The 55493-nt window shown below is 65.5% G+C and carries 58 protein-coding genes and 1 riboswitch (1 of these 59 running past the window's edge); of the genes, 24 read left to right on the top strand and 34 right to left on the bottom strand.

Annotation, left to right across the window (positions count from 1 at the left end):
* The 5 genes from Mspo_RS14080 to Mspo_RS14060 form a co-directional block, all read left to right on the top strand.
* Positions 1-392, top strand: the end of a protein-coding gene (locus tag Mspo_RS14080; RefSeq protein ID WP_159730763.1) for a 1-acyl-sn-glycerol-3-phosphate acyltransferase. The gene continues 397 nt to the left of window position 1, outside the view; only the last 392 of its 789 coding nucleotides appear in the window; its start codon lies beyond the left edge, outside the window; the stop codon is at positions 390-392.
* 120 nt (positions 393-512) lie between these two features.
* Positions 513-1898, top strand: a complete 1386-nt coding sequence (gene miaB, locus Mspo_RS14075) for a tRNA (N6-isopentenyl adenosine(37)-C2)-methylthiotransferase MiaB (RefSeq protein WP_256366357.1) — start codon at positions 513-515, stop codon at positions 1896-1898.
* Complete coding sequence (locus Mspo_RS14070; RefSeq protein ID WP_159730761.1) at positions 1895-2944, top strand: PhoH family protein; 1050 nt, start codon at positions 1895-1897, stop codon at positions 2942-2944. Before miaB ends, Mspo_RS14070 begins: the two co-directional genes overlap by 4 nt.
* On the top strand, positions 2941-3459 hold the full coding sequence (gene ybeY / locus Mspo_RS14065; protein ID WP_159730759.1) for an rRNA maturation RNase YbeY: 519 nt from the start codon (positions 2941-2943) through the stop codon (positions 3457-3459). Before Mspo_RS14070 ends, ybeY begins: the two co-directional genes overlap by 4 nt.
* Positions 3452-4411: a hemolysin family protein gene (locus tag Mspo_RS14060; protein WP_159730757.1), complete on the top strand. Its 960-nt coding sequence runs from the start codon at positions 3452-3454 to the stop codon at positions 4409-4411. The genes ybeY and Mspo_RS14060 overlap by 8 nt, the downstream gene beginning before the upstream one ends.
* A gap of 444 nt (positions 4412-4855) precedes the next feature.
* Here the strand turns inward: Mspo_RS14060 and Mspo_RS14055 are convergent, their stop codons facing one another.
* The 3 genes from Mspo_RS14055 to Mspo_RS14045 form a co-directional block, all read right to left on the bottom strand.
* Positions 4856-5404, bottom strand: a complete 549-nt coding sequence (locus Mspo_RS14055) for a hypothetical protein (protein ID WP_159730755.1) — start codon at positions 5402-5404, stop codon at positions 4856-4858.
* A gap of 88 nt (positions 5405-5492) precedes the next feature.
* Positions 5493-6065: a hypothetical protein gene (locus Mspo_RS14050; RefSeq protein ID WP_244613448.1), complete on the bottom strand. Its 573-nt coding sequence runs from the start codon at positions 6063-6065 to the stop codon at positions 5493-5495.
* 24 nt (positions 6066-6089) lie between these two features.
* A complete protein-coding gene (locus tag Mspo_RS14045; protein ID WP_305847252.1) occupies positions 6090-8009 on the bottom strand; it encodes a TonB-dependent siderophore receptor in 1920 nt (639 codons plus the stop codon).
* A gap of 223 nt (positions 8010-8232) precedes the next feature.
* A riboswitch (cobalamin riboswitch) is annotated at positions 8233-8438 on the bottom strand.
* 93 nt (positions 8439-8531) lie between these two features.
* On the opposite strand from Mspo_RS14045, the gene Mspo_RS14040 reads away from it, so the two are divergent.
* Positions 8532-8963, top strand: a complete 432-nt coding sequence (locus Mspo_RS14040) for a cupin domain-containing protein (protein WP_159730751.1) — start codon at positions 8532-8534, stop codon at positions 8961-8963.
* A gap of 5 nt (positions 8964-8968) precedes the next feature.
* Here the strand turns inward: Mspo_RS14040 and Mspo_RS14035 are convergent, their stop codons facing one another.
* Positions 8969-10420 carry an NAD-dependent succinate-semialdehyde dehydrogenase gene (locus Mspo_RS14035; protein ID WP_159730749.1) on the bottom strand — a complete coding sequence of 484 codons (1452 nt, stop codon included), beginning with the start codon at positions 10418-10420 and terminating at the stop codon, positions 8969-8971.
* A 307-nt stretch (positions 10421-10727) separates the two neighbouring features.
* Here Mspo_RS14035 and Mspo_RS14030 point away from each other — a divergent pair, with 307 nt between their 5' ends.
* From Mspo_RS14030 to Mspo_RS14000, 7 genes are all read left to right on the top strand, one after another.
* Positions 10728-12617 (top strand): extracellular solute-binding protein, encoded by a 1890-nt coding sequence (locus tag Mspo_RS14030; protein ID WP_201281706.1) that lies wholly within the window; start codon positions 10728-10730, stop codon positions 12615-12617.
* Between the two features lie 5 nt (positions 12618-12622).
* Complete coding sequence (locus tag Mspo_RS14025; protein ID WP_159730747.1) at positions 12623-13732, top strand: microcin C ABC transporter permease YejB; 1110 nt, start codon at positions 12623-12625, stop codon at positions 13730-13732.
* 3 nt (positions 13733-13735) lie between these two features.
* Entirely contained in the window at positions 13736-14908 is a 1173-nt protein-coding gene (locus Mspo_RS14020) for an ABC transporter permease (protein WP_159730745.1), read from the top strand.
* Positions 14909-14940: 32 nt separating this feature from the next.
* Positions 14941-15171 (top strand): hypothetical protein, encoded by a 231-nt coding sequence (locus tag Mspo_RS14015; protein WP_159730743.1) that lies wholly within the window; start codon positions 14941-14943, stop codon positions 15169-15171.
* 6 nt (positions 15172-15177) lie between these two features.
* A complete protein-coding gene (locus tag Mspo_RS14010; RefSeq protein ID WP_159730741.1) occupies positions 15178-15633 on the top strand; it encodes a type II toxin-antitoxin system VapC family toxin in 456 nt (151 codons plus the stop codon).
* Complete coding sequence (locus Mspo_RS14005) at positions 15630-17261, top strand: ABC transporter ATP-binding protein (protein WP_159730739.1); 1632 nt, start codon at positions 15630-15632, stop codon at positions 17259-17261. The genes Mspo_RS14010 and Mspo_RS14005 overlap by 4 nt, the downstream gene beginning before the upstream one ends.
* 88 nt (positions 17262-17349) lie before the next feature.
* Positions 17350-18132 carry a phosphorylase gene (locus Mspo_RS14000; RefSeq protein WP_159730737.1) on the top strand — a complete coding sequence of 261 codons (783 nt, stop codon included), beginning with the start codon at positions 17350-17352 and terminating at the stop codon, positions 18130-18132.
* A gap of 25 nt (positions 18133-18157) precedes the next feature.
* Here Mspo_RS14000 and Mspo_RS13995 read toward each other — a convergent pair whose 3' ends face one another.
* From Mspo_RS13995 to Mspo_RS13975, 5 genes are read right to left on the bottom strand one after another with little or no spacing between them, the layout of a single operon-like run.
* Positions 18158-18616 carry a MaoC family dehydratase gene (locus tag Mspo_RS13995; RefSeq protein WP_159730735.1) on the bottom strand — a complete coding sequence of 153 codons (459 nt, stop codon included), beginning with the start codon at positions 18614-18616 and terminating at the stop codon, positions 18158-18160.
* Between the two features lie 19 nt (positions 18617-18635).
* Positions 18636-19034 (bottom strand): type II toxin-antitoxin system VapC family toxin, encoded by a 399-nt coding sequence (locus Mspo_RS13990; RefSeq protein ID WP_159730733.1) that lies wholly within the window; start codon positions 19032-19034, stop codon positions 18636-18638.
* Complete coding sequence (locus tag Mspo_RS13985; RefSeq protein ID WP_159730732.1) at positions 19031-19282, bottom strand: AbrB/MazE/SpoVT family DNA-binding domain-containing protein; 252 nt, start codon at positions 19280-19282, stop codon at positions 19031-19033. The genes Mspo_RS13990 and Mspo_RS13985 overlap by 4 nt, the downstream gene beginning before the upstream one ends.
* Positions 19283-19334: 52 nt before the next feature.
* Positions 19335-20183 carry a C40 family peptidase gene (locus Mspo_RS13980; RefSeq protein ID WP_159730731.1) on the bottom strand — a complete coding sequence of 283 codons (849 nt, stop codon included), beginning with the start codon at positions 20181-20183 and terminating at the stop codon, positions 19335-19337.
* Positions 20180-21574 carry a M17 family metallopeptidase gene (locus tag Mspo_RS13975; RefSeq protein ID WP_159730729.1) on the bottom strand — a complete coding sequence of 465 codons (1395 nt, stop codon included), beginning with the start codon at positions 21572-21574 and terminating at the stop codon, positions 20180-20182. The genes Mspo_RS13980 and Mspo_RS13975 overlap by 4 nt, the downstream gene beginning before the upstream one ends.
* Positions 21575-21660: 86 nt before the next feature.
* Here Mspo_RS13975 and Mspo_RS13970 point away from each other — a divergent pair, with 86 nt between their 5' ends.
* Together Mspo_RS13970 and Mspo_RS13965 are read left to right on the top strand one after the other, a co-directional pair.
* Positions 21661-22728, top strand: a complete 1068-nt coding sequence (locus Mspo_RS13970) for an FUSC family protein (protein WP_159730727.1) — start codon at positions 21661-21663, stop codon at positions 22726-22728.
* Between the two features lie 67 nt (positions 22729-22795).
* A complete protein-coding gene (locus Mspo_RS13965) occupies positions 22796-23659 on the top strand; it encodes a tetratricopeptide repeat protein (RefSeq protein ID WP_159730725.1) in 864 nt (287 codons plus the stop codon).
* On the opposite strand, the gene Mspo_RS13960 is transcribed toward Mspo_RS13965, so the two are convergent.
* From Mspo_RS13960 to Mspo_RS13915, 10 genes are all read right to left on the bottom strand, one after another.
* On the bottom strand, positions 23631-24602 hold the full coding sequence (locus tag Mspo_RS13960) for a type II secretion system F family protein (protein WP_159730723.1): 972 nt from the start codon (positions 24600-24602) through the stop codon (positions 23631-23633). The two genes, Mspo_RS13965 and Mspo_RS13960, sit on opposite strands and share 29 nt — an antisense overlap.
* Before the next feature lie 28 nt (positions 24603-24630).
* Positions 24631-25602: a type II secretion system F family protein gene (locus Mspo_RS13955; RefSeq protein WP_159730721.1), complete on the bottom strand. Its 972-nt coding sequence runs from the start codon at positions 25600-25602 to the stop codon at positions 24631-24633.
* 14 nt (positions 25603-25616) lie between these two features.
* Positions 25617-27059 (bottom strand): CpaF family protein, encoded by a 1443-nt coding sequence (locus tag Mspo_RS13950; RefSeq protein WP_159730719.1) that lies wholly within the window; start codon positions 27057-27059, stop codon positions 25617-25619.
* A 138-nt stretch (positions 27060-27197) separates the two neighbouring features.
* Positions 27198-28451: a CtpF protein gene (locus Mspo_RS13945; protein ID WP_159730717.1), complete on the bottom strand. Its 1254-nt coding sequence runs from the start codon at positions 28449-28451 to the stop codon at positions 27198-27200.
* Complete coding sequence (locus tag Mspo_RS13940) at positions 28451-29176, bottom strand: CpaD family pilus assembly protein (protein ID WP_159730715.1); 726 nt, start codon at positions 29174-29176, stop codon at positions 28451-28453. The genes Mspo_RS13945 and Mspo_RS13940 overlap by 1 nt, the downstream gene beginning before the upstream one ends.
* A 22-nt stretch (positions 29177-29198) precedes the next feature.
* On the bottom strand, positions 29199-30665 hold the full coding sequence (locus Mspo_RS13935; RefSeq protein ID WP_244613447.1) for a type II and III secretion system protein family protein: 1467 nt from the start codon (positions 30663-30665) through the stop codon (positions 29199-29201).
* Between the two features lie 61 nt (positions 30666-30726).
* On the bottom strand, positions 30727-31512 hold the full coding sequence (gene cpaB, locus Mspo_RS13930) for a Flp pilus assembly protein CpaB (protein WP_159730711.1): 786 nt from the start codon (positions 31510-31512) through the stop codon (positions 30727-30729).
* Positions 31513-31643: 131 nt separating this feature from the next.
* On the bottom strand, positions 31644-32150 hold the full coding sequence (locus tag Mspo_RS13925) for a prepilin peptidase (RefSeq protein ID WP_159730709.1): 507 nt from the start codon (positions 32148-32150) through the stop codon (positions 31644-31646).
* Between the two features lie 122 nt (positions 32151-32272).
* Positions 32273-32437 (bottom strand): Flp family type IVb pilin, encoded by a 165-nt coding sequence (locus Mspo_RS13920; RefSeq protein ID WP_159730708.1) that lies wholly within the window; start codon positions 32435-32437, stop codon positions 32273-32275.
* 137 nt (positions 32438-32574) lie between these two features.
* Complete coding sequence (locus tag Mspo_RS13915) at positions 32575-32739, bottom strand: Flp family type IVb pilin (protein ID WP_024879776.1); 165 nt, start codon at positions 32737-32739, stop codon at positions 32575-32577.
* Between the two features lie 233 nt (positions 32740-32972).
* Here Mspo_RS13915 and Mspo_RS13910 point away from each other — a divergent pair, with 233 nt between their 5' ends.
* The 3 genes from Mspo_RS13910 to Mspo_RS13900 all read left to right on the top strand — a co-directional run bounded on the left by Mspo_RS13910 (position 32973) and on the right by Mspo_RS13900 (position 34984).
* The gene (locus tag Mspo_RS13910; protein ID WP_159730706.1) at positions 32973-33443 is read left to right on the top strand and encodes a pilus assembly protein N-terminal domain-containing protein; all 471 of its coding nucleotides are present in this window, start codon (positions 32973-32975) and stop codon (positions 33441-33443) included.
* 168 nt (positions 33444-33611) lie between these two features.
* Positions 33612-34238 (top strand): TadE/TadG family type IV pilus assembly protein, encoded by a 627-nt coding sequence (locus Mspo_RS13905; protein WP_159730705.1) that lies wholly within the window; start codon positions 33612-33614, stop codon positions 34236-34238.
* Positions 34235-34984 carry a TadE/TadG family type IV pilus assembly protein gene (locus tag Mspo_RS13900; RefSeq protein WP_159730704.1) on the top strand — a complete coding sequence of 250 codons (750 nt, stop codon included), beginning with the start codon at positions 34235-34237 and terminating at the stop codon, positions 34982-34984. The genes Mspo_RS13905 and Mspo_RS13900 overlap by 4 nt, the downstream gene beginning before the upstream one ends.
* 101 nt (positions 34985-35085) lie before the next feature.
* Here the strand turns inward: Mspo_RS13900 and Mspo_RS13895 are convergent, their stop codons facing one another.
* Positions 35086-36585: a phosphomannomutase/phosphoglucomutase gene (locus Mspo_RS13895; protein ID WP_159730703.1), complete on the bottom strand. Its 1500-nt coding sequence runs from the start codon at positions 36583-36585 to the stop codon at positions 35086-35088.
* 721 nt (positions 36586-37306) lie between these two features.
* Here Mspo_RS13895 and Mspo_RS13890 point away from each other — a divergent pair.
* Positions 37307-37846, top strand: a complete 540-nt coding sequence (locus Mspo_RS13890) for a cytochrome b (protein ID WP_159730702.1) — start codon at positions 37307-37309, stop codon at positions 37844-37846.
* 49 nt (positions 37847-37895) lie between these two features.
* Here the strand turns inward: Mspo_RS13890 and Mspo_RS13885 are convergent, their stop codons facing one another.
* The 7 genes from Mspo_RS13885 to Mspo_RS13855 form a co-directional block, all read right to left on the bottom strand.
* The gene (locus tag Mspo_RS13885) at positions 37896-38669 is read right to left on the bottom strand and encodes a DUF4261 domain-containing protein (RefSeq protein ID WP_159730701.1); all 774 of its coding nucleotides are present in this window, start codon (positions 38667-38669) and stop codon (positions 37896-37898) included.
* A 137-nt stretch (positions 38670-38806) separates the two neighbouring features.
* Positions 38807-39307, bottom strand: a complete 501-nt coding sequence (locus Mspo_RS13880) for a GNAT family N-acetyltransferase (RefSeq protein ID WP_159730700.1) — start codon at positions 39305-39307, stop codon at positions 38807-38809.
* Complete coding sequence (locus Mspo_RS13875) at positions 39308-39589, bottom strand: DUF1778 domain-containing protein (protein WP_159730699.1); 282 nt, start codon at positions 39587-39589, stop codon at positions 39308-39310. It abuts the gene before it with no gap.
* Positions 39590-39700: 111 nt separating this feature from the next.
* Positions 39701-40546: an SAM-dependent methyltransferase gene (locus Mspo_RS13870; protein WP_159730698.1), complete on the bottom strand. Its 846-nt coding sequence runs from the start codon at positions 40544-40546 to the stop codon at positions 39701-39703.
* Positions 40543-41589, bottom strand: coding sequence for a glycosyltransferase family 4 protein (locus Mspo_RS13865; protein WP_159730697.1), 1047 nt, complete (start codon positions 41587-41589; stop codon positions 40543-40545). Before Mspo_RS13865 ends, Mspo_RS13870 begins: the two co-directional genes overlap by 4 nt.
* A complete protein-coding gene (locus tag Mspo_RS13860) occupies positions 41586-41984 on the bottom strand; it encodes a 6-carboxytetrahydropterin synthase (protein ID WP_159730695.1) in 399 nt (132 codons plus the stop codon). Before Mspo_RS13860 ends, Mspo_RS13865 begins: the two co-directional genes overlap by 4 nt.
* Position 41985: 1 nt before the next feature.
* Positions 41986-42921, bottom strand: a complete 936-nt coding sequence (locus tag Mspo_RS13855) for a zinc-binding alcohol dehydrogenase (RefSeq protein ID WP_244613445.1) — start codon at positions 42919-42921, stop codon at positions 41986-41988.
* 176 nt (positions 42922-43097) lie between these two features.
* Here Mspo_RS13855 and mdoH point away from each other — a divergent pair, with 176 nt between their 5' ends.
* Both mdoH and Mspo_RS13845 read left to right on the top strand, forming a co-directional pair.
* Positions 43098-44906: a glucans biosynthesis glucosyltransferase MdoH gene (gene mdoH, locus Mspo_RS13850; RefSeq protein WP_159730691.1), complete on the top strand. Its 1809-nt coding sequence runs from the start codon at positions 43098-43100 to the stop codon at positions 44904-44906.
* Positions 44907-44985: 79 nt separating this feature from the next.
* A complete protein-coding gene (locus Mspo_RS13845; RefSeq protein WP_159730689.1) occupies positions 44986-45237 on the top strand; it encodes a hypothetical protein in 252 nt (83 codons plus the stop codon).
* Here the strand turns inward: Mspo_RS13845 and Mspo_RS13840 are convergent.
* Positions 45216-45701 (bottom strand): cupin domain-containing protein, encoded by a 486-nt coding sequence (locus tag Mspo_RS13840; RefSeq protein ID WP_159730687.1) that lies wholly within the window; start codon positions 45699-45701, stop codon positions 45216-45218. The genes Mspo_RS13845 and Mspo_RS13840 overlap by 22 nt on opposite strands.
* Positions 45702-46038: 337 nt before the next feature.
* Here Mspo_RS13840 and Mspo_RS13835 point away from each other — a divergent pair, with 337 nt between their 5' ends.
* Positions 46039-47988: an acyl CoA:acetate/3-ketoacid CoA transferase gene (locus Mspo_RS13835; RefSeq protein ID WP_159730685.1), complete on the top strand. Its 1950-nt coding sequence runs from the start codon at positions 46039-46041 to the stop codon at positions 47986-47988.
* A gap of 135 nt (positions 47989-48123) precedes the next feature.
* On the opposite strand, the gene Mspo_RS13830 is transcribed toward Mspo_RS13835, so the two are convergent.
* Positions 48124-49326 (bottom strand): pyridoxal phosphate-dependent aminotransferase, encoded by a 1203-nt coding sequence (locus Mspo_RS13830; protein WP_159730683.1) that lies wholly within the window; start codon positions 49324-49326, stop codon positions 48124-48126.
* Between the two features lie 181 nt (positions 49327-49507).
* Between Mspo_RS13830 and Mspo_RS13825 the strand changes: the two genes are divergently transcribed.
* Together Mspo_RS13825 and Mspo_RS13820 are read left to right on the top strand one after the other, a co-directional pair.
* The gene (locus Mspo_RS13825; RefSeq protein WP_159730681.1) at positions 49508-50743 is read left to right on the top strand and encodes a glycosyltransferase family 87 protein; all 1236 of its coding nucleotides are present in this window, start codon (positions 49508-49510) and stop codon (positions 50741-50743) included.
* Positions 50744-50915: 172 nt separating this feature from the next.
* Positions 50916-51152 carry a hypothetical protein gene (locus tag Mspo_RS13820; RefSeq protein WP_159730679.1) on the top strand — a complete coding sequence of 79 codons (237 nt, stop codon included), beginning with the start codon at positions 50916-50918 and terminating at the stop codon, positions 51150-51152.
* 59 nt (positions 51153-51211) lie between these two features.
* On the opposite strand, the gene Mspo_RS13815 is transcribed toward Mspo_RS13820, so the two are convergent.
* The 5 genes from Mspo_RS13815 to Mspo_RS19715 form a co-directional block, all read right to left on the bottom strand.
* Positions 51212-51811, bottom strand: coding sequence for a copper chaperone PCu(A)C (locus tag Mspo_RS13815; RefSeq protein WP_159730677.1), 600 nt, complete (start codon positions 51809-51811; stop codon positions 51212-51214).
* 135 nt (positions 51812-51946) lie between these two features.
* Positions 51947-53860, bottom strand: coding sequence for a CopD family protein (locus Mspo_RS13810; RefSeq protein ID WP_159730675.1), 1914 nt, complete (start codon positions 53858-53860; stop codon positions 51947-51949).
* Between the two features lie 88 nt (positions 53861-53948).
* Positions 53949-54314, bottom strand: a complete 366-nt coding sequence (locus tag Mspo_RS13805; RefSeq protein WP_159730674.1) for a copper resistance CopC family protein — start codon at positions 54312-54314, stop codon at positions 53949-53951.
* 96 nt (positions 54315-54410) lie between these two features.
* Entirely contained in the window at positions 54411-55025 is a 615-nt protein-coding gene (locus tag Mspo_RS13800; RefSeq protein ID WP_159730673.1) for a hypothetical protein, read from the bottom strand.
* Positions 55026-55265: 240 nt separating this feature from the next.
* The coding region (locus Mspo_RS19715; protein ID WP_210252811.1) for a hypothetical protein at positions 55266-55493 on the bottom strand (228 nt) is incomplete at its 5' end.

The raw sequence follows: 55493 nt of genomic DNA, 5'->3' as shown, positions 1-55493 counted from the left end.
GGGCGGGCGATGATGTCGTCGTCTTCGCGGAGGGAACCTCGAGCGACGGCGCCGGCGTGCTGAAATTCAACGCCTCGCATTTCGCCCTGCTGAGCGAGCTCGCCGGCTCCAACCAGGACGCCGCCAAGCCGACGCTCGTTCCCACCGCGATCGTCTACACGGAACGCGAAAGCGGGGGCGACCGGCTCGACGTCGGCTGGTATGGCGAGATGACTTTTCTTCCGCATTTATGGAGTCTGATGAAGCGCGGCGGCGCGAAATGCCATATATTGTGGGGCGAGGCGGTGGACCCCGGCTCCGGCGACCGCAAGGCTCTCGCCGCGGCGACCGAGGCCCGCGTGCGCGATCTCTTGTCGGCCGATCTCTTGGCGGCGGGCGGCAAGCGCGGGTAATATCGCTTCGAGACATCGCTTTTCGAGACATGCCGCCGCCCCGCGAGGAGAACCGAGATTTCCGACGCCGCATCGAAGCCGATCGCTTCCCCTTCGCAGCCACCTCGCGGAGACGAGGAATTGCCCGGCAGAGCGAAAGCCTATGTGAAGTCATATGGCTGCCAGATGAACGTCTATGATGCGACGCGCATGGCGGAGCTCTTGGCGAAGCGCGGATATGACGAGGCGGCGGACGAGGACGAGGCCGATCTCGTCGTGCTCAATACCTGCCATATTCGCGAGAAGGCGACGGAAAAGGTCTATTCCGAGCTCGGTCGGCTCGCCAGGCTGAAGGCCGAGCGCGGCGCCGAAGGGCGCGACTACAAAATCGTCGTCGCCGGCTGCGTCGCCCAGGCCGAGGGCGAGGAGGTGCTGCGCCGCCAGCGCGCCGTCGATCTCGTCGTCGGACCGCAGAGCTATCACCGCCTGTCCGATCTGCTGACGCGAGCCGAGGCCGGCGAGCGCGTCACCGACACGGATTTCGCCGTCGAGGACAAGTTTCGGGCGCTGCGCCGCGCCGCTGCCGAGGGCAAGCGGGTGCGCGACGTCGCGGCCTTCGTCACCGCGCAGGAGGGGTGCGACAAATTCTGCTCCTTCTGCGTCGTGCCCTACACGCGAGGCGCCGAGGTGTCGCGCAAAGCCTCGGAGATCGTCGAGGAGGCGGAGGCGCTCGCCGGCGCCGGCGTTCGCGAGCTCACCGTGATCGGCCAGAACGTCAACGCCTATCGCGGCGCGGGCGAGGACGGCGCGCTCTGGTCCCTGCCCCGCCTGCTCGCGCGCCTCGCGCGTATCGAAGGCGTCACGCGGCTGCGCTACACGACGAGCCATCCGATCGACATGACCGAGGAGCTGATCGACGCCCATGCCGCTCTGCCGACGCTGGCGCCTTTCGTGCACCTTCCTGTACAATCAGGGTCGAATCGCATTTTGAAGGCGATGAACCGACGCCATGACGCGAGCTTCTATCTGGATATCGTCGCGCGGCTGCGCGCGGCGCGGCCGGATATTGCGCTCTCCTCGGACTTCATCGTCGGCTTTCCCGGCGAGACGGACGCGGATTTCGAGGCGACGCTCGCGCTCATTCGCCAGGTCGGCTTCGCCTCGACATTTTCGTTCAAATATTCGCCGCGCCCCGGAACGCCGGGCGCCGAGCGAGACGATCAGATCGCGGAAGAGGTCAAGAGCGAGCGGCTCGCCGCGCTTCAGGCGCTGGTCGAGGAGCAGCGGCAGGCCTTCAACGCCGCGACCGTCGGCCGCACCGTCGAAATTCTGTTCGAAAAGCCCGGCCGGCACGCGGGTCAGATCGCCGGCAAGAGCCCCTATATGCAGGCCGTCCATGCGATGGGCGGCGAGGAGCTCATCGGAAAGACGCTGCCGGTGACGATCGTCGCCGCCGGCTCCAATTCGCTCGCCGGCCGCATCGTCGGCCAGACGACCCCAGATGATGCGAGGGAGGCCGCCCTGTGACGCTCGACCGCGAGAAACGGGTCTTCGAACAACCGGATGCGCCGCGCTCTGGCGAGCCGCCGGAGGCGGAGATCACGCTCGCCTTCGAGGACAATCGCTACGCCTCTCTCGTTTTCGGCCTCTATGACCAGCATCTCGCCAAGATCGAGCGGCGTCTCGCCGTCTCATGCTTCGCCAATGGCAATCATGTGACGCTCAAGGGGCGGCCGGACGCCTGCGAGCAGGCTCGCCGCGTGCTGGAGATTTTATACGGCCGCGTGCAGCTCGGCCAGAATGTGGGATTAGGCGACGTCGATGGCGCCATTCAGGAATCGGCGCGCCAGGGCAGCCTCTTTCCGGATGCCGAGGCCGGCCGCGCCGTCTTCGAGCAGGTCGCCACGCGCCGCCGCGGGCCGGTGCGCGCCAGAAATCTCGCCCAGGATCTCTATCTGCGGGCGCTGAAGCGCTATGAGCTGGTCTTCGCCGAGGGCCCTGCCGGCACGGGCAAGACCTGGCTCGCCGTCGGCCATGCGGTGTCGCTGCTCGAGCAGGGCGTCGTCGAGCGCATCATTCTCTCGCGTCCGGCGGTGGAGGCCGGCGAGCGATTGGGCTTCCTGCCCGGCGACATGCGCGAGAAGGTCGATCCATATCTGCGGCCTATCTATGACGGGCTGCATGATTTCATGGACCCGCGCATGGTGGAGCGCGGCATCCAGACCGGCATGATCGAGGTCGCGCCGCTCGCCTTCATGCGCGGGCGCACGCTGACCAAGGCCTGCGTTTTGCTGGACGAGGCGCAGAACGCCACCTCCATGCAGATGAAGATGTTTCTCACCCGCCTCGGCGACGGATCGCGTATGATCGTGAATGGCGACCCGTCGCAGACGGATCTGCCGCCCGGCCAAAAATCGGGATTGAGCGAAGCGATCGCCCTGCTCTCCGGAATAGAGGGCGTCGGAAGAGTGAAATTCGCCGAGGGCGATGTGGTGCGCCACGACCTCGTGCGGCAGATCGTCGGCGCCTATGAGGCGGCAGGGCGGGAGAAGGCGAAGCCTCGAGAGCCATGAGCGTCGCAATCGATATCATTGTCACCGCGCCCTGCTGGGAACGGCAGGCCGGGCTCGACGAGCTGACCGAGAGTACCGTGCGCGAGTGCGTCGCCCAGACGGCGGCGCCGCTCGCGCGGGACTGCGAGTTGAGCGTCAATTTCACCGATGACGCGACGATCCGCGCGTTGAACGCGCAATGGCGCGGGATCGACAAGCCGACCAATGTCCTCTCCTTCGAGACGCCCGGCCCGCTCGACAAGCGCCTCGCGCTCGGCGACATCGTCATCGCGCATGAGACGGTCGCGCGCGAGGCGGCGGAGCAGGACAAGAGCTTCGACGCGCATCTCACGCATTTGCTCATTCATGGATTTCTGCATCTGATCGGCTACGACCACCAAACTCCACGGGAGGCCGACGAGATGGAGGCTCTGGAGCGCCGCATAGCGGCGGCGCTCGGCCTTACCGACCCTTATGAAGGCTCCGACCCCGTGGCGGAACTTTCGGAGACGGGAAAATCTAAAGGCGATGTCTAGGACGGATAATGGCGAGCATACGGCCTCGCGACGCGAGCAGCGCAGCGGCATCGTCGATCGGCTGCGCGCGCTCATCGGACTGGGCTCGCCCTCGGTGCGCGAGGACATAGAGGAGGCGCTGGAAGGCGCCGCCGGCGACGTCACGCCGCACGAACGAACGCTCCTGAAGAATGTGCTGGCGCTGCATGATCTGCGCGTCGCCGACGCGATGATCCCACGCGCCGACATTGTCGCCGTCGCGCAGGACGCGACGCTCGGCGAGACTCTGGCGCTGTTCCGCAACGCCGGCCATTCGCGCCTGCCCGTCTATGACGACACGCTGGACGATCCGCGCGGCATGATTCACATTCGCGATTTCGTCGATTATCTCGCCTCGCTCGCCGAGCGCGCGGAGCCGGCGACCGCCGGCGCGCCACAGGCGCCGCCGAGCGAACATGCGCCCACCGCCTCGCTCGCCGCGATCGATTTTTCGGCGACTCTCGCGACCGTCACCGTGCTGAAGCCCGTGCTCTATGTGCCGCCCTCCATGCCGGCGCTCGATCTTCTCGTGAAGATGCAGGCGACGCGCACGCATCTCGCGCTCGTCATCGACGAATATGGCGGCACGCATGGACTCGTGACGATGGAGGACATCGTCGAGATGATCGTCGGCGACATAGAAGACGAGCACGACGTCGACGAGGAGCCGCGCATCGAAACCGTGTCCGACGGCATTTTCCTCATCGACGCCAAAGCCGATCTCGAAGAAGTCTCGAAGCGGCTCGGCGTCGATTTCACGCCCGAGGAAGACGGCGCCGAAGTGACGACGCTCGGCGGCCTCGTCGCATCGCTCGCCGGCCATGTGCCGATGCGCGGCGAGATCGTGCCGGCGCCCGTCGAAGGCTGGGAGTTCGAGATCGTGGAAGCCGACCCGCGCCGCGTCGCGCGTCTGCTGGTGCATGCGCCGAAATAGGCGCGGGACGACGAGAGTCTTTTGTTTTGACGCGCTTCCGACGCCGAACCGGCGTCCACTTCGGCTGGAAGCGCTCTAAAGTTATTTGGATTCGCATGTTCTTTTCCGAAAACCGCTTCGCACTTTTCGGGAACATGCTCTAGTGGCTTGCGTCAATGAAAGTGAAGACGCTCGAGCCCCCTCCCCAGCCCTCCCCCGCTGCGCGGGAGAGGGAGCAGATTCGGCGCTTCATCGAGAATACGCGAAACGTCGACGCCCCCTCTCCCGCAAAGCGGGCGAGGGTGAGGGAGGGGGCCTTCGGGTCTTCGGTTCGAATGACGCAGACCACAAGTGGGCCGCGTCAGCTCACTGTCATTCCCGACGCTCGCGTAGCGAGCGATCGGGAATGACAGCGCCCTTTCAGTTCAGGTGGCGCCGCCCACTATCTATCGGCGATGATGCGCGTCACGCATGACGCGACGAGAGCGCGGCGGGCCGCGCCGCGCCGATCGCCGAGCAGAGAAGGCTCCACGCCCATAGGCCGAGGAAGGCCAGCGCATTGATCGTGAAAATGCGCGCGACGCTTGCGAGCGCATAATGCGAGACGTCGCCGGAGACGGCGCTCGTGATCGAGAACAGCATTCCCTCATAGACGAGAAAGCTCGCGATGAGCGCCGCGATCGGCGCGCCCGCGCCGCTCGCGAAGCGCGCGACGATGCGCGCAGTCTCGCAGCAGAGCAGCGCGACGACGCCGAGCGCGCCGCCCCAGGCGAGCGTCTCGAAATTCGTCGGATAATGCAGGATCGTGAAGCCGAGGAGCTGATTGGCGAGCCAGATCGCAGCCGTGAGCGCCAATGCGCCGCGTCGTGTGCTCGTCAGCGCCGCGATGGCGGCAAAGCCCGCGAGCGGCGCCGCGCAAGCGAAGGCGAGCGAGAAGAAGGCGCCCGCGAGAATGAGCGACGCGCTCCACGAAAGATTGCGTTCGCCGAAGACGGGAAGTGAAAGCCTTGTCATGCGATGCTCCTTTTCAAAGTGACGAGCGGGCCTGCTCTGCCCTGCTCTGCTGCGCCTCCTCGCGGAAGGCGAATTGGGGGAGGAAAGATCAGCGCGCCGGACGATCGGCCGGATCCGGCTCTGTGAGCCCGAGCCAGCGCGCGCGCAGCGCATCCCAGAGCGCGAGCCGCGACCAGTCGGGCTCGCGCTGGATTTTCTCCGTCTCTGGATGAAGGAAGGGATTGGGCAAGAGCACGGCGAGCTGCTGCTCGTTCGCGCCATTGAACAATTGCAGGCTCCAGGACATCGGAACGCATGTCCCGGAGAAGCGACGATGCAGCTCGGCGCGCGCCGTGCGTCGATGAAGAGCGAGCTCCGGCGGCGTCGGTCGGCTGCGCGGGCCCTTCGTCTCGCCGATGCAGACATGGAAATGCGTCTGTCCGAAAGCGACGGTGAGATAGCCGTCGAGCAGGCCGACGCGCGTCGGCGCATGATCGGCATGAATCTCGAAAGCCGCGCCTTGAATGATCGGCCCGAACACGATCTCGCGCCAATGATTTTCGAAGAGATCGCGCAGCAGCGCCTCGAGGCTCTGCGCGTCGGTCGGCAGTTGGAACACGTCGACCGGCGTTCCGTCCGGCTCGGCTCGTCTCTGCGGCGTCCCGCGCGTCATATCCGGCATGTGAATCTGCTCCCCTGCGATTCGTCACCAGCTGAATTTCACGCCGCCATAGGCGGAGCGTCCTGCCGTTCCGTAATCATAGACTTCTTCGTAGCGCGCATTGGTCACATTCTCGATCCGTGCGAACAACGACACGCGCTCGTCGATCTTGTAGTCGCCGTAGAGATCGAGCTTTGCATAAGGCGCGAGCATGACGCGTTTCGAGAAAATATAATCGTAATCGGGATTCGGCCCGACGAGCGTGAGACGCGCCTCGAGCTCGAGCCCCGGAACGCCGGTATAGATGACGGAAGCTGCGCCCTTGTCGCGCGGCCTGCGGAGCAGGCTGCGATGCGTCACCAGATTTTCCGCGGAAAGATGCGTATAGCTCGCGCGAACCCGCCACTCGCCAGGAACGAGGATCGCCTCGCCGGCGAACTCCACGCCCTTCGTGCGCGCGCGGCCGACATTGTAATAGCAGCCGAAAATCTGCGTCGCGCTGCAGCTCGGCGCTCGGCTGAATTCGATGAGATCACGAAAACTGTTTTCGAACAGCGACAGCGATGCGTAGAGCCGCTCCTCGAACAAGGCCTGATCGACGCCGACGTCATAACCGAGGCTCGTCTCCGGCGCGAGGCTCGGATCGCCATATTGGCTGAAGCGTTGAAAGAGCGAAGCGACGCGCGCGCCGGTTCCCGCCGAGCCGCGCAATTTCGTTCCTGTCGCCTCGAAACGATAGGCGGCGGTCGCGCGCCATGTCGCGAATGTTCGGTTCTGATCCACCGCGTCGATGCGGCCGCCATAGGAGAGATCGAATCGCTCCAGCAGAGTGAGCTTGTGCTGCGCGAAGCCCGAATGCGTCGTCTGCGCCGCATCGATCGGCCTGAATTTCGTCGGCGGAACGGGATCCTGCGAAGTGTGGACGGATTCTGTCTCGTTGCGCGCGCCGAATGTGGCCGAGCCGAAGTCGCCGAGCGCGAGATCGCCCTGATATTCGAAACCGCGCCGCTCGCCGCGAAAGCCGCGCCGGCAATTATAGGAATTGAATCTCGCATCATAGCAGGAGCGCGCCTGCCAGACGTCCCTGTTCGTCACATTGCCGAACAGAGTGAAGCGATTGTGCAAGGCGCGATCGAACATGTCGGCGTCGACGCGCGCATACAATTGCGCGAATGTGGCGTGTTGATGGTTCTGCGGATCGAACACATCGACAGGGGAGAAGGCGTAAGGATTGTCGAAACGGATCGCGCTGTCATAGCCAAAGAATCCGGCCTCGACGGCGACATCCTCGCTCAGGCGATAGCCGAGGCGCGCGCTGGCGCCGCCCTTGTTCGTCGGATCATTGCGCGGCAGCGGCGGAAGCGGCGTCTTGCCGTCGCCGATCGTCAGCGGCCGCGCGATGCGATAGCCATAGCGCGGAAAGCCGTCGATGGAGAGCGCGTCTATGGCGAAGGCGTACCACAAACGATCCGCGCTTCCCGAGAGGCGCGCGCGCAAATGCGCCGTCCCATAAGCGCCGCCTTCCACCAGAAGGGAAACGCGCGGTGGCCCCTCGCCTTTGCGTGTGAGAATGTGAATGACGCCGCCCATCGCGTCGGAGCCATAGAGCGCCGATTGCGGGCCGCGCAGCACTTCGATCCGCTCTATGTCGGTCGCGACGAGGCTGCCGAGATCGAGGGAGCCGTCGGTCGACGAGGGATCGCCGACGCGCACGCCGTCGACGAGCAGAAGCGTCTGTCCAGGCGTCGCGCCGCGCAGAAAAACGGAGGTCTGCGCGCCGGGGCCGCCGGTCTGATAGAGATCGAGGCCCGGCGTTCCGCGCAAGACTTCCGCGAGGCCGCTCCTCGAGCGCTTCTCGATCTGCGCCGAAGGGATCACCGTGACGGCGGAAGAGGATTTGTCGACGCGCTCCTCGACGCGATCGGCGGAGACGATCGTCGCGGCGCCGATGTCGACGGTGGGCAAGGCCTCCTGACTTGCGGCGCATATGGGAAGAAGGGCGAGGAGAGAGGCGGAAAAAAGCGCGAGACGAGAAGCGGCGCCCTCGCGGGCGCCTCGAGCGAAAAGAGAAGACATTGCTGGAAGACTCGCAGCGAACGTGGGCCGTCACTGCGATGGGTCTCCACCCTCTCGCGCCATTGGCGAATAGGGTTTCGACCGCCTCGGTGCACCCCGCCCGACGCTATCGCGCGTGACCACGACTGATGGCAGGTCTCCTGGCTCGCGGGTCAGCGCCTTCGGATCGCCTTCCCGGAGCGTCACGCTCCAGTGGCTTGTCTGATCCTCGGCTCGCCGCTCACAGTTGCGGGGGCAGCCACGGCTTTGCGCCGTCTCCGGCGCTCACCGCATTCCCTTTTGATCCCACCTAGGGGAACCATCGTGGACATAGAAAGCCGGTCGAGACACGCATGTCAAGCATGCGCTCGAGGAACGAAGGCCGGCGCGGCGCGTTTGGCTCGAGGGAGTCGCCTCCCGTGGAGAAGAGACATGAGCGCAATCCATATTGTCGCGACCGGCGATCTTCCCCGGTCGCAGCTCGGCGGCGTGGACGATTCCAGCGTGCGCTGGGCCGGCGCCTTCGCCTCCTGCGGCGAGCATGGGGCGACGCAATCCTCGACGATCGTCTATGAGATCGAGCCCGGCGGTCGGCTCGGCTGGCACACGGATGCGACGGAGGAGACGCAATATATTCTCGCCGGCGCGGGCGAATTGCGCGCCGAAGGCGGCTGGTCGCATCGGGTGAAGCCCGGCGACGTCTTCGTCATTCCGACGCCCTTGCGGCACGATCTCGTCAATACGGGCGAGGAGACGCTTCGCGCCGTCGCCTTTTTCGCGGCGGCGATGTTCACGCAGCGATTCGACAATGCGATGATCGCGCCAAACGTGCATGTGCTCGGCACGCCGAACCGCGACGGTTGAACGGCTCACATATTGCCGAGGCAGACATATTTGATCTCGAGATAGCTCTCTATGCCGTATTTCGAGCCCTCGCGTCCCATGCCCGATTGCTTGACGCCGCCGAAGGGCGCGGCCTCGCTCGACATCAGCGATTCGTTGACGCCGACCATGCCGAATTCGAGCTGCTCCGCGACGCGGAACACGCGCGCTATGTCACGGCTGTAGAAATAGGCGGCGAGACCGTAATGCGTCGAATTGGCGAGACGGATCGCTTGCGCCTCGTCCTCGAAGGGAATGATCGCCGCGACGGGACCGAATATCTCCTCTTCGAAAATCTGCATGTCCGGACGCACATCGAAGAGCACGGTCGGCGAGAAGAATGTGCCGCCGAGCGCGTGGCGCGCGCCGCCGGTCAGCACTTTCGCGCCGCGGGCGCGCGCGTCGGCGACGAGGCGCTCCACCTTCTGCGCCGCCGCCTCCTCGATCAGCGGGCCGATGACGACGCCGGGATCGACGCCGCGCCCGACCTTGAGCTTTCCGGCCGCCTCCGCGAGCTTTCCCGCGAAGGCTTCGGCGACGCTTCTCTGCACGAGGAAGCGATTGGCGCAGACGCAGGTCTGGCCGCTGTTGCGATATTTGGTCGCGAGCGCGCCCTTCACCGCGAGATCGAGATCGGCGTCCTCGAAGACGAGGAAAGGCGCATTGCCGCCGAGCTCCATCGAGCATTTCTGCACATTCTCCGCCGCCTGCCGCAGAAGAATCTTCCCCACTTCGGTCGAGCCGGTAAAGGTGATCTTGCGCACCGACGGATTGCCGGTGAGCTCGGCGCCGACCGCCGCGGGATCGTTCGTCGTCACCACATTGAGCACGCCGTCCGGCACGCCGGCGCGCTGCGCGATCTCGGCGAGGGCGATAGCCGATAGCGGCGTGAGCTCGGCGGGCTTCACCACCATTGTGCAGCCGGCGGCGAGCGCCGCGCCCGCCTTGCGGGCGATCATGGCGGAAGGAAAATTCCAGGGCGTGATCGCGGCGGTGACGCCGATCGCCTGCTTGAACACGAGAATGCGCTTCTCGCGCGCCTGCTGCGGGATCACGTCGCCATAGACGCGGCGGCCCTCCTCGGCGAACCAGTCGAAATAAGCCGCGCCATAGGCGATCTCGCCGCGCGCCTCGGCGAGCGGCTTGCCCTGCTCGGCGGTGATGATCTGGGCGAGACGCTCCTGCTCGGCGAGCATGAGATCATGCAGCCGCCGCAGAATTTGCGCGCGCTCCTTGGCGAGCTTGCCGCGCCAGGCCGGAAGCGCGCGCTCGGCCGCCTCGATCGCCCGGCGCGTCTCGGCCGCGCCCATGTCCGGGACCTCGGCCAATACCGCGCCCGTGGCCGGATCGCGCACCGCGAAGGTCGCGCCATTGTCGGCGCCGACGAAAGCGCCGTCGATGAAGGCCTGGTGGCGGAACGGGCGGGGCTCTCTGGTCATCTCGGCTGCGCTCCCGACGATACGAAACGGGTCATCGAATACGGCGCCTCGGCCGGGCGAACAACATCCGCCGCCCGCAAATCGAGGCGAGCGGCGCCCGCTTGCGGTCCCGCTGCCCGAAAAGCGGCGCTTTCCGGGCCTATCCGGCGCGCTTCCGCGAAAGGCGGAACCGCGGCCCCGGCTCGCGCGTCATAGGGGAAGCGAGCGCAATCTCATATGGCTTCGTCCCGAAAATCCGACATAATTGCGGGATTCGCGCAGCCGCCGCGCTCGCGCCAGACCCGCCGCCCCGAACAGCGAGATCACCTTGGCCGCAACACGCAATTTCCTTCCCGTGACGCGCCGCCGCGCGCTCGCCGCCCTCTCGAGCCTCGCCGGTTTCGCGCTGCCGAGATGGGCGATCCGCTCCGCTTTCGCGGAAGGCGCGCCGGGCGAGATCGAGAGCCATGGCCTCTCGATCTTCGGCGAGCTCGCGGAAAAGGCGGATTTTCCGCATTTTGCCTATGTGAATCCCAAGGCGCCCAAGGGCGGCACGCTGGTGATGGAGCCGCCGCCGCCCGAAAAGAACAGCTATGATTCGCTCAACCCCTATATTTTGCGCGGCAATCCGGCGGCGGGCGTCGGCCTCGTCTACGATTCGCTGATGGCCGCGAGCCTCGACGAGCGCGACGCGCTCTATGGGCTCATCGCGAAGAAAGTGCGCATCTCCGCCGACAAGCTCACCTATACTTTCTTCCTGCGCAAAGAGGCGCGTTTTCACGACGGCTCGCCGCTCACCGCCCATGACGTCGCTTTCTCGCTCGGCATTCTGAAGGCCGAAGGCCATCCGATGATCTCACAATCGCTGCGCGATCTCGTCAGCGCCACGGCCGAGGCGGATGACGTGCTGGTGGTGAAATTCGCGCCCGGCCGCACGCGCGATCTGCCCATCATCGTCGCGAGCCAGCCGATCTTCTCCAAAGCCTATTACACCAAGCATAAATTCAACGAGACGACGCTGGAGCCGCCGCTCGGCTCCTCCGCCTATAAGATCGGGCCGATCGATCCGGGCCGTTACATCTCCTTCCAGCGCGTGCCGGACTATTGGGCGAAGGATTTGCCCGTCAATGTCGGCCAAGCCAATTTCGAAGTGATCCGCTTCGATTATTACGGCGACCGCAATGTCGCCTTCGAAGCCTTCAAGGCGGGCTCCTTCACCGTGCATGAGGAGTTCACCTCCGCCATTTGGGCGACGGGCTATGATTTCCCCGCCTTTCGCGACGGGCGCGTGAAGCGTGAGGAAATTCCCGATTACAACATATCGGGAACGCAGGGCTGGTTCCTGAACATCCGCCGGCCGAAGTTCGCCGATCCGCGGGTTCGCAAGGCGCTCGGCTACGCCTTCGACTTCGAATGGACCAACCATAATCTGATGTACGACTCGTATAAGCGCACGAGCTCCTATTTCGAGAATTCCGATCTCGAGGCCGTGGGCCTGCCCACGCCTGCCGAACTCGCTCTGCTCGAGCCATTCCGCGACCGCCTGCCTCGGGAAGTCTTCGCAGAGCCCTTCCAACCGCCTGTGTCCGACGGCTCTGGACAGGATCGCAATCTCTTGCGCAAGGCCGTCGATCTCTTGACCGAGGCCGGCTGCACGCGCAAGGACGGCGTGCTGCGCCTTCCCGACGGCAAGCCGCTCGAATTCGAATTTCTCTATAATACGAGCATGTTCGAGCGGCATACGCAGCCCTTCATCAAAAATCTGAAGCTGATCGGCGTCAACGCCCGCATGCGTATCGTCGATGCGGCTCAATACAAGGCGCGTATCGACGATCACGACTATGACGTGGTCATGGAGCGCGTGCGCATCGCCTATTCGCCCGGCGAGGAGCTGCGCATCATGTTCGGCTCCGAAGCGGCGCGCACCAAGGGCTCGCAGAATGTCATCGGCGTCGCCGATCCAGTGGTCGACGCGCTGATCGAAAAGGCGCTGGTCGCGACCTCGCGCGAGGAGCTCGCCGCCATCTGCCGCGCCCTCGACCGCGTGCTGATCGCCGGCCAATATTGGATTCCGCATTATTACAAGCCGACGCATTGGATCGCGCATTGGGATGTGTTCGGCCGTCCCGACCGATATCCGCGCTTCGACACCGGCATCGCCGCCACATGGTGGTGGGACGACGCCAAGGCGCGCAAGATCAATTACGCGGGGCGCTGAACCAGATGGCCGCCTATATTCTGCGACGCCTGCTGCTGATGATCCCGACGATCCTCGGCATCATGCTCATCTCCTTCGCCATAGTACAATTCGCGCCGGGCGGCCCTGTCGAGCGCGTCATCGCGCAGCTGCAGGGCTTCGACATGGGCGCGACCTCGCGCTTTTCCGGCGGCGGCGGCGACGTCGGCCGCGGCGGCGCGATGACGCCCGGCGCCGCCGCCGACACCGCCTCCAAATATCGCGGCGCGCAGGGGCTCGACCCCAAATTCATCGCCGAGCTCGAGAAGCAGTTCGGCTTCGACAAGCCGGCATGGGAGCGCTTCCTGCTGATGGTGAAGAATTACGCGGTCTTCGACTTCGGCCGCAGCTATTTCCGCGACGAGAGCGTGCTGAAGCTCATCGGCGAGAAGCTTCCCGTCTCCATGTCGCTCGGCCTTTGGATGACGCTCATCTCCTATTCCGTCTCCATTCCGCTCGGCATCGCCAAAGCCGTGCGCGACGGCGAGCGTTTCGACGCCTGGACCTCCAATCTCATCATCATCGGCTATGCGATTCCGAGCTTCCTCTTCGCCATGCTGCTCATCGTGCTCTTTTCCGGCGGCTCCTTCTGGCAGATTTTCCCGCTACGCGGCCTCGTGTCCGAGAATTTCTCCGAGCTCTCGCTTCCGGCCAAGATCGGCGACTATCTCTGGCACATCTTTCTGCCCGTGCTGGCCATGACGCTCGGCGCCTTCGCGACGCAGACATTTTTGACCAAGAACTCCTTCCTCGACGAGATCCGCAAGCAATATGTGCAGACGGCGCGCATGAAGGGCCTCACCGAGAATCGCGTGCTCTACGGTCATGTGTTCCGCAACGCCATGCTCATCGTCGTCTCCGGCTTTCCGGGCGCCTTCGTGCACGCATTCCTGACCGGCTCGGTGCTCATCGAGACGATCTTCTCGCTCGACGGGCTCGGCTATCTCTCCTACGAATCCATCGTCAATCGCGACTATCCGGTGGTGTTCGCCAATCTCTATATCTTCGCTCTGCTCGGCCTCGTCGTGAACCTCCTTTCCGACCTCACCTACACCTGGATCGATCCGCGCATCGATTTCGAGACGCGCGAGGTCTGACCGATGGACGAGACCAGCGCCCCCGCCATGACGACGACGCTCGCGCCGGAAATTCCCGGCGGCGGGCTCCTGCGCCTGCGGCCGATCGATCGCCGCCGGCTGCAGAATTTCAAGGCCAACGCCAGAGGCTATTGGTCCTTCTTCGTGTTCATGGCCCTCTTCCTGCTCTCATTGGCGTCGAATTTCATCGCCAATGACAAGCCCGTCCTCGCTTATTACAAGGGCGAGCTGCTGTTTCCGATCTTCAAGTCCTATCCGGAAGAGAAATTCGGCGGCTTTCTGGCGCGCACGGATTATCGCGATCCGACGATCGAGAAAGAGATCGAGGCGAATGGCTGGATGATCTGGCCGCCGATCCGCTACTCCTACGACACGCATAATCTCGATCTGCCGACACCGGCGCCCTCGCCGCCGACATGGATGCTCTCCAAGGCGCAATGCGAGGCAGCGGCGGCCAAGAAGCTCGGGCCCGAGAAGGCGCATCTCGGCTGCTCGGCGATCGAATGGAACTGGCTCGGCACCGACGATCAAGGCCGCGACGTCGTCGCGCGCCTGCTCTACGGCTTCCGCCTCTCCGTGCTGTTCGGCCTCATTCTGGCGAGCGTCTCCTCCATCGTCGGCGTCGCCGCGGGCGCCGTGCAGGGATTTTTCGGCGGGCGCGTCGATCTCGTCTTCCAGCGATTCATCGAAGTGTGGTCGTCGCTGCCGCAGCTCTATCTGCTCATCATCGTCTCCTCCTTTCTCGCGCCGGGCTTCTTCGTGCTGCTCGGCATATTGCTGCTGTTCTCCTGGGTGTCGCTCGTGCATGTGGTGCGCGCGGAGTTCCTGCGGGCGCGCAATTTCGAATATGTGAACGCCGCGCGCGCGCTCGGCCTGTCCAATTTTCGCATCATAACGCGGCATCTTCTGCCCAACGCCACGGTCGCGACCTTGACCTTCCTGCCCTTCGTGCTCAATTCCTCGATCACGACGCTGACCTCGCTCGACTTCCTGGGCTTCGGCCTGCCGCCGGGGTCGCCTTCGCTGGGCGAATTGCTGCTGCAGGGAAAATCCAATCTCCAGGCGCCCTGGCTCGGCCTCACCGGCTTCGTCATCATCGCGCTGATGCTCTCGCTTCTGGTGTTCATCGGCGAAGCGGTGCGCGACGCCTTCGACCCGCGAAAGACGTTCAGATGAGAAGTTCATAAGATTCGGAGCGGAGAGCTGAGATGAACAAGATCGTCAGACGCCATTATCCGGCGGCAAACCTTCCTGAAGATCTACGACGTGAGCTCGACGGCGCGCGCGACGTCACCATCACGATCGAAACCGAGGAAGAGGCGCTGCCCGGCCGGCTCACGCTTCTCGAAGAATTATTCGCGTCCCGACGACCGCCCTTCCGCACCAAAGAGGAAATAGATGAAGACCTTCGGCGAGACCGCGACGACTGGGACAGGTAGCGCTCCGTGATACGCATCTATCTCGACGCGAACGTCTTCATCTATTTCATCGAGGGCAAGCCATTGGTCGCCGATCCCCTGCGGGAGCTGTTCGTGACGCTGGCCCGGCGTCCTCTCGTCGCTTGGTCGAGCGAGCTGACCTTGGCCGAGACTCTCGCGCCCCCGCGCCGGGTCGACGCGCTTCCTCTCGCCGAGAAGCGGCCCAAATATCTCGATCTCCTCATTCACAGCGGGATCGTCCAGCTCACGCCCGTCGATCGCGACATTCTCATTCGGACAGCCGAATTGCGTGAAGCCACGAAGCATAGGCTCGCCGATGCGATCCATGTCGCTTCGGCGGCCAGAGCGGAATGCGCTTTCTTCGTTTCGGGAGACGCCGACGCCAAACGGCTCCCGGACGGAATGAACTGGATAGCTCCCGACCATGACGGCGTGCGAACGCTCACGAAAGCCCTCGCATGACCACCTCCCCCCTCCTCGACGTCCGCCACCTCTCCATCGCCTTTTCGCAAGGCGGCAAGGAGACGCTCGCGGTCGATAAAGTCTCCTTCTCGCTCGAGCGCGGGCGCACGCTGGCGCTCGTCGGCGAGTCGGGCTCGGGCAAGTCGATCACGGCGCTCTCCATCGTGCGCCTGCTGCCGCCCGCCGCCGTGCATCCGTCGGGAACGATCGACTTTTACGGCGACGATATTCTGAAGCTCTCGGACGCCGAGCTTCGCGCCATTCGCGGCGCGAAGATCACCATGGTCTTTCAGGAGCCGATGACCTCGCTCAATCCGTTGCAGACGATCGAGCAGCAGATCGGCGAGATCCTCGAGCTGCATGGCGCGCGCGGCGCGGAAAAAATCCGCGCCCGCGTCGTGGAGCTGCTCGGCGAGGTCGGCATTCCGAACCCGCGGGAGCGCCTCTCGGCGTATCCGCATCAATTGTCCGGCGGCCAGCGCCAGCGCGTGATGATCGCCATGGCGCTCGCCAATCGGCCGGATCTGCTTATCGCCGACGAGCCGACCACGGCGCTCGACGTCACCGTGCAGGCGCAAATTCTCGCTCTGCTGGAGCGCGTGCAGAAGACCTATGGCATGGCCATGCTCTTCATCACCCATGATCTCGGCCTCGTGCGGCGCTTCGCCGACGACGTCTGCGTGATGCAGCGCGGCCGCATCGTCGAGAAGGGCGACGTCGAGAAGGTCTTCTCGACGCCCGAGCATCCCTACACCAAGGCGCTGCTGGCCGCAGAGCCCAAAGGCGCGCCGCCGCCGGACGACGAGAGCGAGCCCGTGCTCGTCGCAGCGAATGATCTTCGCGTTTGGTTTCCCATCAAGCGCGGCTTCCTGCGCCGCACCGTCGGCCATATCAAGGCGGTGGACGGCGTCACCCTCGCGGTGCGCCGCGGCTCGACGGTCGGCGTCGTCGGCGAATCGGGCTCCGGCAAGACGACGCTCGGTCTCGCGCTGCTGCGGCTCATTCGTTCGGAGGGGCCGATCCTCTATCTCGGCGAGCGCATCGACGCGAAAACCGTCAGAGAAATGCGCCCGCTGCGCCGCGACATGCAGATCGTCTTCCAGGACCCCTATGGCTCGCTGTCGCCGCGCATGTCGGTCGCCGAGATCGTCGCGGAAGGATTGGGCGTGCAGATGCGCGGCCTCTCCTTCGAGGAGACGCGCGAGATCGTCGCCCAGGCGCTCGCCGAGACCGGGCTCGACCCCGCCATGATGGACCGCTATCCGCATGAATTCTCCGGCGGCCAGCGCCAGCGCATCGCCATCGCGCGCGCCATTGTGCTGAAGCCGAAATTCATCGTGCTCGACGAGCCGACATCGGCGCTCGACATGTCGGTGCAGGCGCAGATCGTCGATCTCTTGCGCGAATTGCAGGCCAAGCACCGCCTCGCTTATCTCTTCATCAGCCATGATCTCAAAGTGGTGAAGTCGCTCGCCGCCCATCTCATCGTGATGCGCCACGGCAAGGTGGTGGAGGAAGGCCCGGCCGCGGAAGTGTTCGCCGCGCCCAAGAGCGACTATACGCGCGCGCTCTTCGCCGCCGCCTTCCGCATCGAGGCCGAGCCGCATCAAAGCGACAAGACCGGCTGAGCCCTGAGAAAGCGGCGCGCGTCCTTGCGGCGAAGCCGCCGCTTGGCCACACTGGACGACAGCGATTCGAATCGTTTCGGGGCGATCCATGACCACTCGCGCAACGGCCGCGGCCGACGTCATCGGCGCGCGCAACCCTCTGGGGCCGATCGAGACCGCGGTCGTCCTCGGTCGTGAATTTCTCGCCGCCGCCGACATAGGCGAGCAGGCCGTGACCATTCCCTATTCCGACCTTCCCGGCTTTCCGTCGATCGAAGGCGGCGAGGTGGTGATCGGCCTCGTCGATGGCGCGCCTATGCTGTTTCTGAAGGGCCGCTCGGAATTCCACGAGTGCGGCGACCCGAGTCTCATGTCTTCGCCGGTGGAGACATTGACACATTTGAACGTGCGGGGGCTTCTCTCGACCGGCCTCGCGGTCTCGACCAACGCCGATGTCCAGCCCTCCTCTCTTTTCGGCGTGACCGACCACATCAATTTCGGCGGATTGAATCCGCTCATCGGCGCCGCTGGGCAGAATTTCGTGAATATGAACGGCGCCTATGACAAGCGGCTGGCCCGGCGCCTGAAACAGGCGAGCGCCGGCGCCGGCGTGGCGCTGAACGAGGGCGTGCTCATGTGGTTCTCGGGCCCGAGCTACGAGACGCCGGCGGAAGTCAAAGTGGCGCGCATGCTCGGCGCCGACGCGCTCGGCATGTCCATCGCGCCGGAGGCCATTCTCGCCAAGCGTTTCGCCCTTCCCTTCGCGGCCGTGGCGGTGATCACGGATTATGCGGCCGGATTTTCCGGCGGCAGTCCCACCTATGATCCGAGCCGCGCCTCTGGCCTCATCGCCTTGCGGCGGCTGCTGCGCGCATTTCAGAAGCAAAGGTAAGTCGGCGAGGATCGAGAGTCGCAGCTCAGAGTCGAGCCCCCGCGTTCCGCCGGAAGGCCAGCACATTGGCGTCCAACAGTTGCACGGATTCGCCGCTCTGATTGGAGGTGACGACGCGCATATTCACCATTCCGCGATCGTCGCGCGATTTCGAGGCCGAGATGCGTCGGATCGTCGCCTCCACGCTCAGCCGATCGCCGGGCCGCACGGGCCGCAGCCACTCGACCTTGCCGCCGGCGCCGATGAGCCCGCCGGCAAAGGGCAGGCACTCCGTCAACATGCGCATGGTGAGCGAGGCGGTGTGCCAGCCGCTCGCCACCAATTCGCCGAACAGGCTGCTCGTCGCCGCCGCCTCGTCGAGATGGAAAGGCTGCGGGTCGAATTTCGTCGCGAAAGCCTTGATCTCCTCGCTCGTGACGTCGAGCGGCCCGGCGCGAAACCGCTGATCGACGAAAAGATCCTCGAGATGGAGCGGGTCGGACATGGTCGGCTCTCGCGATGGTCTACGACAGGAAGCGAACCTGCTCGCCTCGCTGCCTCATGAGTTTCGTCGCCTTCTTGTCGAAGGACGAGAAGAACTCGGTCCCCAGCCGACGTCCCTCATAGGCGATGACGCCATCCGCGAAATCGCCGCCGACCTCGAGCATGGCGAGCCCGGCTTCGGCGGCCGGCCGGTTAGCCGCCACAGTCGCCGTATTCATCAGCCGCCGGATCGCCTCCGCGATCTCGGCGGCGGGAATTTTGTAGCCCTGCGAAAGCACCCAGACCAATTCGCACAGAGCCGGCAAGGTCAAGGCCACCATCTGCGCGCCTTCCAGCTCTTCCCGCGCACGAGCGCTCTGCCGCGCGTCGTCGCCGGTGAGCGCGCGGACGAGCACATTCGTGTCCGCCGTGATCCTCATCGCTTTCCGGCCCAGCCGCGCGCGGCGATTTCATTCATCTCCTCGATCGACAGCGACGGACCGCTCTCGCGCTTCAGCAGATCGAAGACGTCCGAAATCTTGCCGCCCATTCGTGCGGCGCGAAGCTCGACACGCCCGTCGGGCAGCGTCTCGACCTCGATCTGCTCGCCGGGCCGAACGCCGAGATGCTTCAATACATCTTTGCGCAGCGTGACCTGTCCTTTAGCGGTGACAGTGAGCGCGCCCATGCAACTCCCTCCGAGCCTGACGACCCGAAAGTAAGGCAAAATTGCCTTACAGTCAATTCTCGAGCCGCCGGAGGCTCGTCACCGCCGAGCCCGACGCCAGAATGCGCGCGCGCGCCGGGGCGAAAGGCTCGCTCGCGACCTGCAAATGAAAGGCGTTGGCGTGCAGCAGGCGCTCTGCGTCCTGCATTATGCCGACATGGCCCTTCCAGAAGACGAGATCGCCGCGCTGCAACGGCTCCCCCTCTTCGAGCGCGCGGCCGAGCGATTTCTCCTGCAAATCCGTGTCGCGCGGCGCTTCTATTCCAGCCATGGCCAGCGAGGTCTGCACGAGACCGGAGCAATCGACGCCGAGCCAGCTCTTGCCGCCCCACAGATAGGGCGCGCCGATCAGGCTCTCGGCCGCCGCGACGAAATCCGCGACACGCGCCGCGCGCGGGGTCAGATGCAGCCGATAGAGGAAGCCGCCGCCGGCCTCGACGAGAAATTTGTCTCGCTCGCCGACGACCTCGACTTCCGCGCCGAGCGGCAGAGCGAGCAATGGCGGGTCCTTGATCTCCGGCCGCGGAAAAACGAAGGTGCGGGGGACGCAGACGCGATGCGTCGGCGCCTCGATCTTGCTCCACAGCACATTGGCGGCGATCCAGCCGACATAGAGATCGCGCTCGAGCTGGACCCAGGACCAGCCCTCCTCTTCGTCATAGACGACGACTGTTTCGCCATAGAGCGCCTGCGTGTCGAGCCGCGCGTCGGGCCGCGGCTCGCGCTTCAGATCGACGACGCCCTCCTTCACCTGCATCCGCCGGCCTTCGACGAAGCGCTTCGCCTCGACCTTGCCCTCGAGATGACGCGCGGCGAGATCGGGGCGCGCCGGCGTCAGCCGCTTGTCGAAGCTCTCGCTCATGCCTTCACGCTCCAGCGGGCGGCGCGCTCCTCGATCAGCTCGGCGAGCAGCCGCGCGGTCTGAATCTCGCCGCCCTCGGGCCGGCCGGGCTTGGGCGAAGGATTCCAGGCGAAGAGATCGAAATGCGCCCATTTCTCGGGCTGGGCCACGAAGCGGCGCAGGAACAGCGCCGCGGTGATCGAGCCCGCATGGCCGCTCGCCGACACATTCACGATATCGGACGCCTTGCCGTCGAGCTGCGCATCATAGGGTTGCCACAGCGGCAGGCGCCAGACCGGATCGCCGAGCTTGCGGCCATAAGTCTCGATCTCCAACGCCAGAGCGTCGTCTCCCGTATAGAAGGCCGGCAGCTCCGGGCCGAGCGCGACGCGCGCCGCGCCTGTCAGCGTGGCGAAGTCGAGCAGCAGATCCGGCTCGTCTTCTCCGGCGAGCGCCAGAGCGTCGGCGAGAACGAGGCGCCCTTCCGCATCCGTATTGCCGATCTCGACGGAGAGGCCCTTGCGGCTCGGATAGATATCGCCCGGCCGCATGGCGTCGGCCGAAATCGCGTTCTCGACGATCGCCAGAATGACGCGCAAGCGCAGGGGCGCGGAAGAGCCCATCAGAATATCGGCGAGCGCCAGCGCCGTGGCGGCGCCGCCCATATCCTTCTTCATCAGCAGCATGGCGCTGCTCGGCTTGATGTCGAGCCCGCCGCTGTCGAAGCAGACGCCCTTGCCGACGAGCGTCACTTTCATCGCCTCTTCCGGGCCGAAGGAGATGTCGACGAGCCTCGGCGCCTGCGCCGCCGCCCGGCCGACGGCGTGCACGAGCGGGAAATTCTCGGAAAGCAGCGCGTCGCCGACAATCGCCCGCGCCTTCGCGCCATGCCGCGCGGCGAGCGCCAACGCCGCCTCGGCCAGCGCCTCGGGCCCCAGATCATTGGCGGGCGTGTTGACGAGATCGCGGCCGAAGGCGAGAGCTCCGGCGACCCGCTCTATGCGCGCCCGATCGGCGTCCTGCGGCGCGCAGAGGCGCGGCCGCTCCTGTTTCGGCGCGACATAGCGCGAGAAGGAATAGCTTCCGAGCAGAAAGGCGAGCGCCGCCGAATAGGAGTCCGACACGCCCTCGCGCAGCCGATAGAGGCCGGGCGGCAGGAGGGTCGCGAGCTTTCCGGGCAGGAAAAGATCGCGATGACGCGCGCCCGCCGCCTCGACGCCGAACAGGACGAGCGCCGGCGCGCCGTCGGGCCCCGGCGCGAGAAGATGGACGCCGGCCTTGCCATCGAAGCCGCAGGCGCGCGCGAAAGCGGCGATCGCCGGCGGCAGCGTCTCGGCGTGGACGGGCCAGCTCTCCTTGTCGACGAAATCGATCGGCGTCGCCTCCGCCGTCCAATTCTCCAATCGGCTCATCGTCATCCTCTTGCGCAAACTTCGTGTCTTCGCGGTTTTTTAACACCAAGACACGAAGGACACGAAGACGTTATAGGACACGCTCCATGGAAATCGGTCCCCTCTCCCGCCACCGCGCCCAGCTCGCGCTCGGCGCGCGGATCACGATCGCCGCAGTGGCCACGCTCGCCATCGGCCATCTTCTCGGCACGCCGATGATTCTCTGGGCGGTGCTGACCGCGGTCATTCTCACGCAGATGAGCGTCGGCCGTTCGGTCAAGGCGACGATCGACTATTCTTTCGGCACGCTCGGCGGCGCGATCTACGCCGGGCTCGTCTCCAATTTCGTTCCCGGCGCGCATGAGCTGGCGCTGCTCGGCCTGCTCGGCCTCGCCATAGCGCCGCTCGCTCTGCTCTCGGCGCTCAGCCCGCGCTTCTCCGTCGCGCCGGCGACCGGCGTGATCGTGGTGCTGGCGCCGACGATCACCCACGCCACCGCCTTTCATTCGGCCTATGACCGCGTGCTCGAGGTGGCGCTCGGCGGCGCCGTGTCGCTGATCGTTTCTCATTTCGTCTTTCCGGCGCGCGCCCGCCTTCTGGCGCTGGAGGCGGCCGCCGACATGCTCGAGGTCATGGCCAGCGCGCTTCCGCTGCTCTTTTCCGCTTTTGCGGAGCCGCAGGATCCGGAGGCGATCAGGGATTTGCAGCGCGGCGTCGGCGGCGCCTTCGCCCGCCTCGACAAGATGGAGCAGGAGGCGCGTCATGAGCGGATCGCCTTCCTCGACGCCGAACGCGACCTCGCCCCTCTGCTGCGCGCGCTGCTGCGGATGCGGCACGATCTCGTGATGATCGGCCGCGCCGCCGTCATTCCGCTGCCCGAGACGCTGCGGCCGCGCCTCGAGGCGCCGCTCGCCGCGATCGCCGCGGCCGCCGCCGCGCATCTGCGGGCGTGCGGCGCGTCGCTGACCGCCGCGCGCGCGCCCCGGACGAGCGAGAGCCTCGACGCCGCCTTCGAGGCTTATGCGCGCGAGATCGCCGCGCTGCGCGCCGAGGGCGCGCTGCGCAGCTTGGCCGTCGAACGGGTCGAGCATGTCTTCGCGCTGGGCTTCGCGCTCGAGCAATGGCGCGGCGATCTCGGCGAGCTCGACCGCAGGATCGCCGAGCGCGCCCGTTAAGGAAGCGGCAAGGTTAACGATTTATTGCTCGACCCAAACAGTACAATCGTAAGAGAGGGGTCGCCCGATGTTCTTGCCGCCTATTGCCGCGCCGAGCGCCCTCGCGATCTGCGCCCTGCTCGCGCTCGGCGGATGCTCGCAACAGCTCGCGGACGTCACCGGCTCGATCGGGGCGCCGCGACGCGCCGAGCTGCCGACGGACGACGCCCGGCTACGCCGCTTCGCCGAGGATTGGGGCCGTCGCTACGACGCCGACCCCAAGAACAAATCCGTCGCTCTGACCTATGCGAAGGCGCTGCATGCGCTCGACCGCAACGCCCAGGCCGTCGCCGTGCTGCAGGGCCTCGCCATCCGCTATCCGGACGACCTCTCCGTTCTCTCCGCCTATGGCAAGGCGCTCGCCGACGCCGGGCGTCTTCGTGAGGCCGCCGACGTGCTCTCCCGCGCCCATACGCCCGAGCGCCCGGACTGGACGGTATTGTCGGCGCAAGGCTCGATCGCCGATCAGCTCGGCAATCACCAGGAGGCGCGCGAATATTATCAAGCCGCGTTGAAGATCGAGCCGAATGATCCGAAGGTCCTCTCCAATCTCGGGCTCTCCTACGCGCTCTCCAAGCAGCTGCCGCAGGCCGAGAGCACATTGACGACCGCCGCATCGCAGCCGGCGGCCGATATGCGCGTGCGACAGAATCTCGCGCTCGTGCTCGCGCTCGAGGGCAAGTTCGAAGAGGCCGAGCGCTGGTCGCGCTACGATCTGTCGCCGATCGAGGCGGCCGAGAATGTCGCCTCGATTCGCCAGATGATCGCGCAGTCGAACAGCTGGCGCGAGATTCAGAGCTTCGGCGCGCACAACAAGCCGAAACCCGCCGAGAGGCCGGCGCCGCGCCGACAGCTCGGCGCGCTCACCAGCTCTGCGCCATCACCTGAATGATCGCCGGCGCCATGACGACGACCATCAGCACCGGCAGAAAGAAGATGATCATCGGCACGGTGAGCTTGGGCGGCAGAGCGGCCGCCTTGCGCTCGGCCTCCGCCATGCGCATGTCGCGGCTCTCTTGCGCCGTCACCCGCAGCGCGCGGCCGAGCGGCGTGCCGTATTTCTCCGCCTGAATGAGCACGGTCGAAATCTGCTTCACGCTCTCGAGCCCGGTGCGCGCCGTCAGATTCTGATAGGCCTGACGGCGATCGGGCAGATAGGAGAGCTCGGCCGTGGCGAGCGCGAACTCCTCGGCGAGCGCCGCCGAGCGCACGCCGATCTCCTGCCCCACCTTGCGGAACGCATGGTCGACCGACATGCCCGACTCGACGCAGATCAGCATGAGATCGAGCGCATCCGGAAAGGCGATGCGCATGCTCTGCTGACGCTTGGCGATCGTATTGCTGATGAACAGCTCCGGCGCTTTCACGCCGAGATAGGTCGCGAAGATCACAATGCCCGCCTTGGTGAGCATCGGCCAGTCGGAATCGTCGAGCACGACGAGATAGAACACCGCGAACAAGGCGAAGGCGATGGGCGCGACCAATCGGAAGAACAGAAACGCGACCTCCGCCTGCGGCCCACGATAGCCGGCGCAAGCGAGACGCAGCTTCGCGTCGTCGGTGTTGAGCCAGGTCGACAGAGAGAAGCGGTCGACGACATTCTTCATATATTGCTTCGGCTGCTGTCGAAGACCGCCATTATCCGCTTTGGCGGCGGCGCGCTCGCGCGCCCTTATGCGCTCGCGTTCATTGGCGACGCTCTTCATGCGCTTGGCCAATGTGTCGCCCTGGAGGAAAGTCGCGCCGAGCGACCACACGGTGGCGACGACCGACATGGCGACGAGAAGGCTGAACATGAGCCGGCCGTTGGTCGCGAATTCGACGAAACTCACCATACTCCCGACCTCTCGCTCGCCTTGCCGCTCAAATGTCGAAATCGATCATCTTTTTCATGATGAAGACGCCGATCGTCATCCAGAGCAGACTGGCGCCTATGATGAAATTGCCGACAGTCGTATTGAAAAGCACGCCGATATAGGCGGGATTCGTGAACCAGACGATCAGGCCGACGAGAAACGGCAGGCTGCCGATGATGCCGGCCGACGCCTTGGCCTCGGCCGACATGGACTTCACCTTGGCCTTCATTTTCTTGCGCTCGCGCAGCACGCTCGCGAGATTGCCGAGCGCCTCGGACAGATTGCCGCCCGCTTTCTGCTGAAGGCTGATGACGATCGAGAAGAACGACGCCTCCGCCACTGGAACGCGTTCGGCGAAGCGCTCCGTCGCCTCGGCGATCGAAAGACCGATCGCCTGCGATTCGACGATCTGGCGGAATTCGCTGCGCACCGGCTCCGGCGCCTCGCTCGCGATCATGCGAAAGCAGTCGGCGAGCGGCAGGCCGGCCTTCACGCCGCGAATGATGATGTCGACGGCGCCCGGGAACTCGGCGATGAATTTCGCGATGCGCCGCTTCGCCAAAAAGCCCAGCAGCCAATGCGGCGCGCCGATTCCGGCGACAAGGCCGGCGCCGAGCGCGACGAGAATGTCCGGATCGAACACGAAGACGAGAAAGGCGACGAGCAAGCCGAACCCTGCCGAGGCGAGAAGAAACACCGGGCGCGTCGTCGCGAGCCCGGCCTGTGCGATGCGCTGCTCCAGCGTCACCTTCGCCTTCTTCTTCGTCTCGACGCCTTTCAAGCTCTCCTGAATCATCTTGCGCCGCTTGGCCGGATCGCCGCTCCGCGCGTCGCGACGCCCTCCCGAGGAGGCCATCAGCGCGGCGGTCCGCTTCTGCGCATGGATCTCGCCGGAGAGATAGGGATAGACGAATGCGTACATCACTCCGCCGACGGCGAGCATGACGAGCGCTGCTGAAAGGAGAGAGTGACGATCCATGTCTTGGCCCGCGCCTAGTTCCTGTCGTCGATGAGAGTCGCCGCATCGAGCGCGGCGGCCAGCCGGTTCTCCTCGCCGTAATAGCACGCGCGCTCCCAAAAGCGCGGCCGGCCGACTCCCGTCGAGCGATGACGGCCGATGATGCGGCCATTGGCGTCCTCGCCGACGATCTCATAGACGAAGAGATCCTGCAGCGTGACGACATCCGCCTCCTGGCCCAGCACCTCGGTGATATGGGTGATGCGACGCGAGCCGTCGCGCAGGCGCGCCGCCTGCACGATGATGTCGATCGAAGTCACGATCATGTCGCGGATCGTCTTCGCCGGCAGCGAGAAGCCGCCCATGGTGATCATGGATTCGAGACGGCTGAGCGCCTCGCGCGGGGAGTTGGCGTGCAGCGTTCCCATCGAGCCGTCATGGCCCGTGTTCATCGCCTGCAGCAGATCGAAGGCCTCCGGTCCGCGCACCTCGCCGACGATGATGCGCTCGGGACGCATACGCAGACAGTTCTTGACGAGGTCGCGCATCGTCACCGCGCCTTGCCCCTCGAGATTGGGCGGGCGCGTCTCCAACCGAACCACATGCGGCTGCTGCAACTGCAATTCCGCCGCGTCCTCGCAAGTGATCACCCGCTCGTCCGCGTCGATGTAATTGGTGAGGCAATTGAGCAGCGTCGTCTTGCCGGAGCCGGTGCCGCCGGAGATCAGAACATTGCAGCGCACGCGACCGATGACCTTCAGCACCTCGCCGCCTTCCGGCGAGATCGAATTGTAGCGGACGAGCTGATCGAGAGTGAGCTTGTCCTTGCGGAATTTACGAATGGTGAGCGCAGGACCGTCGATCGCCAGAGGCGGTCCGATGACATTGACGCGGGAACCGTCGAGAAGGCGCGCGTCGCAGATCGGCGAGGATTCGTCGACGCGGCGGCCGACCTGGCTGACGATGCGCTGGCAGATGTTCATCAGCTGCGCATTGTCGCGAAAGCGAATGTTGGTGAGCTGAATCTTGCCGCTCACCTCTATATAGGTCTTGGCCGCGCCATTGACCATGATGTCGGCGATGTCGTCGCGCATGAGCAGCGGCTCGAGCGGACCGTAGCCGAGCACATCGTTACAGATGTCCTCGAGCAGCTCCTCCTGCTCGGCGATCGACATCACGACATTCTTGATCGCGACGATCTCGTTGACGATGTCCCTGATCTCGTCGCGGGCGCCCTCCGGCTCGAGCTTGGAGAGCTGCGCCAGATCGATCGCCTCGATCAACGCGCCGAAGATCATGCTCTTCGTCGCATAATATTGTTCCGAGCGCTTATGCTCGACGAATGGAGCCGCCGTCGCAATGGCGGTCGAGTGCTCCGGCGCGGGGACGGCCGCCGCTGGCTTACTCGCCGGCGCCGTCTGCTGCGCCGGCCGCGCGACCGCGGCCTGCGCTCCGACGTTCGTCCGCTTTCCGAACATGCGATCTCCCCGTAACGTCTAGAGCGCTTCCAGCCGAAGTGGACGCCGGTTCGGCGCTGGAAGCGCGTCAAAACAAAAGCCTAGCGTCTTTTCCGTGTTTCAATGAAACACGGAAAAGACGCTAGCCGCCGCCGCTGGTCAACCGGCGAGCTTTCGAGACAACCGGCCGAGCAGCGGCGCCAAAAGTCCGCTCTTGACCTTGCGGCTCACGGCGCGTCCCGTCAGCTCGCGAGCAAGCGCGTCGAACTGCTCGATGACCTTCGCGCCCGGCTCCACCTCGGCGAGCATCTGCCCATTGTTGGAGGCCGCGCCGAACAGCTTCGGGTCGAAGGGAATGATCGCCGACGGCTCCATCTCGATCGCCTTGGCGAAATCCGCGACGGAAATTTCCGGCCGCTTCGGAACGCCGATGAAATTCAAGACGAGCTTCGGCGGCGCGTCGTTCTGGCGGGCGCCGCGCAGCGAATCGATCAAAGTCTTGGCGTTGCGCAGATTGGCGAGATCGGGCGCGGCGACGATCGCCATCTCGTCGGCGCCGATCAGCACGCGCCGCGTCCAGGCCGACCATTGATGCGGCACGTCGAGCACTGTGCAGGGCGCGGTCGCGCGCAGCGTGTCGACGATCGCGTCGAAAGCGTTCTCCGGCAGATCATAGAGACGATCCACGGTCGCGGGCGCGGCGAGCAGGCTCAGCTGCTCGCTGCATTTCGACAACAGCCGGTCGATCAGATTGGCGTCGACGCGATCGGGCGCGAACACGGCTTCCGCGACCCCCTGTGGCGGATCCTGATTGAAGTCGAGACCGGCGGTGCCGAAAGGAAGATCGAGATCGGCGACGACCGTCTGCAGCTGCAGCGCGCGAGCGATCGACCAGGCGAGATTATGCGCGATGCAGGAGGCGCCGACGCCGCCCTTGGCGCCGGCGACGGCGATGATGCGTCCGAGCGATTCGGAGCTTTTGTTGTAGAGGTCCGAGATGCGCGAGATGAAGCCGAGCACGTCGACGGGCGATACGATATAGTCGCTGACCCCGCGCGCCATGAGCGCGCGATAGAGCGCAATGTCGTTGACATGGCCGAGCACGACGACCTTCGTGCCGGCGTCGCAGGATTCGGCCAATGTCTCGAGCTGCGAGACGAGCGTCTGCCGATCGCCGATCGCCTCGAGCACGATCAAATTCGGAGTCGGCGCCGAGCGAAACGCCTCGATCGCCGCGGCGATGCCGCCCATATGGACTTTGACATGCGCTTTGTCCATGCGGCGATCCACGGCGGCCGCGTTGACCACCGCCACGGCGTCCGGCGTCTCGCAGAACGCTTGCACGGAAATTCGCGGCAAGGGAGCGATCTGCGTCGCCGACTCGCTCTCCGCCGTCGCCGTCTGCTCTTTCATCAACCGCCTCCAACCGCGCTGATATTCGATCCCTTCACATTCCATTGCGTCGCGGGATCGGCACCTTTGCGCACATTGCCGATCGCGCGCATGCGCGACTCGATGTCGGCCGGCGACTCGCCGCGCGGCGCGACGAGATCGCGAGGATCGTCGATCTGCGCTGCGAATGTGGTCTGGCTCGCGCAGCCGAAATTCCAATAGGTCGTATTGTCCCAGCCCTCGAGCGAGCTCGCGGAAGCGAGATCCGCCGGCCATTCGCCGCAGCGCCCCGCCACTTTCGCGCGCACGCCCTGAAACGACAGCCGCACCGGCGCAGCCAGATTGGGATCACTCACCGGATAGGTTCCGACGAAGACGGAGGCGGCGACGCCGCTCTCCTCGAGAAGATGCTTCACCGCATCGACGCCGCCGCGCACGGCGTGCTGGTCTTTCGCGCCGACCGGCGCGAGCAGCGTGATCTGGCCATGGCCAAAACGGCGATAGCGCGTCACGAAATCGCGAATGCGGCCGGTCGTCGCATAGTCGAGATGCTGCGAGGGAAACACGTCGATCGAGTTCGTGGCGTCGGCGAGCACGACCGGATGACGGTCGCGATAGTCCGACGCGACCGCGCGCGGCGGCAGGGTCCTGTTCACGCCGCAGCCGGCGAGCGGCGCAATCACGGCGAGACAAGCGAGCCTCGCGCCCAGGACGTGAAATTTTGCGCTTGTCAGTCGAATGGACATGTTGACCGCTCCTCGCACTCGCTCAGTCCTGAATGAATCCGACGCGGCCCTTCAGGCGCGGAGCCGCTTGCGGATTATGCGGATTGGCGTAGAGCCGGTTGACGCGCCCGAGCAGCCAGCCTTGCGGATCGCTCGCATCGGCGAAACCATCGTCCGGCCGCGCCACGTCGCGCGCCTGAACCGATCGCGCGATGTAGGGCGTGACGACGATGAGCAGCTCGGTCTCGTTGCGCAGATAGTCGCGCGAGCGAAACAATGCGCCGAGCACCGGAAGATTGATGAGGCCCGGCAGCCCATTGATCGCCTGGTCCGACTTCTGCTGCAAGAGCCCGGCCGTCGCGATGGATCCGCCGGACGGAAGCTCGACGCTCGTCTCGTTCTTGCGTGTCTTGAAGCCTGGAACGGTCACGCCATTGTAGGTCTGCGCGCCTTGATAGTCGACCTCCGTCACCTCGGTGGCGAGATGCAGCAGGATGCGGCCTTCCGCGAGCACCACGGGCGTGAAGTTCAGCGACACGCCATATTGCTTGAACACGATGCCGACGGTGCAGAGAATCGAGCCGCTGATGCAATTGCCGTTTCCGGGCACGGCGACTTCGCCGCCGACCGTGAATTTGGCCGCCTCGCCAGAAACCGCCGTGACGGTCGGCTCCGCGAGAATGCGCGAGACGCCATAGCGCTCGTAAGCCCGCAGCGTCGCGGTCGTGCTGTTCGGCCCACTGAGGCTCAAGGCGCTCGCGGTCAGCGCCGAATTGACGGCGAAGGGGTTCTCCTGCACGAGCTTGCCCCAGCCGCCCGTCAATATCGTCTCGCCCCCGCTCTTGGCGGAGACGCCGAGCTGCTTGACCACGCGTCGCTGCACTTCGGCGACGGTGACCTTCAGCATCACCTGATCCTGCGTGTTGATGGTGAGCGCATTGACGACGAGGCCGTCGCCGCCCGCGCCATTGCCCTGGGCGGAGGCCGATCGCGCGGCGAAGCCTTTGGCGATGTCGACCGCGCGCTGCGCCTCGGCGGCGGATTCGACCGTGCCGGTCAGGATGATCGTGTCATTGACCGTTCGCGCGGTGATGTTCGATTTCGGAAGCGCTACGCGCAGCAGCGGGCCGAGCTCGCCGACGTCGCGCCCGATGCTGATTTCGAGATTGGCGATCTGCCGCCCGGAGCGATCCAGCGCGAAAATCGTCGTCTGGCCGGTTTCCGCGCCCATGATGTAGAGCTTGCGCGCCGAACGCGCGACGGCGTTGGCGACCTTCGGATTGCCGATGACGATCTCCGCCGCCTCGGCCGGCAGATCGACGATGATCGACTTGCCGACGCCCATCGCGATGCGACGCGACAGCAGAGAGTCCGAGCTCGACTCAATTCCCCACTTGTCCTGGCCCCATTTCTCCTGACCGACGGCGGGACCCGCCCCAAGCGCCACGCCCGCGAGCGCGAGAACCGCGAGAGCCGCCGCTCGGGACAGACGACGCGCGGAACCGCTCACGTCCGTCGCTTCTCGTTCGCTTTTCGCCATAGGGCGCCGTCCTTCGGTGAGCCGCATCGCCTCAGCGCGCGCGCATGGTTGATGGAACGCCGAATCGAACGACCGTCAGAGAATCGTCCGCGGCGGCCGAATGCCGATCGTTTTCATGCGCGTCGGCCATGGAGCGCAGCATGAGCGCCAATTGCCCGGTGCGCTGCGCGAGAATGACGAGCTCGGCCTGGCGTGGCTCGAGATCGAGCGTCGCCGTCGCGCCGGTGACGACGGATTCGCCGTTCTTCGTCTCGACGATCGGACCGATCGCCAGCACGCGCACATTGGTCAAAATGACCTCGGACGCGATATCGGCCGCGCCTTCTCGGCCGCGATCCGCATCGTTGAAGGTGCGCATCACATCCACATGATCGTTGGGGAGAATGAAGCCGCCCGCCGTCGTGTTGGGCGAAATATCGATGGCCACGGCGCGGTGGCCGGCGGGGAGCAAAGTCGACATCAACCCCGCGATCGGCCCCTTCACCAGGCGCTCGCGCCGCACCGGCTCGCCGTTCGAGATCGGAATTCGAACATAGGAGCCGCGAATATCCTCCTTGGCGTTCGGGGCCTCGCTCTTGCGCAGCACGCCCTGCGGCACGGCTCCGATCGGCCAGTCGATCCAATTCGTGTCCGGCTCTGCGAGCGCCGCGCCATAGGAGAGATCGCGCGCCGCGACGAGGACCTGGTCCGTCTGCGGCTGAGTGGGAATCATCTGAACGATCGCGGGCGCCTCGGGCGGCGATCCGTTCATCATCACGAAGGCGCCGCCCCCCGCCACGACGGCGACGCCGAGAACCACGATCTGCGCCTTGTTCATTTGCTTCCAATCCGATCGCTCCAGCTGGAGCGGAGCGATCCGAATGAAAGTTGAAAAACGTCAAATTATAGTTAATCGCCGGTAAGAGATCGGCTCTTTCTCGCGTCCTCGGAGCGCCCGCTCGTCGCGGATCAGGCCGCCGTGAGCAGAGCCCAGATCTGCGAATTCGGGTAGGCGACGATCCCGGCGATCGCCAACGCAATTCCGTAGGGCACGCCCTCGGTCCCGTCGCACAGATGAGCGAAGCGGGGCGATCGAGAAACAAAGCGCGGCTCGTAATGGCGCAGCGCGAGAATGACGAGCGTCAGCACGCCGCCGACGAGCGAGGCGACGAGCGCATAATCGGCGAGCTGGTCGAAGCCGAGCCAAAGCGCCGTGGCGGAAGCGAGCTTGGCGTCCCCGCCGCCCATCCAACCGCGATTGAACATCAGAAAGGTCGCCACGAGGACGGCGGCCCCGCAGGCGATATGCCACATGACGCTCTCGAGCGGCATGCCGACGCTCGCTGCAAAAACGGCGAACAGGCCGATGAGCGCCAGCGACACGCGATTCGGAATCGTCATGGTGAGGAGATCGGCGAAAGCCGAAAACGCCATCAGCGCCGGAAAGAGGATCAACGCGGCGGCGGCCGTGATCATGCGCTGCTCGTCCCTGTCGCCGCGCCCATCGCGCTCGCGGCGAGGCGCTCTCCGATTCGTATTTCTCGATCGATCGACGCGCGGCGCGGCGAGGAGCCGACGCGCGCGCGGTTCGCGACGGCTCAGCTCAGATTCTGGGCGATCTTGTCGAAGGTCTGAGACAGATTGCTGCCGACGAGCTTCACGGCGGTGATGATGATGACCGAGATCAGCGCGCCGATCAGGCCATATTCGATGGCGGTCGCGCCGGATTCATTGTCGAGAAACTTCGAGAACGACATTTTCATCATGCTCTCCTGATTTTGACGTCGTGAGCGCGGACAAACCGAGCCGGCCGACCCTCTATCACGAGCCGGCCTTCGACGGAGATCGAGCAAGGGCGCACGTCTCGACACGCCAGCGGCGAGACGCGCCTGTCCCGCGCTCAGCTGAGATTCTGAGCGATCTTGTTGAAGGTCTGGGACAGGTTGCTGCCGACGAGCTTCACGGCGGTGATGATGATGACCGAGATCAGCGCGCCGATCAGGCCATATTCGATGGCGGTCGCGCCGGACTCGTCCTTTACGAACCGCGAAATCAAGCTCTTCATACTCGTGCTCCTCGCTCTACTGACTGCGCCCCGGCGGTTGGCTCGCAGAGCTCGTTCGCGGGACCGGGTCGCACCCTACGTAGAACTTCTTGCAAACGCGTTAATCGCGACACCGACCGGCATAAACCGCTCAGTTGGACGACAATTTGCCGAACTTTCAGCATTGATTCACTATTGCGTGGTTTTCTCGGCGCCGAAGCCTCGTAAAGTCGAGGATTGTGCAGAGGTGCGTGATGCGTTCGACGCGTTTTCTTGCCTGTTCGACGGTATTCATCGGCGCGATCGCCATGGCCGATGTCGCGGCGGCGCGCGATAGCGAGAAGCGCAGCGTGTTCGTCGACATCGACCACGCGCGCGTCGTGCGCATGCCGGACGGAGCGCAGACGCTGATCGTCGGCAATCCACTCATCGCCGATGTGACGATGCTGAAGACCAATCGCCTGATGGTCGTCACGGGAAAGAGCTTCGGATCCACCAATCTCATTCTGCTCGACCCCACCGGAAACGAGGTCGGCGAAGAGATCATCACCGTCACCCAGCCCATGGACAAGCTGGTTGTGCTGCGCGGCGCGCGGCGAGAGTCTTATTCCTGCGCTCCTGACTGCGCTCCGGCCGTCGATCTCGCCGACGACAAGGACTATATGGCGCGCGTTCTCGAGGCGGTCAAACAGCATGAGGGTTCGTCGGCGCCGACGAGGCGCTGACCGGGCGCGGAACTCTAGAGTCTTTCCGTGTTTCATTGAAACACGGAAAGACTCTAGGCTTTGATGCGTTTCCGACGCCGAACCGGCATCCACTTCGGCTGGAAACGCTCTGGCAAATCGTGCGGGGGATTTCTCAGGGCGAAAGCGCTCCTGCCGCGGGTTCGAGACATGATCGGATCAGAGAGTTCCTCACGAATGACATGCCGCCCGGCAGCGAGCCTGCTTCGCTTCGGGCGTGATCGCAGTGCGACGCTCGCCGTCGAATTCGCGATGGTGCTCGTGCCGACGCTCGGATTGATCGGAGCGATTTTCGAGACCGGCATCGTCTATTTCAAGAGCCAGCAGCTGCAGGTCGCCACGCTGCATGCGAGCCGCGCCGCGCTGACGCGCAGCCTCGGCAGCATGACTTATCAGAATTTCGTCGACAAATATGTCTGCACTTGGCAGGCGACGGGCGCTGTCGCCCCTGGCACGCTCGGCAAATCCTTCGATTGCTCGAAGCTTCTCGTCGACATAGCCGACGTCGGCGACGGGACGAGCTGGTCGAGCGCGTCGACGTCGAACAGCTTCTATCTCAATCCCCCTTCGTCGAGCGCGACGATCACCGTGCCCGCCGCCGGACATGTCGCGGTGGTGCGCATCGTCTATCCCTTGCCGGCCGTGACGGCCGTCCTCACCGGGGGAATATTGAAAGGGTTGACGCTCGGCAAGACGACGAGCGGACAAGTCACTTACGGCAATGCCTGGACGCATCTGCTCTTGGGCGTCGCGGCCTTTCGCGTCGAGCCGACATGAGCGCTCCCCTCGCCCGGCGCGGCGGCGCGCGCGCGATGCTCGCCGCGAAAGAAGCTTTCGCGGCGGTCGAATTCGCGCTGATGCTGCCGCTCGTTCTCGTTCTCTATCTTGGCCTGGCGGAGCTGGCGCTCGGACAGCGCGCGAGCCAGAAGGTCGAGCTCGTCGCGCACAGCCTCTCCGATCTCGCCGCGCAGCAATTGAAGGGCGGCTCCAATTCCGGCCAGGCGGGCATGGACGAGACGACGATCCAGGCGATCTTCTCCGCCGCGGCGCCGCTGATGTCGCCCCTGCCGACGACGAATCTCAAAATGACGATCTCGGAGGTCACGATCTCCGCCGACTCGACGCAGGCGAGCGGCTACAAGGCGAGCGTGAATTGGACCATCGCCAAGAACTCCGGCGCGCTGCGGCCCTGCACGATCAACGGCGTCGCCAAGCTCAACGCCGCCGACGTCCCGCCGGTCGACCCCAATTCCATGCCGACGAGCTTTACGAGCGCCAAGGCGGTGACGACGGCCAGCTCCAGCGGCGACACGACGACGAGCGTGACGCCGACCATAGGATCGATCATCGTCGCCGATGTGGTCTACGCCTATCAGCCCTCTTTCAGCCGCGTCGTCACCTGGCTGAAGACGGCGGCGCCGACCATGTCGCGCACCAGCTATTCGCCGGTGCGCAACACTTACATCCCTAACCATATTCAATATTACATGACGAGCGGAACCAACTGCTCGGCTTCGCCTTGAGAGCGTTTCCCGCCGAAGTGGACGCCGGTTCGGCGTCGGAAACGCGTTAAAACCGAGAGTCTTTCCGTGTTTCGATGAAACATGGAAAGACTCGAGAGCGTTCAGATCGTCTGATTATAGGCGCCGACCTCGGGATTTTCGCGCAGCACCGCGTCCACGGCGTGGAACATCTCGCGCATCCGCGCCTCCGAGACCGGGCTCTCGACGACGACGACGAGCTCCGGCTTGTTGGAGGAGGCGCGCACCAGCCCCCAAGTGCCGTCCGCGACCGTCACGCGCACGCCGTTCACCGTCACGAGATCGCGGATCTTCTGCCCAGTGAAGGAGGCGCCGTCGGCGGCCATCTTCTGGAAACGGGCGGTGACCTTGTCGACGACGCCATATTTCGTCTCGTCGGCGCAATGCGGGGACATTGTGGGCGAGCCCCAGGTCTTTGGCAGCGCCGCATAGAGATCGGACATGGACTTGTCCGGATTGCGGTCGAGCATCTGCAGCACATGCACCGCCGTCGCCAAGCCGTCGTCATAGCCGCGGCCGGCCGGCGCGTTGAAGAAGAAATGCCCCGACTTCTCGAAGCCCGCGAGCGCCTTGAGCTCGGTCACGCGGCGCTTGATGTAGGAATGGCCGGTCTTCCAATAATCGGCCTTCACGTCGCGCGAGAGAAGCTCGGGATCGGTCGCGAACAATCCCGTCGACTTCACGTCGACGACAAAGGTCGCGCCCGGATGGAGCTTCGAGAGGTCCCGCGCCAGCATCACGCCGATCTTGTCGGCGAAAATCTCCTCGCCCTTATTGTCGACGACGCCGCAGCGGTCGCCGTCGCCGTCGAAGCCGAGCCCGACATCCGCCCCGCTCTCGCGCACCTTGTCGGCCATCGCGTGGAGCATATGCAGATCTTCCGGGTTCGGATTGTAATGCGGGAAATTATAGTCGAGCTCCGTGTCGAGCGGCACGACCTCGCAGCCGATCCGCTCCAGCAGCTTCGGCGCGAAGGCTCCGGCGGTGCCGTTTCCGCAGGCCGCGACGACTTTGAGCTTGCGGGACAGCTTCACGCCGGAGGCGAGATCGTCGAGATAGCGCGCCGCGAAATTCTCGACATAGCGATAGGAGCCGCCCTCGGCGAAACGGAAGGCGCCGGAGAGCACGATCTCCTTGAGCCGCGTCATCTCCGCCGGCCCGAAAGTGACGGGCCGCTGCGCGCCCATCTTCACGCCGGTCCAGCCATTGTCATTGTGCGAGGCCGTGACCATGGCGACGGCGGGCGCATCGAGAGCGAATTGCGCGAAATAGGCCATGGGCGAGAGCGCGAGGCCGATGTCGTGCACGCGCACGCCCGCCGCCATCAGGCCGGATACGAGCGCGAGCTTGATGGAGGCGGAATAGGCGCGATAGTCGTGTCCGGTCACGAGCTCCGGCGCCACGCCCATCTCATGGAGCAGCGCGCCCAGTCCGAGGCCCAGAGCCTGCACCCCCATGAGGTTGAGCTCCTTTTCGAACAGCCAGCGCGCGTCATATTCGCGAAAGCCGGTCGGCTTCACGAGCGGCGTCGTCTCATAGGCGTAGGTGTTCGGAGCGAGATCGGAAACGGGGATCGGAAACATCGCATCTCCTGACGGGCGAACCTCGGTGGGCAAGGACATAAGCGAAAAACGCCGCCGCGCCAAACGCTGGACGGCGCGCGCGGTCAGTGATCGGGCGAGGCCCTGACGAGCGTCATGAGGAAAGCGCCAATATGACAGTTTTACGTCAACGTTGAAAAAACATCGGAGCCGCTTGTTCTCCCCGGCGGCTTTCTCGCCCGATGGGCGCGCGGACCGCCGCGGCGCGCCGCCGCCCCTCGCGATTTGCGGAAGCGGGAGAAAGACAAAGCGCGGCGAACCGTCATGGTTCGCCGCGCCGGAACGCCGGAACGCGTATGGGGGGACGCGTCCGGCGAGCTCGCGATGACGCAAAAATCACAATGTCTTTTCCAAAAGATCGGCGATCTTCTCGAATCCTGTCGAGCCGACTTCCAGGCCCGTCGAATTTCGCGGCGCTCTCGAGCTCGTTCAAAATCACTTCTGCTTCTCGCACACCGGACGCCGCGACACATGGATTTCGACGAGGATCGGATCTCGACGAAAATCGGATATCCCACGGACTCGGCGCCGAACGCCTCAAAGGCGAATGCGCGCCCTTGCGACTGCCTTGGACTCCAGCATTAAGCCGCGCCGGCGCATTAGTCAATAACGTATATAGACTGTACATATAAACAAGGCGATCGATTGCGCCTCGGGAAGGAATGGGCGATCTTCGGGGCAGCGATCGATCGGAGGATTCGCCATGGCCGAGCGACAGCCCTATTCGCCTCTCGCCAAATCGCTGCATTGGACCATCGCCGCTCTGGTGCTGCTTTCTCTGCCAATGGGCATAGTGATGGCCGACCTCCACGAGGGGCCGCTGCAGGACAATCTCTTCGTGCTGCACGAATCCGCCGGCGTTCTCGTGCTGGCGCTGATGTTTTTGCGCCTCGGCGAGCGGCTGCGCCGCCGCCCCGCCGCCAGCGAAGGTCTGACGCCGGCCGAGCGCCTCGTCTCGAAAGCGACGCATAACGCGCTCTATGTGCTGCTTCTCGCGACGCCGATCGTCGGCTGGCTCGCTTTGTCGGCCTTTGGCCTCGGCCCGAGCTTCCTCTGGCTCGGCCATCTCCCGGCGCCCCTCGCCAAGGACGAGCCGCTGTCCAAGGAGCTTTTCGAGGTTCACGAAACCCTGGGCTTGACGCTGCTCGCGCTGATCGCGCTGCATATAGCGGGCTTCATCCGCCACCGCATCGCCGGCGACGAGGCGGCCTGGCGCATGTTTCCGCAGGCATGGCGAAAATAACGAAAGCGCCGCTCGCCCTTCTCTTGGGCGAGCGGCCGATCGGCGACCGTCACGCAGCGCCCTGGTCCGGAAAATAGAGCCGATAGACATTCTGCCCCGGCGCCACGACCGATTCCTCCCGCCGCACGAGAATCTTCGTGTCGGCGTCCGGACCGATCGTGGCGCCGTCGCCGAGCACGTCGCCGGCTTCGACGAGATAGGCGGCGAGATCGAGCAGAAAGCCGTTCAGCTGACGCGGATCGTCGCGGAAGCCGCGCGTCTCGATCTCCATCAGGCCGAAAGCGTCGAGCCCTTTGGTGATCGCGGAGACGCCGCCTTCCGGGTCGCGACCGAGCGCGACCGCGACGCAGAAGGGGATCGGCGGCTCGTCGCCGCCTTTGGCCACCGCCTCGGCGACGAGCGCCGCCGGCCACAAGGCGTCGGAGCCGGCGAAATGCACCGCGCAGGCCGCCGGCATCGCCTCGATGACCGCCGCGACGGCGCGGCCGAGCAAACGCGAGCGGCTCTTCGCGTCGGCGCCGCCGGTCGCCGCCACGACCACATGGCCCGCATGGCCTTCGATCGCCGCCCAGGCGTCCGGCCAGTGCCAGGCGAAGGCGACGCAAGGATCGTCCTTGGCGATGGGAGCCGGCGCGTTCACCCCGCCGATCGCCGCCATCCCCCCCTCGACGAGGAAGACGCTCGCGCCGCCCGCCGCCGCGCTATCCGGCGTCCGCGCATCGGGAAAATGCCGGCGGAACGCGCCGGCGAGCGCCTCCCCCTCGGGAATCCGCCCGTCCTTGGAGAGAACGAGCGCGAGCATTGTTTCACTGGGGGAGGTCATTTCAAGGGCTCCGAGTGGGAATTGCGCGAGGGCCGCCGGGACTTTTCGCCAGATCGCGAGAGATCGTCGTCAGGAGAGACGAGTTGTAGCACAGACGGCGCCATCGCCGCCCGGCGCCGGCGCCGCCGCGCGGAAATCTACGATCGAAGCGCAGCCTGCAAATCCGCCAACGTCGCCATCAGCGTCATCGGCTCGAAAGGCGAGGTTTCAAGGCCGAGCTCGAGATAGAAGTTCTTCGCTTCCAACGAAACAGCATGCACGACCATGGCGCGGACGCCGATCACATCCGCCGCTTGCAACGCCCGCCGAGCCGCGTCGCGCACCAAGGCGCGGCCGAGCCCGCGGCCTTGGCGGCTGCGATCGATCGCCAGCCGCCCCAATACGACGACAGGAACAGGGTCGGGCATGTTGCGGCGAACACGCCCCGTCGAGCGCGCTATGTCGATCGCCCCGGAGGCGAGCGCGTAATAGGCGATCACGCGCTCCCCGTCACAGACGACATAGGTTCGAGACGCATTGCTCGCCTGATTGGCGCGCGCGCGGCGTTTCAACCAATCGTCGAGAACGGATACGCCGCCGCAATCGAATGACGCAACGTCGTGAGCATCGGAAATAGGTCCGGGAGCCGTCAGCCGCATTCATTCCCACGCGGCGGGAGTTTTCATCATGCGGCGAAGTTTCTCATTCGACGCCGGCGGCGCATCGAGCCGCGCGACAAATTCCGCATAAGCCTCGGGGCCGACTTTGAAGAGCGTCCGATCGAGCAGCGTGTCCTCCGCGGCGCGTCGCGCCGCTTCGAGAACGAAATCCGTTCGGCTCTTCCCGCTGAGCGCGGCCGCGCGGTCGATCAGGCTGCGGTCTTCCGGCTTGATGCGAACATTGAGCGTTTCACGCTTGGCCGCCAGTCGCTCAGGCGCCATGCCGACCTCCTCTCGTCTTTTGTTTTTGACGCGTTTCCAACGCCGGCGTCCACCTCGGCTGGAAACGCTCTAAGCGTCGAAACAGACTATCATGACGTAACGCCAATGTCATTACGCCGTCGTCGGCCGCGCGAACAAATCCAAATGCCCGATCTCGCAGCCCGCGGCGGCGCGGCGGGCGCGGCGCCAGCGCTCGATCGTCCGAGCGGAAACCTCCCCCGTCTCGGCGACGGCGGCCGCCGAGCCATCGGCCAAGGCTTCGATCAGCGCCGCCTGCGACGCGCCGAGCCGCCAGGGGCTCGGCGCCGTCTCGACGGCGAAACCGCGCCGCTCCAGCGCCTCTTGCAGCAATGAGGCCGCACGAGGGCCGGCGGCCGCTCCGAAGCCCTTGTCGCGCGCCTGATGGCGATGGAAGGCGGCGAGCATTTCGACGTCCGCGGCGTGTGGCGGTGCCCAAGCCTCCTCGCCCGAATAGCTGAGGAGCGCATAGAGCGGCAGGCGCCGCGCCGCGATCTCCGCCGCAAAGCGCTCGAGCCAATGCGCCGAGACGAGATCGAAAAAGGCGGCCGAGGTCATAAGATCGATCTCGCCGTCGAGCGCCGCCGCCGCGCCTGCGGAGAGATCGGCGCCGAGGAATTCGACCACTATGCGCCGCCCGCCCTTGGCGAGGACGAGCGTTTCCGCGCTCTCCTCCGCGGCGTCGGCCCAGGCGACGAGGCGCGCGCTTGCGGCGGCGAGCAGCGCCGGATCATGATCGACGAGCCGCCAGCGCTGGCGCGCCGGCAGAAATTCCGCGAGACCGCGCAGATTGGAGCCGGAGCCGCAAGCGAGATCGACGATCGCCAAATGCTCGCGACGCGCGAAGGCGCGGGCGACAGCATCGCGCAGGGCGGCGTTGCGCGCGGCGCGATCGGCCGCTTCGCGCAGATCGAGCCATTCGGCCGAAAAGCCGCTCATGCCAGCGCCTCGGCGACGGAGGCGATGATGCGCGCCGTCTCCTCCCAGTCCGGCAGCGCCTGCCCCGCTCGCCAAGCCGCCTCGGCGAGCCGCGCGCGCAACGCGCGATCCGCGATGATCTCGCGCAGAGCGCCGCGCAGCGCGCCCATGTCGCCCGGCGCAACTTTCAGCGCAGCGGAATCGGGGATCGTGTCCGCCGCCGCGCCGCCCGTCGTCGCGACGATCGGCAGTCCGTGCGCCAGCGCCTCGGCGAGCGCCATGCCATAGCCCTCATGGAGCGAGGATGAGACGAAGATGTCGGCCGCTCCATAACGCGCTCCGAGCGCCTCGCCGGAGAGCTCGCCGACGAGCGCGATGCGCCCGCCGAGCCCTTTCTGTTCGATCAGCCGCGCGAGCGCCTCGGCGGTCTGCGGCGAATGATGCGTCCCGCCGACGATGTCGAGACGCCAATCGAGATCGGCGAGGCCGGCCAGCGCCTCGACTAGAAGATCGAAGGCCTTGCGCGGAATGATCGCGCCGACGGCGAGAAGCGCGGGCGCGCCGCCCGAGCCTTTCGCCCGCTCCGCCGGATCGGTCCCCGGCGGGGCGATGGCGAGCTTGCGCCGCGGCAGGCCGAAGTCGCGGATGAGCGTCTCGCCCGTATGCGCGCTGGTGGCGATCACATGCGCCGCGAGCGCCAGCGCGCGGCGCTCGCTCTCGCGCAGCGCCGCCGCCCGCGCGGGCGGGAGCCCCGCCTCGAGACAGAGCGGGTGATGGCAGAGCGCGACGATGGGCGCGCGCATCGCCGCTATGGTCGTCTCGGAGAGCGCGCCGAAGGCGAGGCCATCGACGAGCGCCACGTCGCCCGCCGTCAACGCCCGATCGAAAATCTCGCCGACGGCGACCTCATCCGCGCAACCGGGATGCGGAAAAGCCCCCGGCAGCGCGAGATGGACCACCTCGACGCCTTGCCGCGCCAGTTCCGCCAGAACGCGGCGATCATAGCCATAGCCGCCGGTTCTCGCTTCTATGTCTCCTGGAATGGCGAAGACGATCCGCCTCACACCGGCCCCTCGAACCAGGCGCGGGCGACATGGGATTCGTGCAGCGTCACGCGAATGCGCGAAATCCCCTCCCCGCCCGGCCCGAGCGCTCCCGAGCGGGCCGCCTCCGCCATCGCATCGAAAATATGCCGCGAAAGGAATTCGGTCGTCGTCTGGCGGCCCTCGAATTGCTCGATCTCGTCGAGATTTTGATAATTCAGCGGGGAGAGCGTCGCCTTCAGAGCGTCATGGGCGCGGCCGATGTCGACGACGACCTCGTCTTCCGTCAGCGTCTCGCGGAAAAAGGCGACGTCGACGACGAAGGTCGCGCCGTGCAGGCGCTGCGCCGGGCCGAACAATTCGCCCTTGAAACTATGGGCGATCATGATGTGGTCGCGGACTTCTACGGCGTACATCTCAGCTCTCCGTTCGATAGCGAAACAAAGTGGCGAGGCCTTTCGCCCCGGGCGCGAGGATGCGCGCGATCTCGCGCGGCGCGTCAGTGAAGGGAATTTCCTCGGTGATGAGCGCGTCGAGGCGCGGATCGGCGAGCAGCTCCAGCGCCTTGTCGAGCCGGCGCGCATAATTCCAGCGCGGCCGCCGCGAGGGCGCCACCTGCCCGACCTGGGAGGAGACGAGCCGCAGGCGATTGGCGTGAAAGGCGCCGCCGAGCGGCGCCGCGACCTCGCCCTCGCCATACCAGCTCAATTCGACGATCGTCGCTTCCAACCCGGCGGCGGCGAGCGACAGCGCGAGACCTTCCGAGGAGGCGCTGGCGTGGAAGACGACATCCGCGCCCGCGGCCTCCAGCTCCCGCGCGCCGACGAATCTCGCGCCCAAAATCTCGACGATCTGCGCGCGGGACTCTTCGCGGTCATGGACGAGAACCTCGGCGCCCGGCAGGCGCGCGGCGAGAGCGGCGACCAGCAGGCCGACGACGCCCGCGCCGACGATGGCGATGCGGTCGCCGGGCCCCGCGCCCGAGTCCCAAAGCGCGTTCAGCGCCGTCTCCATATTGGCGGCGAGCGGCGCGCGTCGCGCCGGCGTCGCGTCCGGCACGGGCCGCAACATGCCGAGGGGCGCGACGAAACGGTCCTGATGCGGATGGAGGCAGAAGACGATGCGGCCGAGGAGCGCGGCGGGCCCCGCCTCCACGCGGCCGACGGCGCAATAGCCATATTTCACCGGAAAGGAGAAAGCCCCCTCCTGAAAAGGCGCGCGCATTCGCTCCCATTCCGAGCGCGGCGCGCGGCCCTCGAAGACCAGCCGCTCCGTGCCGCGGCTGACCGCGCTCCACAGCGTCTCGACCAGCGCCTCCTTTGATCCGAGCGGCGCGAGCGGCGAAGCGCGCAAGGACGCTTTCCGCGGCGCCTCGATCCACAGCGCGCGGGCCTCTTTCCCACCATTACGATAGGATTTTTGTGAATCGCCCAATTTACAAACCTCGTGCTTCGCAGCTATTGCTAGAGCACGGCGGCGATGCGCGCCAGCCGATTTTCCTGCGCTCCGCATAGGAAACGCCGACGCGAATGTCCGCCGCCGCCCCCGCCGGCCTCCAGAGCCGCGCCGAACTCTTCCAGCGACGCTCAGCGGTCGCCGCGATCAACGCCGCCGTCTATGTCGCTCTGCTGATCTGGCTCGCCGATATTCTGGGGCAAGACGGGTTGAGCGTCATCGACGCCGCCATTCTCGCCTCCTTCGCCATCGCCGCGCCCTGGAGCGTGCTCGGCGCCTGCAATGCGGCGCTCGGTTTCTGGCTGTTGCATTTTCATCCCCGCCCGCTCGACAGCGTCGCGCCCTTCGCCCGCGCCGGCGACACGCGGCGGCGGCTTTGCGCGCGCACGGCCATTCTGCTGACGATCCGCAACGAGGATGCGGGGCGCGCGCTGACTCGCCTCGCGGTCATGAAGGCGGATCTCGACGCGACCGGCGAAGGCGCGCTCTTCGACTGGTTCGTGCTGAGCGATACGACCGACGCCGGCGTCGCCGCGCAGGAGGAACGAGAATTCGCCCGCTGGCGCGAGCGGGAAGGCGCGGATGCGGCGCGGCTCCACTATCGCCGGCGCTCCGCCAATATCGGATACAAGGCCGGCAATATTCGCGACTTCTGCGCGCATTTCGGCGCCGCTTACGAATTCATGATCCCTCTCGACGCCGACAGTCTGATGGACGGCGAGACCATCGTGCGGCTCGTGCGCATCGGCCAAGCCTATCCGCGCATCGGCATCATTCAGAGCCTCGTCGTCGGCGCGCCGTCGCGCTCGGCCTTCGCCCGCGCCTTTCAATTCGGCATGCGCGCCGGAATGCGGACCTATACGATGGGCGCGGCCTGGTGGGGCGCCGATTGCGGGCCCTTCTGGGGCCATAATGCGCTGGCGCGAATCGCGCCTTTCACGAAATATTGCGATCTGCCGCGTCTTTCCGGAGGACGGCATATTCTCTCGCACGACCAGATCGAGGCGGCGCTGATGCGGCGCGCGGGCTATGAGGTCCGCGTGCTGCCGGTCGAGAGCGGCAGCTATGAGGAAAATCCGCCGACGCTGCTCGAATTCCTGCGCCGCGAACTGCGCTGGTGCCGCGGCAACATGCAATATTTCGAGCTGCTGTCGCTGCCGGGGCTTCTGCCGATGAGCCGCTTTCAGCTCGTCTGGGCGATCAGCATGTTCATCGGCGCGCCGGCCTGGACGGCGATCATTCTGCTCGGCGCATTATTGCCGCTGGTGCAGAACGTCTCGACATTTCCCGCGAGTCCCGCCGCGGCTCTCTATCTTCTCTTCCTCGGCTTCTATCTCGCGCCCAAGCTCGCCGGCTACGCCGATATCGCGCTGACGCCGGGCGGGTCGCGGCGCTATGGCGGCGCCGCGCGCCTGACGATAGGAGCGACGATCGAGATCGCCGCCTCCTTCGTGATCGGCGCGGTCACGACATTCGGCGTCACTTGTCGGCTCGCTCGCCTGCCATTCGAAGGCGAGGCCTCCTGGAGCGCGCAGACGCGCGACGCGCATCGGCTCGACGCCTTGGAGACGGCGCGGGTCTTGTCGCCGCCCTTCGCTTTCGGCGCGCTGGTCCTGGCGCTCGCCGCCGGCTCGGCGCCGGCGCTGGCGCTCTGGTCGGCGCCCTCGACCTTCGGCTATATCGTCGCATATCCTTTCGCGCTCGCGAGCGCGTCGACGCGGCTCGGCGCGTGGTTCGCGCGGGTCGGGCTCTGCGGCGTTCCGGAGGAATTCGCGCCGCCGCCGATCCTCGAGCGGCTGCGCGCCCGCCTGGATGCGGAAGCGACGGCTGACCGAGAGCCCCCGGCGATCGTCGCCCGGTCAGACGAGCGCATTTCGGCATGAGGGAGCGATGAGAGCTCGAATGCGAGACGAATTGCGCAGGGAAAAGCTCCGGACGTCCTGGCGCGTCTTGCGATCTGATTTGGCCGAACGCGCGTCGGCCCCTCTCCCGCCCATCGACGCGCCCCGCCCCCGCGCCGTCGCGACGCGCAGGCCCACGGCGGACGAAGCTCCGCCCGCCGTTCAGCGCATCCTCGCATCGGCGGCCCTCGCAGCGGCGCTGCTGACGGCCGTCTCGGCGCTGTCGGAGGCGGCCGCCAATGCGATGTACACGATGGAGCCGCGCGTCGCCTCGCTGGAAACGGGCCGCTCTCACTTCGGCTTCGGCCAATAGCCCTGCGGCGCGCCCGGCGCCCCGACCTGCGTCGTCTCGACCGGCCCTTCGCCGGTGATCTGGATGACGACCTCCTCCTCGCCCGCGCCGTCCCAATGCACGCCGCCGGCCGGATGCAGCACATAGGAGCCCGCCGTCACCGGCCGCGCCTTGTTGAAATCCAGCTCCTCGCCGACGCCATTCCACCATGTGCCCTTCACCACGACGGCGTGGCGATCGCGCGAATGGAAGTGCGGATTGGAATGATGGCCGGGCGGGAAGCGCACGCGCACGACATAGACGCCGGGCTTCGAGGGATCGCCGAACAGAACCGCCTGGGCGGGGCCGAGGCCGAGCGGGCTCTTGAATGGGACCTCGTCCGCGGATGTGTAGACGAAGCTCTTCTCCGGCTCGGCGCCGAGCCGGGACGCTTGTCCGACGAGCGCGGCGGCGGCGGCGGCGACAATGAATTTGATCTTGCTCATTGCTTTCTCGATTTGCGCAGAGGGGAAACAGCGGCCGGAGGCCTGATGCGCCCGACCGGCCCCGAGCTTAATATCTATTGTTTACAAGATAAATAGAATACTATCGATCGATGCGGCCAAAGCTCGCGACGCGCTGCGGCGCCGCGCCGCAGGGACGAAACCCTCGCGAGCCGCTGGCGCGACTGCGGCGATTTCCTGGCGCTATTGCGAAACCCTGTCGCAAACTCTAGTGTCGACGGCGGTTCGAAACCCGGCGCCCATAAAGTGGCGGGACGCGGGAAAGACAAGCGCCCGAGGCCTTCGCCCTGCCGGGCGGCGAGGAGGGAACCTGAGGGAAATGAACAACAAGAACAACAAGGTCATTACAGCCGACGAAGCGATTGCCCTCATCAGCGAAAATGACGTTCTGACCACGACGGGCTTCGTGCAGAGCTGCATTCCGGAAGCGCTGCACGCCGCGCTCGAGAAGCGCTTCGTCGAGACCGGCGGTCCGCGCGGCCTCACGCTCATCATGACCGCCGGCGCCGGCGACAGCAAAGGGCTCGGCACCGGCCGCCTGCATTACGAAGGCCTGCTGCGCCGGGTCATCGCCGGCAATTTCGGCCGCATGCCCAAGGTCGCCCAGGCCGCCGCGGAGAACAAGATTCTCGGCTACAATCTGCCGCAGGGCGTCATTTCCCAGCTCTATCGCGCCTGCGCCGCCGGCCAGCCCGGCCTCTTCTCCAAGGTCGGCCTCTACACTTACGTCGATCCGCGCTTCGGCGGCGGCCGCGTCAATGAGGTGACGACGGAAGAGATCGTCAAGCATGTCGTCATCGACGACGAGGAATGGCTGTTCTACACGGCGACGAAGATCGACGTGGCCTTCATCCGCGGCACCAGCGCCGACCCTTCCGGCAATATCAGCATGGAGAAGGAGGCGCTGACGCTCGACGTGCTGGCGCAGGCCATGGCCGCGCACAACAATGGCGGCATCGTCATCGCCCAGGTCGAGCGCATCGTCGACGCGGGCTCCATCCGCCCGAAGGATGTGAAGGTGCCGGGCATTCTGGTCGATTGCGTCGTCGTGGCCGATCCGCCTGAGATGCACCGCATGAATTACGGCGTCATCTACAATCCGGCGCTCGCCGGCGAGATTCGCGTTCCCGTCGAGACGATGGCGAAAATGCCGCTCGACGCGCGCAAGATCATCGCGCGGCGCGCCGCCTTCGAGCTGCCGCCGAACGGCGTCGTCAATCTCGGCGTCGGCGCGCCGGAGGGCATCGCCGCCGTGGCGAATGAAGAAAAGCTCACGCCTTTCATCACTCTGACGACGGAAGCCGGCGCGATCGGCGGCGTTCTGGCCTCGGGCTCCTCCTTCGGCTCGGCCACCAACGCCGATTCGATCATCGACCAGAACACGCAATTCGACTTCTATGACGGCGGCGGCCTCGACATGACCTGCCTCGGCATGGCCGAATGCGACGAGCAGGGCAATGTGAACACCAGCCGCTTCGGCGGCCGGCTCAATGGCTGCGGCGGCTTCATCAACATCAGCCAGAACGCCCGCAGCGTGGTGTTCGCCGGCACTTTCACGGCCGGCGGGCTCGAGATCGCCATCGAGAATGGCGAGGTGAAAATCCTGAAAGAGGGCCGCGCGCGCAAATTCCTGAAATTCGTCGAGCAGGTGACCTTCAGCGGCAAATATGCGCAAAAGCGCGAGCAGCCGGTGATCTATGTCACCGAGCGCTGCGTGTTCCAGCTGAAGAAGGAAGGCTTGGAGCTCATCGAGGTCGCGCCGGGCATAGACATAGAGCGGGACATTCTCCCGCATATGGACTTCAAGCCCATCGTCAAGCATCCGATCTTGATGGACAAGCGCATCTTCGTCGACGAGCCGATGGGGCTGATCTCCGACCTGCTCAATCTCGACCTGCAGGATCGCGTGAGCTATGACGCCGATCGCAATATCCAATTCCTCAATCTCGAGGGCTGGAGCGCGCGCTCCAAGCGCGACATCGACGATCTGCGCAAAATGCTGATCGACGCCTGCCAGAAGATCGGCAAGCGCGTCAATCAGGTCGTCAATCTCGACAACTTCCGCATCAGCGAGCATCTCTACGATTATTACGCGGAGATGATCCAATACATGCTCGAGAACTATTATGTGACGACGACGCGCTATACGACCAGCGCCTTCCTGCGGCTGAAGCTCAAGGAGGCACTGAGCAAGCGCGGCATCGCTCCGCATGTGTTCGAGCGCAAGGAAGACGCCCACACCTTCCTCGAGGTGATCGCGCAGGACTGATCTTTCGGCGGCGAAGCGTCATCGCGAGGAGCACAGCGAGGAAGCGATCCAGGAGCCGCCCCACGGCCCTGGATCGCTTCGCCGCGCTCGCGATGACGGCCCCCCGCGGCGGATGTCGAAGCGGCGACCCTCTCGTCAGCTCAAGCTCGCGCAGAAGCGCTGAATCTTCGAGCAGGCGTCCTCGAGCAGCGTATTCGACGCCGCATAGGACACACGGAAATTCGGCCCCGTGCCGAAGGCCGAGCCCTGCACCACGGCGACGCCCTCCGCCTCCAGCAGAGAGGTGACGAAATCGACGTCGCTTCCGATCACCTTGCCGTCCGGCGTTTTCTTGCCGATCGCCTCGGCGCAGGAAGGGAAGACGTAAAAGGCGCCCTCGGGCGAGGGGCATTGCAGATATTTCGCCTGGCCGAGCATGGAGACGACGAGGTCGCGCCGCTCCTGAAACGCCTTGCGGAAGACGGCCAGATGATCCTGCGGTCCTTCGAGCGCCGCCACCGCCGCCCATTGCGCGATGGAGCAGGCGCCCGAGGTCTGCTGCCCCTGCAGCATGTCCATCGCCTTGATGAGCGGCGCCGGACCGGCGGCGAAGCCGATGCGCCAGCCGGTCATCGCATAGGCCTTGGAGACGCCGTTCATCGTCAGCGTGCGCTCGAAGAGGCCGGGCTCCACCTGCGCGATGGTGGCGAATTTGAAATCGCCATAGACGAGATGCTCGTAGATATCGTCGGTGAGGATATGCACCTGCGGATGACGCAGCAGCACCTCGGCGACCTTCTTCAGCTCGTCATGCGTGTAGGCGGCGCCGGAAGGGTTGGACGGCGAGTTCAGCACCAGCCATTTGGTGCGCGGCGTGATGGCGCGCTCGAGATCTTCCGGCTGCAGCTTGAAGCCATGCTCCATCGTCGTGTCGACGAAGACGTTGGTTCCGCCGCAGATCGCCACCATCTCCGGATAGCTCACCCAATAGGGCGCCGGCACGATCACCTCGTCGCCGGGATTGATCGTCGCCAGAAAGGCGTTGAAAAGGATGTGCTTGCCGCCGGTGGCGACGATCACGTCGGAGGCCTTGTAGTCGAGCCCGTTCTCGCGCTTGAACTTCTTCGCCACCGCCTCGCGCAGCGGCGGAATGCCGAGCACTGGCGGATAGCGCGTCTCGCCTCGGCGGATCGCCTCGACGGCGGCGTCGCAAATATGCCCGGGCGTGTCGAAGTCCGGCTCGCCCACCGAGAGCGAGATGACCTCCCTGCCCTGCGCTTTGAGGTCACGCGCCTTCTGCGTCACGGCGATCGTGGCGGAAGGTTTCACGCGTGACAAAGCGTCGGCGATAAAGGCCATTTCGGGAGCTCCTCTCGAGGAAGTGTGCGCTGCACAATCGCGGTCTCGAAGATAGACGCCGCAGCGGCCCCGGGCAATCGAAAATCGGTCCCCGCCCCCGCGTCGAAACGAAGCGATTAACCTCTCGCCGTTAAGAATTGCGCCGCTCGACTTCGCCTTTGGCCATGGAGTGGCGCGGAACATGTGGGACAGGCTGCGCAGCGGCGACTGGCTGGACGAGGAACGCCTGCGCGTCTATCCGCCGATGCTGCTCCTCTTCGCCGCGGCCTGCGTCGCGGCCGTGCTCGCGACCGCCAACGGGCGCTTCGACGCCAATGGCCATCCGCTCGGCACGGATTTCAGCCAAGTATGGGTCGCCGGCCTCGAGACCTTGCGCGGCCATCCGGAAGCGCCTTTCGATCTCGAGCGCCACATAGCGGAGCAGCGCGTCGAATTCGGCGCCGACAGCGACGTCTATGGCTGGCATTATCCACCCTTCTTCCTCGCCCCTGCGGCGGCGCTCGCGCATCTGCCCTATCTCGAGGCGCTCGCGCTCTGGCAGGCCGTCACGCTCGCGCTCTGTCTCGCCGCCATTCTCGCGCTGATGCGGGGGAGCGCCGCGCCGCCCTGGCGCGTCGCGCTCGCGGCGCTCGCCTTTCCGGCGACGCTCGTCAATCTCGGCCATGGGCAGAACGGCTTCTTGACGGCGGCGCTGCTCGGCTTCGGCTTTCTCACGCTGCGGCCGCGGCCCGCGCTCGCCGGCGTTTGTTTCGCGATGCTCGCCTATAAGCCGCAATTCGCTCTGGCGCTGCCGGTCGCGCTCGTCGCCGGCGGCCATTGGCGGGCGCTCGCCTCGGCCGCGGCCTCGCTCGCCGCGATGACCGCGGTCACTCTCCTCCTGTTCGGCCCGGAGAGCTGGATCGCCTTCGCGCAGAGCCTCGAGGTCACCCGCGATCTCGTCGTCGAGCGCGGCGCGGCCGGCTTTCCGAAAATACAGAGCGTCTTCGCCGCCGCGCGCCTCATCGGCGCCGATGTCACGACCGCCTATGCCGCGCAGACGCTGGTCACGGCGGCGACTCTCGCCGCGCTCGTCTGGCTGTGGCGCGGCGCCGCCGATTTTCGCCTGCGCGCCGCCGGCGCGATCGTCGCGACCTTCCTCACGACGCCCTATTGTCTCGACTACGATATGACCGCGCTCGCGCCCGCAATCGCCCTCATCGTCTCGCTCGGCCTCGAGCGCGGCTTCGGCCCTTACATGAAGAGCGCCCTCGCCGCGGCCTTCGTCATTCCGCTCGCGGCGCGCCCGATCGCGACGGCGCTGTCGCTTCCGCTCGGCGCGGCCACGATCGCGGCATTGCTCGCGACAATTCTCTCAAATGCGCGCGACGCATCTTTTCGCCATGTCGAAGCCGCCGCGCCGCTACGATCGGCGCGCTGAAAGGCCATAAAAAGTTCATCTCGCGAAAAAAATCGGCGCCGGCTGCTCGAGGCGTGAAACCTTTCCAGGCGCGCCGCCGTTTATTCTTCGCCGAGCGGCGATCTTCTGCGGTGAGATCGATCGCGACGCGACGGACGTTCTGGGGGGAGAGCGTCTCGGGAGAGGATGCGTCATGTCGTTGGTGGATAAGTTCGAAGACCGTATGGAGCCGGCTTTTGCGCGCAGCTTCGATCCCGAGTCGGCGCGGCGTCAGTTCAGGGTCTCTCTTTTCCTCGTCGCCGCCATGGCGCTGGCGGCCTTCATTCTCGGCTTCGCGCTGCCGCTCAATGCGCCGCGCAGCTCGCCGCCGACGCCCGCGGTCTCCTCCGACGCGGGCGACCTCTTTGGCCGGCTCATCGGCGTCGACTGACGGCGGCCACGGAGCCGCGCCTTCACGCGGCTCCGCCAGCTCGGCGCGTTCCTTCGGCGCTACTGTTTCTTGGCGTCTGCCGGCGCGTCGTGGTGATGCTGATGGTCGTTGCCGCCATGATCATGGCCTGCGGGCTTGGCCTCGCCCGCGGCATGAGCCTTCTCCCAACGCTCCAGCGCTTCCGCGTCATGCGCATGTTTGGCGTCGGGCGCGTCGACCGCCGCATCGACAGTCACCTCGCCCGCCTTCTCGAAAACGAGAACGAGCTCCATTCCCCAGCCGACGGGATTGATCTTCTTGACCTCGGCCAGCACGACATGCGCGCCTTCGGGCGAGAGCGTCGTCGTCTTATCGGCCGCGATAGCGATGCCGCCTTCGGCGATGGCGTGCTTGGCGTCGGCGTGCAACATCGTCTTGCCGACATTCGGCGATTTGACCGCGATCAACTTGTCGGCGCCGCCCTTATTATGGATGAAGGCGTAGAAATAGGCCGTGGTCTCGCCGTCCTTGGGCGCGCGCACCCAGGGATGCTCGATGGTGAGCTTGCCGAGCTCATATTCGTGCGCCTGCGCCGAGCGCATCGGAGTCAATGCGCCGAACGCCGCGCCGCCCAATAGAGCGCCGCCGGCCGCCAACAGATCACGCCGCTTGATCATCATGTGCGTTCTCCCTTTTTTCCCGACGAGCTCGCCGGTTCGTTGCATTCGTCGCCTCATTGTCAGCGAGGCCCTCTTTCGCCTCGTTCCGCCGCATCGCGACCATGCGACGAATTGCGCGCCATTCCTTGCCGCCGCTCAATGCTGATGCGGCGAGACATAGACGACCGGCTCTTTCGCGGTCAGCGCGATCTGCGCCTTCAGCAGAGAGAGATTGCCGTCGTCGGCTCCGAAATGGCGGAAGCGGGCTCGGACATAGCCCGAGCGGTCGATCAGAAAATGTCCTTCCGGAATCTCATTGACGACCGGCTCGTCGAGATAGTGGTTGATGATCGAATAGGTGAGCTCCGTGGCGTCGGGATGGCTCGGGGTCAGCGCGTCCGGATCGGCCGGGCATTCGCCGAAATAATCGGTGACGTGATGCGCGCCCATCGCCTTGACCGTCTCGGCGGCCGCCTTCAGGCTCGCGACGCGATCGGCGAAGTCCGCGTCCTCCGGCTTGCAGCGCGCGAAGGAGACGAGCGTCGGCACGCCGCGCAGCTTCTGGACGTCGATGATCTCGCCCTTGGGGTCGTCCAGACCGAAATTGGGCGCGACCAGCCATTGGATGACGCCCTTGGGGCCGAGGAAGCGCGACTGATTGGAGTTCGACAGAACAGCGAGATAGTTGATGAGATCCCAGCGCCCGTCCTCGTCGACCGTATCGGCGAAGGGCGGCATGACGCCGCTCTGCCCGCCATAGGTCAGCCAGTGGAAAATATCGCCGAGCGTATGCGTCGCGACATGCGGCGCGGTGAGATCGGCCGGCGGAACCTTGAGGCCTTTGGCCATGGGCCCGTTGCCCTCGCCGGTCACGCCGTGACAGCCGACGCAATTGGCCTGGAAGGTCTCGAAGCCGCGCTTCACCGAGGCCGCCGTATAGGGAATGGGCGGATCGGTATAGGTCTCGGGATAGGCCTGGACCGAGAGCGAGACAATTCCGCAGACCGCCGCCGCGCCGCCCAGGACGGGCGTCGAATATTTCCGCCACGCGCGCAGCCGCGGCAAGGGCGCGAACCAGGCCGCCGCGGCGACGAGCGCCAGGGCCGCTCCGCCGACGCCCCACTGCCAGGTGGGATCGATCCAGGGCGTGACCTTGAGGCCCCAGGTGCCGGCGAAAGTGATGCGGAAGGGAAGCGGCCAATAGACATTGTTCTCATGCGCCGCCGGCGTGATGGTGGCGATCCAGCCGGCGATGAACAAGAGGCCGAGCGCGCAAGCGCCCTCGAAGCCGCCGATCTTGCCATACCACGCGAGGTCGAACTGCTGCTTGGAGGAGCCGAGCGTCAGATAGCGCGCGAGCGAGAGGGCGAGCAGCAGCGCCGCGCAGAGCAGAGCCAATTTGGCGGACAGCAGCCGCCCATAGGGCGTCGCCAGCATGAAGCCGAAACTGCCGACCGTCTCCCAGCTGAGAACGAGCCCGCTGATCAGCACGACGATAATGGCGCCCTTGGCGACGCGGGACCAGCGCTCGGCGATGCGCCAGGCGACCTCCGGCGGCTTGCCGCGGCCGGTGAGCATCCAATGGACGAGGCCGAGCAGGCCGCCGACCCAGGTGAGGCCCGCCAGAGTGTGGAAGGGAAAGCTCAATTGCGCGTAGATCGGCAGGCTGTCGTCCACCGCGTGGCCCGTGACCGAGACGACCGCGAGAACGGCGAGGCCCAATCCGAGCGTCGCCAGATCGAGCCGGCGATTGGTCACGCGCAGCCGCAGGATCGTCGCCGCGGCGAAGACGGCGGCGAGGATCTGCGTCGCCACGAAGGCTTTGCCGATGATCGTGCCGGCGAGGAATTGCGCGAGCGCAGCGGAATCGAGCGGCCGGCCCGCCGGAATGATGTTGCGCGCCGTCGCCACGATGAGGCCGAAGCCGAACAACAGACGCAGGACCGCGCAGGCTGCGATCGCCTTTTTGAATCGCTCCCCGTCCTCCTCTACGAGGCGGGGCAGCAGCAATAGTCCGACGGCGAGAGCGGACAGAACGCTCTCCACGAAGCGAAGCGTCGCCAATTCCATGGATTTCGACTTCCGTTACGCTCGCGAATGCGGCGCGGCGTCCCGCCGTTCGGCGCCGCGCGCTTTCGGAAAGCGCGTGAGCCAGACTTCAGCGAGCGTCGACCGTGAATTCGTATTTCCCCTCGACGATGTGGCCGTCCGAGGAGAGAACGCGATATTTCACGACATATTTGCCCGCGGCGAGAGCCGGCGCGTCGAGCGTCAGCTCGCGCGGCTTGTCCGGCGCGCCTTTCGCCCCTTCCACGACGGTCTTGCCGCTCTCGTCGAGGATCGAGATGGTCGAATAGGCGGGCTCGACGCCGCCGCCGAAGCGCAGCTTCACGACTTTGGGAGCGGCGGCGACATGGTCCTTCGCCGAGGGAGAGGCGTCGACCAGAAAGGAATGAGCCAGCGCCGCCCCGCCGCTCACGCACAGAAACGCCGCCACGAGGCCGGCTCCGAACTTCACCTTCATCGTCGCTCCTCCCATTTTATTCGCGCCTCGCGCCAGATTTTCATTGCTTCGGTCGGTCGGCCTCGGTCAGTCGGTTTCGGTCGGCGGTCGGCCTCGTCACGACGACTTCAGCGCATCCGCGGCCGCCACAGGCTTCGCCTTGGGATGGCTATGACGCCAGTAGACGCCGACCATGAGCGCGATCAGCACCGCGCCGAGGGCCGCCGGCACGAAGGACCACAGCGTCTGCCCCACCATGAATTTGAACTGCTGCGTCTCTTTCTCGCCATTCGGCCGCGTGAGCGTGACGAAACCGATGAAATGGCCCTTGTCGGCGAATTTGTATTCGACGTTGAAGGTGCCGGTCCTGTAGAGCTTGGGCGGCAGATGAATGATGGTGAGCGGATCGAGATCGGTGTCGGTCGAGATCGGCACGAGCGGATCGCGAATGATGCGAACCTCGATCGGCATGTCGCGAAAGCTCGGATTGGAGATGTCGAAAGTGAAGATCGTCCGGCCGACGACGGGAATATGCTCGCAATATGGATCGCGCGCGCCCTCCGCCTCATAGGCCGTGATATGGATCATGTCATAGCCGAACATGACCATGCACATATTGTCCATCACCATTGCTTCGGGGCCGTCGCCCCCGGCGCGCGCCGGCGTGACTGAAAAGGACGCGAACAACAACCCGAGCGCAAATAGACAAGAGCTCACAGATCGGACGACCATCGCTTTTATTCCTCCCAACTCCGCGCCCTTTCGGCCGGCGCGTCGCTTTTTTCCTCGAGCCCGAGAGAGCGAGCGTCGCCTCGCCCTCGCCTTTCCCGAATTTTTCTTAGTGCAAAAAGGAACCGATTTGAAACGGCTATTTCGGTCGCCGGCGGCCACGGCTCCTGCTTCGGCGATGTCGCCGCGGCGTGACGCTCCAACTCGCCAGCGTGACGCTCCAACTCGCCGCAGCGTGAGACTCTAAGCAGAAATTCTAAGCATGTTCGGGCGCGGACGCGACAATTTCTCCTGCGTCGAAACGCCGCATTTCATCGCATCCCGATATAATTGCCGAGATCGGGCTGGCGCGCTGCGCCCCGCCTTCGCCGCTCGACGAAGACGATGCGGCGGCCTCTCGAAAAAAGAACCGGCCGGGCTTTTGGCCCGGCCGGCGTATTGATCAGGCTCTATCCGCGGTTCGATCAGGGC

It is taken from the genome of Methylosinus sp. Ce-a6 (assembly GCF_009811655.1).
In the GTDB taxonomy this organism is placed as follows: Bacteria; Pseudomonadota; Alphaproteobacteria; order Rhizobiales; family Beijerinckiaceae; genus Methylosinus.
The sequence above is the reverse complement of the archived record's forward strand: the minus strand, read 5'-3'. Positions and strand labels throughout refer to the sequence as shown.

Coding starts and splice junctions, on each gene's coding strand:
- Mspo_RS13830 (WP_159730683.1), bottom strand. CDS start 49,326: ATGGCCTTTATCGCCGACGCTTTGTCACGCGTGAAACCTTCCGCCACG.
- Mspo_RS13860 (WP_159730695.1), bottom strand. CDS start 41,984: ATGTACGCCGTAGAAGTCCGCGACCACATCATGATCGCCCATAGTTTC.
- Mspo_RS13895 (WP_159730703.1), bottom strand. CDS start 36,585: ATGTTTCCGATCCCCGTTTCCGATCTCGCTCCGAACACCTACGCCTAT.
- Mspo_RS13985 (WP_159730732.1), bottom strand. CDS start 19,282: ATGGGCGCGCTCACTGTCACCGCTAAAGGACAGGTCACGCTGCGCAAA.
- Mspo_RS13940 (WP_159730715.1), bottom strand. CDS start 29,176: ATGTCCATTCGACTGACAAGCGCAAAATTTCACGTCCTGGGCGCGAGG.
- Mspo_RS13900 (WP_159730704.1), top strand. CDS start 34,235: ATGAGCGCTCCCCTCGCCCGGCGCGGCGGCGCGCGCGCGATGCTCGCC.
- Mspo_RS13995 (WP_159730735.1), bottom strand. CDS start 18,616: ATGTCCGACCCGCTCCATCTCGAGGATCTTTTCGTCGATCAGCGGTTT.
- Mspo_RS14000 (WP_159730737.1), top strand. CDS start 17,350: ATGACCACTCGCGCAACGGCCGCGGCCGACGTCATCGGCGCGCGCAAC.
- Mspo_RS13920 (WP_159730708.1), bottom strand. CDS start 32,437: ATGAAAATGTCGTTCTCGAAGTTTCTCGACAATGAATCCGGCGCGACC.
- Mspo_RS13970 (WP_159730727.1), top strand. CDS start 21,661: ATGGAAATCGGTCCCCTCTCCCGCCACCGCGCCCAGCTCGCGCTCGGC.
- Mspo_RS13805 (WP_159730674.1), bottom strand. CDS start 54,314: ATGAAGGTGAAGTTCGGAGCCGGCCTCGTGGCGGCGTTTCTGTGCGTG.
- Mspo_RS14040 (WP_159730751.1), top strand. CDS start 8,532: ATGAGCGCAATCCATATTGTCGCGACCGGCGATCTTCCCCGGTCGCAG.
- Mspo_RS13955 (WP_159730721.1), bottom strand. CDS start 25,602: ATGGATCGTCACTCTCTCCTTTCAGCAGCGCTCGTCATGCTCGCCGTC.
- ybeY (WP_159730759.1), top strand. CDS start 2,941: ATGAGCGTCGCAATCGATATCATTGTCACCGCGCCCTGCTGGGAACGG.
- Mspo_RS13835 (WP_159730685.1), top strand. CDS start 46,039: ATGAACAACAAGAACAACAAGGTCATTACAGCCGACGAAGCGATTGCC.
- Mspo_RS14015 (WP_159730743.1), top strand. CDS start 14,941: ATGAACAAGATCGTCAGACGCCATTATCCGGCGGCAAACCTTCCTGAA.
- Mspo_RS13960 (WP_159730723.1), bottom strand. CDS start 24,602: ATGGTGAGTTTCGTCGAATTCGCGACCAACGGCCGGCTCATGTTCAGC.
- Mspo_RS13975 (WP_159730729.1), bottom strand. CDS start 21,574: ATGAGCCGATTGGAGAATTGGACGGCGGAGGCGACGCCGATCGATTTC.
- Mspo_RS13915 (WP_024879776.1), bottom strand. CDS start 32,739: ATGAAGAGCTTGATTTCGCGGTTCGTAAAGGACGAGTCCGGCGCGACC.
- Mspo_RS14020 (WP_159730745.1), top strand. CDS start 13,736: ATGGACGAGACCAGCGCCCCCGCCATGACGACGACGCTCGCGCCGGAA.
- Mspo_RS14060 (WP_159730757.1), top strand. CDS start 3,452: ATGTCTAGGACGGATAATGGCGAGCATACGGCCTCGCGACGCGAGCAG.
- cpaB (WP_159730711.1), bottom strand. CDS start 31,512: ATGAACAAGGCGCAGATCGTGGTTCTCGGCGTCGCCGTCGTGGCGGGG.
- Mspo_RS13840 (WP_159730687.1), bottom strand. CDS start 45,701: ATGAGCAAGATCAAATTCATTGTCGCCGCCGCCGCCGCCGCGCTCGTC.
- Mspo_RS13990 (WP_159730733.1), bottom strand. CDS start 19,034: ATGAGGATCACGGCGGACACGAATGTGCTCGTCCGCGCGCTCACCGGC.
- Mspo_RS14025 (WP_159730747.1), top strand. CDS start 12,623: ATGGCCGCCTATATTCTGCGACGCCTGCTGCTGATGATCCCGACGATC.
- Mspo_RS13800 (WP_159730673.1), bottom strand. CDS start 55,025: ATGGTCGTCCGATCTGTGAGCTCTTGTCTATTTGCGCTCGGGTTGTTG.
- Mspo_RS13820 (WP_159730679.1), top strand. CDS start 50,916: ATGTCGTTGGTGGATAAGTTCGAAGACCGTATGGAGCCGGCTTTTGCG.
- Mspo_RS13910 (WP_159730706.1), top strand. CDS start 32,973: ATGCGTTCGACGCGTTTTCTTGCCTGTTCGACGGTATTCATCGGCGCG.
- Mspo_RS13815 (WP_159730677.1), bottom strand. CDS start 51,811: ATGATGATCAAGCGGCGTGATCTGTTGGCGGCCGGCGGCGCTCTATTG.
- Mspo_RS13980 (WP_159730731.1), bottom strand. CDS start 20,183: ATGAGCGAGAGCTTCGACAAGCGGCTGACGCCGGCGCGCCCCGATCTC.
- Mspo_RS13875 (WP_159730699.1), bottom strand. CDS start 39,589: ATGGCGCCTGAGCGACTGGCGGCCAAGCGTGAAACGCTCAATGTTCGC.
- Mspo_RS13950 (WP_159730719.1), bottom strand. CDS start 27,059: ATGTTCGGAAAGCGGACGAACGTCGGAGCGCAGGCCGCGGTCGCGCGG.
- mdoH (WP_159730691.1), top strand. CDS start 43,098: ATGTCCGCCGCCGCCCCCGCCGGCCTCCAGAGCCGCGCCGAACTCTTC.
- Mspo_RS13905 (WP_159730705.1), top strand. CDS start 33,612: ATGATCGGATCAGAGAGTTCCTCACGAATGACATGCCGCCCGGCAGCG.
- Mspo_RS13870 (WP_159730698.1), bottom strand. CDS start 40,546: ATGAGCGGCTTTTCGGCCGAATGGCTCGATCTGCGCGAAGCGGCCGAT.
- Mspo_RS13890 (WP_159730702.1), top strand. CDS start 37,307: ATGGCCGAGCGACAGCCCTATTCGCCTCTCGCCAAATCGCTGCATTGG.
- Mspo_RS13825 (WP_159730681.1), top strand. CDS start 49,508: ATGTGGGACAGGCTGCGCAGCGGCGACTGGCTGGACGAGGAACGCCTG.
- Mspo_RS13810 (WP_159730675.1), bottom strand. CDS start 53,860: ATGGAATTGGCGACGCTTCGCTTCGTGGAGAGCGTTCTGTCCGCTCTC.
- Mspo_RS13885 (WP_159730701.1), bottom strand. CDS start 38,669: ATGACCTCCCCCAGTGAAACAATGCTCGCGCTCGTTCTCTCCAAGGAC.
- Mspo_RS14035 (WP_159730749.1), bottom strand. CDS start 10,420: ATGACCAGAGAGCCCCGCCCGTTCCGCCACCAGGCCTTCATCGACGGC.
- Mspo_RS14005 (WP_159730739.1), top strand. CDS start 15,630: ATGACCACCTCCCCCCTCCTCGACGTCCGCCACCTCTCCATCGCCTTT.
- Mspo_RS13965 (WP_159730725.1), top strand. CDS start 22,796: ATGTTCTTGCCGCCTATTGCCGCGCCGAGCGCCCTCGCGATCTGCGCC.
- Mspo_RS13925 (WP_159730709.1), bottom strand. CDS start 32,150: ATGATCACGGCCGCCGCCGCGTTGATCCTCTTTCCGGCGCTGATGGCG.
- Mspo_RS13945 (WP_159730717.1), bottom strand. CDS start 28,451: ATGAAAGAGCAGACGGCGACGGCGGAGAGCGAGTCGGCGACGCAGATC.
- Mspo_RS13880 (WP_159730700.1), bottom strand. CDS start 39,307: ATGCGGCTGACGGCTCCCGGACCTATTTCCGATGCTCACGACGTTGCG.
- Mspo_RS14055 (WP_159730755.1), bottom strand. CDS start 5,404: ATGACAAGGCTTTCACTTCCCGTCTTCGGCGAACGCAATCTTTCGTGG.
- Mspo_RS14050 (WP_244613448.1), bottom strand. CDS start 6,065: ATGCCGGATATGACGCGCGGGACGCCGCAGAGACGAGCCGAGCCGGAC.